58 protein-coding genes (2 of these 58 cut by a window edge) are annotated in these 56094 nt (G+C 68.5%); 22 read left to right on the top strand and 36 right to left on the bottom strand.

The genetic code is table 11. From position 1 onward, the window contains the following. The 5 genes from BLR68_RS05995 to BLR68_RS05975 all read left to right on the top strand — a co-directional run. Positions 1 to 111, top strand: partial view of a class I SAM-dependent methyltransferase gene (locus tag BLR68_RS05995; protein WP_018187750.1) — the end only. It extends 471 nt beyond the left edge of the window; 111 of the gene's 582 nt are visible here — the last part of the coding sequence; the start codon falls outside the window, past its left edge; its stop codon occupies positions 109 to 111. A 59-nt stretch (positions 112 to 170) separates the two neighbouring features. Beyond that, positions 171 to 722 (top strand): MarR family winged helix-turn-helix transcriptional regulator, encoded by a 552-nt coding sequence (locus BLR68_RS05990; RefSeq protein ID WP_256335328.1) that lies wholly within the window; start codon positions 171 to 173, stop codon positions 720 to 722. Next, positions 719 to 1636, top strand: a complete 918-nt coding sequence (locus tag BLR68_RS05985; RefSeq protein ID WP_018187752.1) for an NmrA family NAD(P)-binding protein — start codon at positions 719 to 721, stop codon at positions 1634 to 1636. Before BLR68_RS05990 ends, BLR68_RS05985 begins: the two co-directional genes overlap by 4 nt. A 149-nt stretch (positions 1637 to 1785) precedes the next feature. Then, positions 1786 to 2673: a UbiA family prenyltransferase gene (locus tag BLR68_RS05980; protein ID WP_026302960.1), complete on the top strand. Its 888-nt coding sequence runs from the start codon at positions 1786 to 1788 to the stop codon at positions 2671 to 2673. Beyond that, positions 2670 to 4058: a phytoene desaturase family protein gene (locus BLR68_RS05975; RefSeq protein WP_018187754.1), complete on the top strand. Its 1389-nt coding sequence runs from the start codon at positions 2670 to 2672 to the stop codon at positions 4056 to 4058. The genes BLR68_RS05980 and BLR68_RS05975 overlap by 4 nt, the downstream gene beginning before the upstream one ends. 6 nt (positions 4059 to 4064) lie before the next feature. Here BLR68_RS05975 and BLR68_RS05970 read toward each other — a convergent pair whose 3' ends face one another. From BLR68_RS05970 to BLR68_RS05960, 3 genes are read right to left on the bottom strand one after another with little or no spacing between them, the layout of a single operon-like run. After that, positions 4065 to 4637: a dihydrofolate reductase family protein gene (locus tag BLR68_RS05970; protein WP_018187755.1), complete on the bottom strand. Its 573-nt coding sequence runs from the start codon at positions 4635 to 4637 to the stop codon at positions 4065 to 4067. Positions 4638 to 4662: 25 nt separating this feature from the next. Then, positions 4663 to 5289, bottom strand: coding sequence for a hypothetical protein (locus BLR68_RS05965; RefSeq protein ID WP_018187756.1), 627 nt, complete (start codon positions 5287 to 5289; stop codon positions 4663 to 4665). Between the two features lie 46 nt (positions 5290 to 5335). Next, the gene (locus tag BLR68_RS05960; protein ID WP_018187757.1) at positions 5336 to 7297 is read right to left on the bottom strand and encodes an MDR family MFS transporter; all 1962 of its coding nucleotides are present in this window, start codon (positions 7295 to 7297) and stop codon (positions 5336 to 5338) included. A gap of 549 nt (positions 7298 to 7846) precedes the next feature. Between BLR68_RS05960 and BLR68_RS05955 the strand changes: the two genes are divergently transcribed. Then, positions 7847 to 8767, top strand: a complete 921-nt coding sequence (locus BLR68_RS05955; protein ID WP_018187758.1) for a hypothetical protein — start codon at positions 7847 to 7849, stop codon at positions 8765 to 8767. 300 nt (positions 8768 to 9067) lie between these two features. On the opposite strand, the gene BLR68_RS17700 is transcribed toward BLR68_RS05955, so the two are convergent. The 7 genes from BLR68_RS17700 to dnaB form a co-directional block, all read right to left on the bottom strand. Further along, positions 9068 to 9844 (bottom strand): DUF6602 domain-containing protein, encoded by a 777-nt coding sequence (locus BLR68_RS17700; RefSeq protein ID WP_143015727.1) that lies wholly within the window; start codon positions 9842 to 9844, stop codon positions 9068 to 9070. 60 nt (positions 9845 to 9904) lie between these two features. Next, positions 9905 to 11203, bottom strand: coding sequence for an SAVED domain-containing protein (locus BLR68_RS05950; protein ID WP_040570580.1), 1299 nt, complete (start codon positions 11201 to 11203; stop codon positions 9905 to 9907). Between the two features lie 4 nt (positions 11204 to 11207). Further along, positions 11208 to 11627: a Mov34/MPN/PAD-1 family protein gene (locus BLR68_RS18280; RefSeq protein ID WP_371130006.1), complete on the bottom strand. Its 420-nt coding sequence runs from the start codon at positions 11625 to 11627 to the stop codon at positions 11208 to 11210. A 56-nt stretch (positions 11628 to 11683) separates the two neighbouring features. Then, a complete protein-coding gene (locus tag BLR68_RS05940) occupies positions 11684 to 12976 on the bottom strand; it encodes a HesA/MoeB/ThiF family protein (protein WP_026302940.1) in 1293 nt (430 codons plus the stop codon). After that, positions 12973 to 13497: a ubiquitin-conjugating enzyme family protein gene (locus BLR68_RS05935; RefSeq protein WP_076709340.1), complete on the bottom strand. Its 525-nt coding sequence runs from the start codon at positions 13495 to 13497 to the stop codon at positions 12973 to 12975. Before BLR68_RS05935 ends, BLR68_RS05940 begins: the two co-directional genes overlap by 4 nt. Beyond that, a complete protein-coding gene (locus BLR68_RS05930) occupies positions 13494 to 14456 on the bottom strand; it encodes a nucleotidyltransferase domain-containing protein (protein ID WP_026302941.1) in 963 nt (320 codons plus the stop codon). The genes BLR68_RS05935 and BLR68_RS05930 overlap by 4 nt, the downstream gene beginning before the upstream one ends. A 305-nt stretch (positions 14457 to 14761) precedes the next feature. Further along, positions 14762 to 16132: a replicative DNA helicase gene (gene dnaB, locus BLR68_RS05925; RefSeq protein WP_018187763.1), complete on the bottom strand. Its 1371-nt coding sequence runs from the start codon at positions 16130 to 16132 to the stop codon at positions 14762 to 14764. 439 nt (positions 16133 to 16571) lie between these two features. Here dnaB and BLR68_RS05920 point away from each other — a divergent pair, with 439 nt between their 5' ends. Together BLR68_RS05920 and BLR68_RS05915 are read left to right on the top strand one after the other, a co-directional pair. Then, positions 16572 to 17717: a ribonuclease E domain-containing protein gene (locus BLR68_RS05920; RefSeq protein WP_143015726.1), complete on the top strand. Its 1146-nt coding sequence runs from the start codon at positions 16572 to 16574 to the stop codon at positions 17715 to 17717. Between the two features lie 96 nt (positions 17718 to 17813). Next, positions 17814 to 19502, top strand: a complete 1689-nt coding sequence (locus BLR68_RS05915) for an LPXTG cell wall anchor domain-containing protein (RefSeq protein ID WP_018187765.1) — start codon at positions 17814 to 17816, stop codon at positions 19500 to 19502. 236 nt (positions 19503 to 19738) lie between these two features. Here the strand turns inward: BLR68_RS05915 and rplI are convergent, their stop codons facing one another. The 5 genes from rplI to BLR68_RS05890 form a co-directional block, all read right to left on the bottom strand. Beyond that, positions 19739 to 20191, bottom strand: coding sequence for a 50S ribosomal protein L9 (gene rplI / locus BLR68_RS05910; protein ID WP_018187766.1), 453 nt, complete (start codon positions 20189 to 20191; stop codon positions 19739 to 19741). Between the two features lie 11 nt (positions 20192 to 20202). Further along, positions 20203 to 20457 (bottom strand): 30S ribosomal protein S18, encoded by a 255-nt coding sequence (rpsR, locus tag BLR68_RS05905; protein WP_005054609.1) that lies wholly within the window; start codon positions 20455 to 20457, stop codon positions 20203 to 20205. A gap of 53 nt (positions 20458 to 20510) precedes the next feature. Next, the gene (locus tag BLR68_RS05900; protein ID WP_018187767.1) at positions 20511 to 21038 is read right to left on the bottom strand and encodes a single-stranded DNA-binding protein; all 528 of its coding nucleotides are present in this window, start codon (positions 21036 to 21038) and stop codon (positions 20511 to 20513) included. A 5-nt stretch (positions 21039 to 21043) separates the two neighbouring features. Next, on the bottom strand, positions 21044 to 21409 hold the full coding sequence (gene rpsF / locus BLR68_RS05895) for a 30S ribosomal protein S6 (RefSeq protein ID WP_018187768.1): 366 nt from the start codon (positions 21407 to 21409) through the stop codon (positions 21044 to 21046). 112 nt (positions 21410 to 21521) lie between these two features. Next, positions 21522 to 22475, bottom strand: a complete 954-nt coding sequence (locus BLR68_RS05890) for a helix-turn-helix transcriptional regulator (RefSeq protein WP_018187769.1) — start codon at positions 22473 to 22475, stop codon at positions 21522 to 21524. A 90-nt stretch (positions 22476 to 22565) separates the two neighbouring features. Here BLR68_RS05890 and BLR68_RS05885 point away from each other — a divergent pair, with 90 nt between their 5' ends. Together BLR68_RS05885 and BLR68_RS05880 are read left to right on the top strand one after the other, a co-directional pair. Beyond that, a complete protein-coding gene (locus BLR68_RS05885) occupies positions 22566 to 23030 on the top strand; it encodes a VOC family protein (protein WP_018187770.1) in 465 nt (154 codons plus the stop codon). Positions 23031 to 23117: 87 nt separating this feature from the next. Beyond that, complete coding sequence (locus BLR68_RS05880) at positions 23118 to 24290, top strand: hypothetical protein (RefSeq protein WP_018187771.1); 1173 nt, start codon at positions 23118 to 23120, stop codon at positions 24288 to 24290. Here the strand turns inward: BLR68_RS05880 and BLR68_RS05875 are convergent. The 5 genes from BLR68_RS05875 to BLR68_RS05855 all read right to left on the bottom strand — a co-directional run bounded on the left by BLR68_RS05875 (position 24280) and on the right by BLR68_RS05855 (position 30090). Beyond that, positions 24280 to 25626 (bottom strand): DUF6716 putative glycosyltransferase, encoded by a 1347-nt coding sequence (locus BLR68_RS05875; RefSeq protein WP_051082828.1) that lies wholly within the window; start codon positions 25624 to 25626, stop codon positions 24280 to 24282. The genes BLR68_RS05880 and BLR68_RS05875 overlap by 11 nt on opposite strands. After that, on the bottom strand, positions 25623 to 26495 hold the full coding sequence (locus BLR68_RS05870; RefSeq protein WP_018187772.1) for an N-acetylneuraminate synthase family protein: 873 nt from the start codon (positions 26493 to 26495) through the stop codon (positions 25623 to 25625). Before BLR68_RS05870 ends, BLR68_RS05875 begins: the two co-directional genes overlap by 4 nt. 105 nt (positions 26496 to 26600) lie before the next feature. Further along, positions 26601 to 27767, bottom strand: coding sequence for an acylneuraminate cytidylyltransferase (locus BLR68_RS05865; RefSeq protein ID WP_018187773.1), 1167 nt, complete (start codon positions 27765 to 27767; stop codon positions 26601 to 26603). Continuing rightward, on the bottom strand, positions 27764 to 29116 hold the full coding sequence (locus BLR68_RS05860; protein WP_018187774.1) for a polysialyltransferase family glycosyltransferase: 1353 nt from the start codon (positions 29114 to 29116) through the stop codon (positions 27764 to 27766). The genes BLR68_RS05865 and BLR68_RS05860 overlap by 4 nt, the downstream gene beginning before the upstream one ends. Continuing rightward, a complete protein-coding gene (locus tag BLR68_RS05855) occupies positions 29113 to 30090 on the bottom strand; it encodes a glycosyltransferase family 2 protein (protein WP_231370911.1) in 978 nt (325 codons plus the stop codon). Before BLR68_RS05855 ends, BLR68_RS05860 begins: the two co-directional genes overlap by 4 nt. A gap of 198 nt (positions 30091 to 30288) precedes the next feature. Here BLR68_RS05855 and BLR68_RS05850 point away from each other — a divergent pair, with 198 nt between their 5' ends. Then, positions 30289 to 30831: a hypothetical protein gene (locus BLR68_RS05850; protein WP_018187776.1), complete on the top strand. Its 543-nt coding sequence runs from the start codon at positions 30289 to 30291 to the stop codon at positions 30829 to 30831. A gap of 51 nt (positions 30832 to 30882) precedes the next feature. On the opposite strand, the gene BLR68_RS05845 is transcribed toward BLR68_RS05850, so the two are convergent. From BLR68_RS05845 to BLR68_RS05830, 4 genes are all read right to left on the bottom strand, one after another. Continuing rightward, positions 30883 to 31269 (bottom strand): DUF779 domain-containing protein, encoded by a 387-nt coding sequence (locus BLR68_RS05845; RefSeq protein ID WP_018187777.1) that lies wholly within the window; start codon positions 31267 to 31269, stop codon positions 30883 to 30885. An 11-nt stretch (positions 31270 to 31280) separates the two neighbouring features. Beyond that, a complete protein-coding gene (locus BLR68_RS05840) occupies positions 31281 to 32831 on the bottom strand; it encodes an acetaldehyde dehydrogenase ExaC (protein ID WP_026302942.1) in 1551 nt (516 codons plus the stop codon). A gap of 228 nt (positions 32832 to 33059) precedes the next feature. Continuing rightward, complete coding sequence (locus tag BLR68_RS05835) at positions 33060 to 34370, bottom strand: GAF domain-containing protein (protein WP_018187779.1); 1311 nt, start codon at positions 34368 to 34370, stop codon at positions 33060 to 33062. Positions 34371 to 34438: 68 nt separating this feature from the next. After that, positions 34439 to 34768 (bottom strand): winged helix-turn-helix transcriptional regulator, encoded by a 330-nt coding sequence (locus BLR68_RS05830; protein WP_018187780.1) that lies wholly within the window; start codon positions 34766 to 34768, stop codon positions 34439 to 34441. Between the two features lie 72 nt (positions 34769 to 34840). Here BLR68_RS05830 and BLR68_RS05825 point away from each other — a divergent pair, with 72 nt between their 5' ends. The 4 genes from BLR68_RS05825 to BLR68_RS05810 all read left to right on the top strand — a co-directional run bounded on the left by BLR68_RS05825 (position 34841) and on the right by BLR68_RS05810 (position 36729). Further along, positions 34841 to 35488, top strand: a complete 648-nt coding sequence (locus BLR68_RS05825) for an FMN-dependent NADH-azoreductase (protein ID WP_018187781.1) — start codon at positions 34841 to 34843, stop codon at positions 35486 to 35488. Positions 35489 to 35581: 93 nt separating this feature from the next. After that, a complete protein-coding gene (locus tag BLR68_RS05820) occupies positions 35582 to 35974 on the top strand; it encodes a DUF6992 family protein (RefSeq protein ID WP_018187782.1) in 393 nt (130 codons plus the stop codon). A 75-nt stretch (positions 35975 to 36049) separates the two neighbouring features. Then, positions 36050 to 36526, top strand: a complete 477-nt coding sequence (locus BLR68_RS05815; RefSeq protein WP_018187783.1) for a hypothetical protein — start codon at positions 36050 to 36052, stop codon at positions 36524 to 36526. Positions 36527 to 36528: 2 nt separating this feature from the next. Next, the gene (locus tag BLR68_RS05810; protein WP_018187784.1) at positions 36529 to 36729 is read left to right on the top strand and encodes a helix-turn-helix transcriptional regulator; all 201 of its coding nucleotides are present in this window, start codon (positions 36529 to 36531) and stop codon (positions 36727 to 36729) included. A 1-nt stretch (position 36730) separates the two neighbouring features. Here BLR68_RS05810 and BLR68_RS05805 read toward each other — a convergent pair whose 3' ends face one another. Next, entirely contained in the window at positions 36731 to 38158 is a 1428-nt protein-coding gene (locus tag BLR68_RS05805; protein WP_018187785.1) for a CCA tRNA nucleotidyltransferase, read from the bottom strand. 66 nt (positions 38159 to 38224) lie between these two features. Beyond that, positions 38225 to 39748 (bottom strand): DUF7059 domain-containing protein, encoded by a 1524-nt coding sequence (locus BLR68_RS05800; RefSeq protein WP_018187786.1) that lies wholly within the window; start codon positions 39746 to 39748, stop codon positions 38225 to 38227. A gap of 80 nt (positions 39749 to 39828) precedes the next feature. On the opposite strand from BLR68_RS05800, the gene BLR68_RS05795 reads away from it, so the two are divergent. The 4 genes from BLR68_RS05795 (at position 39829) to trxA (ending at position 45025) form a co-directional block, all read left to right on the top strand. Continuing rightward, complete coding sequence (locus BLR68_RS05795; RefSeq protein ID WP_018187787.1) at positions 39829 to 41928, top strand: DUF6049 family protein; 2100 nt, start codon at positions 39829 to 39831, stop codon at positions 41926 to 41928. Then, positions 41928 to 43544, top strand: coding sequence for a murein biosynthesis integral membrane protein MurJ (gene murJ, locus BLR68_RS05790; protein WP_018187788.1), 1617 nt, complete (start codon positions 41928 to 41930; stop codon positions 43542 to 43544). The genes BLR68_RS05795 and murJ overlap by 1 nt, the downstream gene beginning before the upstream one ends. 100 nt (positions 43545 to 43644) lie before the next feature. Continuing rightward, positions 43645 to 44625, top strand: a complete 981-nt coding sequence (trxB, locus tag BLR68_RS05785; RefSeq protein WP_026302943.1) for a thioredoxin-disulfide reductase — start codon at positions 43645 to 43647, stop codon at positions 44623 to 44625. A 76-nt stretch (positions 44626 to 44701) separates the two neighbouring features. Beyond that, positions 44702 to 45025 carry a thioredoxin gene (gene trxA, locus BLR68_RS05780; RefSeq protein WP_018187790.1) on the top strand — a complete coding sequence of 108 codons (324 nt, stop codon included), beginning with the start codon at positions 44702 to 44704 and terminating at the stop codon, positions 45023 to 45025. A 62-nt stretch (positions 45026 to 45087) separates the two neighbouring features. On the opposite strand, the gene BLR68_RS05775 is transcribed toward trxA, so the two are convergent. The 10 genes from BLR68_RS05775 to rpmH form a co-directional block, all read right to left on the bottom strand. Then, the gene (locus BLR68_RS05775) at positions 45088 to 46095 is read right to left on the bottom strand and encodes a hypothetical protein (protein ID WP_018187791.1); all 1008 of its coding nucleotides are present in this window, start codon (positions 46093 to 46095) and stop codon (positions 45088 to 45090) included. A 50-nt stretch (positions 46096 to 46145) separates the two neighbouring features. Next, positions 46146 to 46481, bottom strand: coding sequence for a hypothetical protein (locus tag BLR68_RS05770; protein ID WP_018187792.1), 336 nt, complete (start codon positions 46479 to 46481; stop codon positions 46146 to 46148). Positions 46482 to 46531: 50 nt separating this feature from the next. Next, entirely contained in the window at positions 46532 to 47515 is a 984-nt protein-coding gene (locus tag BLR68_RS05765; protein WP_026302944.1) for a ParB/RepB/Spo0J family partition protein, read from the bottom strand. Further along, positions 47515 to 48444, bottom strand: a complete 930-nt coding sequence (locus tag BLR68_RS05760) for a ParA family protein (RefSeq protein WP_018187794.1) — start codon at positions 48442 to 48444, stop codon at positions 47515 to 47517. Before BLR68_RS05760 ends, BLR68_RS05765 begins: the two co-directional genes overlap by 1 nt. 169 nt (positions 48445 to 48613) lie before the next feature. Then, positions 48614 to 49285: a 16S rRNA (guanine(527)-N(7))-methyltransferase RsmG gene (gene rsmG / locus BLR68_RS05755; RefSeq protein WP_018187795.1), complete on the bottom strand. Its 672-nt coding sequence runs from the start codon at positions 49283 to 49285 to the stop codon at positions 48614 to 48616. Continuing rightward, on the bottom strand, positions 49251 to 49757 hold the full coding sequence (locus tag BLR68_RS05750) for a Jag family protein (RefSeq protein WP_018187796.1): 507 nt from the start codon (positions 49755 to 49757) through the stop codon (positions 49251 to 49253). The genes rsmG and BLR68_RS05750 overlap by 35 nt, the downstream gene beginning before the upstream one ends. An 18-nt stretch (positions 49758 to 49775) precedes the next feature. After that, positions 49776 to 50873 carry a membrane protein insertase YidC gene (gene yidC, locus BLR68_RS05745; RefSeq protein WP_018187797.1) on the bottom strand — a complete coding sequence of 366 codons (1098 nt, stop codon included), beginning with the start codon at positions 50871 to 50873 and terminating at the stop codon, positions 49776 to 49778. A 6-nt stretch (positions 50874 to 50879) separates the two neighbouring features. Continuing rightward, a complete protein-coding gene (yidD, locus tag BLR68_RS05740) occupies positions 50880 to 51191 on the bottom strand; it encodes a membrane protein insertion efficiency factor YidD (RefSeq protein ID WP_018187798.1) in 312 nt (103 codons plus the stop codon). A gap of 41 nt (positions 51192 to 51232) precedes the next feature. Further along, a complete protein-coding gene (gene rnpA / locus BLR68_RS05735; protein WP_026302946.1) occupies positions 51233 to 51571 on the bottom strand; it encodes a ribonuclease P protein component in 339 nt (112 codons plus the stop codon). Between the two features lie 9 nt (positions 51572 to 51580). Next, positions 51581 to 51718, bottom strand: coding sequence for a 50S ribosomal protein L34 (gene rpmH, locus BLR68_RS05730; RefSeq protein WP_026302947.1), 138 nt, complete (start codon positions 51716 to 51718; stop codon positions 51581 to 51583). A 304-nt stretch (positions 51719 to 52022) separates the two neighbouring features. Here rpmH and dnaA point away from each other — a divergent pair, with 304 nt between their 5' ends. The 3 genes from dnaA to recF form a co-directional block, all read left to right on the top strand. Then, positions 52023 to 53447, top strand: a complete 1425-nt coding sequence (gene dnaA / locus BLR68_RS05725) for a chromosomal replication initiator protein DnaA (RefSeq protein WP_018187801.1) — start codon at positions 52023 to 52025, stop codon at positions 53445 to 53447. A 452-nt stretch (positions 53448 to 53899) separates the two neighbouring features. Then, a complete protein-coding gene (gene dnaN, locus BLR68_RS05720; protein WP_018187802.1) occupies positions 53900 to 55042 on the top strand; it encodes a DNA polymerase III subunit beta in 1143 nt (380 codons plus the stop codon). A 54-nt stretch (positions 55043 to 55096) separates the two neighbouring features. Further along, on the top strand, positions 55097 to 56094 hold the 5' portion of the coding sequence (recF, locus tag BLR68_RS05715) for a DNA replication/repair protein RecF (protein ID WP_018187803.1). The gene runs 169 nt beyond the window's last position; only the first 998 of its 1167 coding nucleotides appear in the window; it begins with the start codon at positions 55097 to 55099; the stop codon falls past the right edge of the window.

Genomic DNA, 56094 nt, shown 5'->3' with positions numbered 1-56094 from the left:
CTTCTTGCGCAATGGCAGATCGTCGAACTCAGCGAACGCGAGAGGGACGGCCCGTCGGGTCGGGGGCCGAAGCACTGGCACGTCTTCGACATCATCTCCCGTCGCCTCTGATTCAGTCGATCGCAAGATCGTATTTGCAGAAGACGATCTTGCACATGTACGGTTGCGACGTGATCGACACAGAATCATCCGAGATCGACTGGGATGCCGGCGGCATCGAGACCGAGCTGGGCTGGGCCCTGCCCCTCACCTTCCAGACGTTCACGCGCCTGGGGACCGAAGCGGTGAGCGCGATGCCGCAGGGTCCGCGCGGGTATCAGGTGCTGGTCGCGATCACGACCGAGGAACCCTCGTCGCAGCTGCAGCTGGCCCAGCGCCTCGGGATCGACAAGACGCAGATGACGTACCTGCTCGACGCGCTCGAAGCGGAGGGCCTCGTCTCGCGCAGGCCGGCGCCGACCGATCGACGCGTGCGCCACGTCCATCCGACCGACGCGGGCCGCGCCACCCTCGACACCGCGCGTGCACAGCTCCGCCAGGCGGAGGACCGCCTGCTCGGCACGCTCGACCCCGATGAGCGCGCGACGCTCCGGACCCTCCTCGCCCGTGTCGCCGTCGCCGCCGACGCGGCGCGCACCGACCCGGACTTCGAACACCCCGTCGCCGCGCCCGAGCGCTCGCGCCGCGGAACCTCAACCCCCACAGACAGGACCCCCTCGTGACCACCACCGTTCTCGTCGCCGGCGCAACCGGCGACATCGGCAGCCGCATCTCCCGCGAGCTCCTGTCCCACGACGTCCAGCTCCGGGTGCTGACCCGCCCCGGAACCTCAACCGCCGCCGACCGATTCGGCGACGACCCGCGGGTCGAGGTCGTGACCGCCGACTACGCGGACCACGACGCGCTCGTGGCCGCGGCATCCGGTGTCGACGTCGTCGTCTCGGCGCTCAGCGGCATCCGGCCGGTCATCGTCGACGCGCAGCGCGCACTCCTCGCCGCAGCGGTCGCGGCCGGGGTGCCCCGCTTCCTCCCGTCGGACTACTCCGCCGACTACCGGCGCCTCACCCCGGGGACCAACCGCAACCTCGAGCTGCGCCGCGAGTTCGCGGCGGACCTCGACGCGGCGCCGATCCAGGCGACGTCGGTGCTGAACGGCATGTTCACCGAACTGCTCGCCGGTCAGGCACCGATGATCCTCCGCGATCGCAAACGCGTGCTGTTCTGGTCGTCGGCCGACCAGGTGCTCGACGTCACCACGAAGGACGACACCGCCCGGACCGTCGCCCTGGTCGCCCTCGATGCCGACGCCCCTCGCGTCGTCGAGGTCGCCGGCGACCGGATCACCGCCCGCCAGGTGGCGGAGCTCGCCTCCGAGCTCAGTGGCGAGACCTTCAAACTGCAGTGGGCGGGCACGACGAGGACGCTCTCGGCGATGGCCGCGGTGGGACGACGCCTCTCGCGCGACCCCGACGAGACGTTCCCCGCCTGGCAGGGGATGCAGTACTTCGTGAGCATGTTCAGCGGCGAGGGCGAACTGCGCCACGTGGACAACGAGCGCTATGGACGTCAGAGCTGGACGACGGCTCGCGACATCCTGCAGCCCTGGCTCACGGGCACGGGAGCCCCCGCAGCCTGACCCCCGCTCCCCTGTCACAACACGCCGCGCGCCTTCGCACGTCGCGACAGGCGAGCAACCCCGGCGCAAGAGCCGCCGGTGCGGCACCCACGCCGCATACAATCGCGGGACACGGTCGTCCGCGCCGTCGCCACCCGAGGAGTCCCGCCATCGACCATCAGCCCGCTCCGACGCGCCGCGCCTCGGCGTGGTCGACGCTCGGCCGTCTGGTCCACATCTCGCGCCCGGTCCTCTGGATCAACACGATCGGCACCGGTGTGCTCGGCATGTGGCTCACGGGGCAGTTGCTGGATGCCGCGGCGATCCCGCTCCTCCTCTGGTTGACCCTGCCGTTCAACCTGCTGATCTACGGCGTGAACGACATCTTCGACCAGGAGACCGACGCGCTGAACCCGCGGAAGGGCTCGATCGAGGGCGCTCGGATCGAGCCGCGCGAGGTGCGGCTGATTGTCTGGGCGGTGGCGATCACGAACGTGCCGTTCCTCGTCTGGTTCCTCATCGCCTATCCGCCGGCGGCCGTCGGGCTGATCCTCCTCTACACGCTGGTCTTCGTCTTCTACTCGGCGCCCCCGCTGCGGTTCAAGCAGCGGCCGTTCCTCGATTCCCTCAGCAACGCCGCCTACGGCCTGCCCCTGCTGATCGTCCCGGTCGCGCTCGGCGAGCCGCCGCTCTGGCCAGCCGTCATCGGCCTCCTCGCGTGGAGCGTCGCGAAGCACGCCTACGACGCGGTGCAGGACATCGACGAGGATCGCGAGGCCGGCATCCGGACGACTGCCGTGCTTCTCGGGCCTCGCGGCACGGCGGTGTGGAGCGGATGCTGGTGGCTGGCGTCCACCGTCCTGTTCGCCCTCGTCAGCATCCCGGTCGCCGCTCTCAACCTCGCGATCGCGGGCGTCCTCGTCGTGTGGATGCTGCTGCGCCCCACCCCCGCGACCGGGCGTCGCCTGTACCCGGTGTCGATCGCCTTCCCCTACGTCGCCGGCTCGGTCGCGAGCGGGCTGCAGCTGACGAAGATGTTCTTCGAGGTGTACGGATGAGCCGCATCGTCGTCATCGGGGCAGGTCTCGGGGGCCTGGCGGCATCCGCTCTGCTCGCCCAGGCCGGACACGACGTGACCCTGCTCGAGCGGGCTGCGACGGTCGGTGGCAAGAGCCGCCGGCTCGAGGTCGACGGCGAGCGCATCGACTCCGGCCCCTCGCTCGTGACCTTCCCGGGCGTGTGGCACGAGCTGTGCGCACGCCTCGGCACCGACCCCCGCGCGATCGAGCTGGAGCGGCTCCCCGAGGTCGGCCGCTATTACTACGACGGCGAGGAGGTCACCCTCCCCGTGCCGCCGGAGCACCCCTGGTACCCGGCGTGGAAGCGGTTCAGCGACGAGCACGCGCCCCTCGCCGACGACGTGACCGCGCTCCTCGTCGCCGATCCGCTCGACCGACGGTCGCTCCCGGCGCTGCGCCGGCTGCTCGCGGTCTACGGACCGCGGCTGAGCACCCGCGCGTACCTCGACAGCCTCACGTGGATGCCCGACGGCCTCCGCGAGATCATCGCCATCCACACGCTCAACGCCGGCGTCCCGCCCGAGCGCACGCCCGCGCTCTACGCGAGCATGCCGGCCGTCATGGCGGCGTCCGGTGTGTGGGTTCCCCGCGGCGGCGTGTACGAGATCCCGCTCGCGCTGGAGCGTATGGCGGATGCCGCGGGCGTCGACATCCGCACCGGCGAGACCGTGACGCGCATCGAGCGTGGACGGGTGACGACGGCGGGCGGCTCGTTCGCGGCCGACATCGTCGTGAGCGCGCTCGACGCGGACCGGGTGAATGACCTGCTCGGCGGGCGGCGGCGCACCCTGGGTGCCCTGTCGTGCTCGGCGGTCGCGATCTACGGCGCGCTCCGCGAGCCCCTGCCCGAGCGGATCGCCGCGCACAGCGTCATCCTCCCCACGAAGCCCGACGCGCTGCACCGCAGCCTCGCCGCGGGCGATGAGCCCGCCGACACGATGGCGTTCGTCAACCTCTACCGCGCCGGTCAGGTCTACCCGAACGATCGGAGCACGCTCGCCGTGCTGCTGACCGCGCCGGCCGACGGGTCGGGGTACAGCCTCGAGCACCCGTTCGTGCGGCGCGAGGTCGAACGGATCTCCCGCACGATGGGCCTGGACGAGCTGCTCACCGATTCGATGACGGATGCCGCGGTCCTCGACCCCGCCTACTTCGGTACCTTCGGCGAGCGCCACGGCGCCCTGTACGGCGCCGCGCACCCGCTGTGGATGAGCGGTCCCTTCCACCAGCCTGCGCACCACGACCTCCGGCGGCCGTGGTTGTGGCGGGTCGGCGCCTCGGTGCACCCGGGCGGCGGCATTCCGGCCGTGCTCGGCGGAGCGATGATGGTGGCCGAGAAGCTGCTCCGGCGGCATCCCGCCTGAACCTCGTCAGCCCGCGCGGCGCGCGTACTCCTCGATCGCGACACCCGAGGCGAACTCGCGCACGCGCGTCCGCGTGAAGGGGTACTCCGCGGGGGCGGCCTCACCGAACAAGCGGATGCCGGAGCCCAGAGCCACCGGGTGGCGCTTCAGCACGAGGCGGTCGATTTCGGGCAGCAGGGCTCCGGCGAGCTCTCCCCCACCGCAGAGCCAGATGTCGGCGCCGTCCTCCTGCTTGAGGGACCGGACGGTCGCCACTGGATCGTTCGTCAGGGTGACCGACGGATCGACCTCGCGCTCCCGACGGCTGGCGACCACCTGCCGGAGGTGCGGATACGGGCTCGTGATCCCGGCATCCAATGCGGGAATCAGGGTGTTCCAGCCCATGATCACGGTGTCGAACGTCGTGTTCGTGGGGTGGATGCCGACCGCCCGCTGCACGTGCCCGGGCAGGGCGTCGGCGTACTCGCCGAAGATGACGGAGTTGTGGTCGCCCTCGATGAGGAAGGCGTCGTACCCGCCGTTCTCGTCGGCGATGCAGCCGTCGATGCTCACGGCGACGTAGTAGACGAGGTTGCGCATGATGTCTCCTTCGGGGGTCTGCGTGTCAGAGCCAGAGCAGGATGGCGATGGCGAGGATGAGGCCGAGCATGAGCGAGGTCGTCCACGCGGTGGCAGCGGCCAGGGTCCACGCTTCGCGCTCCTGCAGTACGAGGCGGCGCGGGTCACCCGCAGGCAGCTTCTTCGCCGCGCGGTGCGTGTAGACGACGACCGGCGTCGCGAGGATGGCCACCAGGATGAGGCTGAGGAGCTGGATGACGAGACCGCTCTCGCGCCGACCGATCGCGAGGGCCTCCCACGCGGCGGCGAGCGTGCTCGCCGTCTCGCGCGGTCCACAGAGGGCCACGAGCGCGACGGCACCCACCATGACGACGAGCGCACGGAGGGCTCGCTCGCCCCGCGCCGCCGCCGCAATCACCGAACCCGCGCCGGTCGCCTTCGAGAACCCTCGCCGTGCAGCGCGGAGCGAGAGGGGCCAGAGGACGACGCCGACGACAGCGGCCATGATCCACGCGAAGACCTGCTCCGGCGAGATCTGCACCCCGAGGTTCTCGGCGAGAAGGATGCCGCCGATCCACGCGCCAATCCCGACCAGAACGCCGACGCCCACCGCGAGGACCACGATCACGATCTGCACGGCCGGCGACGGGGTGCGGTCGCCTCGCGAGCTCATCCCCCCACTCTAGGAACTCGAGTGGACCCCCGGCATCCCGCCGGCGTCAGCCGAGCGCGATCGGCTCGGGCTGGCGCTCGGCGTCGGCCGACTCCTGCAGCGCCGACTTCTGACGCAGCGGCGGAGTGCGGAAGAACAGCGTCAGGATGAAGGCGATCAGGGCGACGCCCATGGCCACCCAGTACACGCTCACCGTCGACTGGTTGAACGACACCAGGAGCGGCTTCGTCAGGCGCGGGTCGGCACCGTTGAGGAACGAGGTGTCGTCCATCGTGCTGTCGTCGAAGGAGGAGCCCGACGAGTTCGACATCCCGTCGATGATCTGCGGGACCGCCTGGTCGACGAAGGCGCGGCGGGCGGCGGCATCCGTGAAGTCAAGGGTCACTGTGCCGTCGGCCGCCACCTTCGCGACGGGCAGCTGCTCGGTGATCTTCGCCCCCGCCTGCGCGATGGCCTGCTGTTCGGCTTGGGCGGTGGCCTGCTGCTGAGCGGCGGCGGGGATCGCCCCGGATGCGACCTGCTGGGCGACCGCTTCGGCAGCCGCAGCCTTCGCCTCGTCGACGCCCTTCTGCGCCCCGTCGAGGGCGCCGTCCGAGAGCTGGCCCACGAAGGGGTCATAGACCTTCGACATGATGCCGGCATTGGCCGGCGCGCTCGCGACCGTCGGGTCGAGGGCGGCGTCGAGGGCGTCGGAGAGCGACTGCTGATCCTTGAAGTTGGTCTGCAGGTTCAGTGGCACGAGCGTGAACAGCAGCGACAGCAGCACGGCCGTGCCGAGCGTGCCACCGATTTGACGGAAGAAGGTCGACCCCGAGGTGGCGACGCCGATGTCCCGCGGACCGACGGAGTTCTGCGAGGCGATCGTGAGGGTCTGCATGAGCTGGCCGAGGCCGAGACCGATGAGGAGCATCGCGCCGGCGAGGTGCCAGTACGAGGAGTCGTACCGCACGAACGTCAGCGTGAGGAAGCCCAGCACCATGAAGGCGGTGCCGATGGTCGGGAAGATCCGGTAGTGGCCCGTGCGGGCGATGATCTGACCGCTGACGATCGACGAGATCATGAGTCCCAGGATCATCGGCAGCAGCTGGATGCCGCTCTCGGTGGGCGTCGAGCCGAGCACGAGCTGCAGGTAGAGCGGCAGCGTGAGCATCGCGCCGAACATCGCGAAGCCGACGAAGACGCCGATGATCGTCGCCATCGAGAACGTCGACGACCGGAAGAGCTTCAGCGGGATGAGCGCGTCATCCTTCATGCCGCGCTCGATCAGGATGAAGGCGACGATGCCGATCACACCGACGACGTAGCAGGCGATGGCGATGGGCGAGGTCCAGCCCCATTCGCGGCCCTGCTCCGCGATGAGCAGCAGCGGAACGAGCGCGATGATGACCGCGGCCGCACCGAACCAGTCGATGCGCACCGCCCCGTGCGGGTGCCGCGGGATGTGCAGGAACCGCAGGACGACCGCCAGTGCGACGAGGCCGATCGGCACGTTGATCAGGAAGACCCAGCGCCAGCCGGCGATGAAGAGGATCTCACCCGAGCCGGCGAACAGGCCGCCGACGAGCGGGCCGATCACCGACGAGATACCGAAGACGGCCAGGAAGTAGCCCTGGTACTTGGCGCGCTCGCGGGGGGCGAGGATGTCGCCCATGATCGCCAGCGGCATCGACATGAGACCACCGGCGCCGAGACCCTGGATCGCGCGGAAGGCGGAAAGCTCGATCATCGAGGTCGAGAAGCTCGCGGCGACCGAGCCGACGATGAAGATCGCGATCGCGATGATGAAGAGGGGCCGGCGTCCGAAGATGTCGGAGAGCTTGCCGTAGATGGGCGTCGAGATCGTCGACACGATCAGGTACGCGGTCGTCACCCATGCCTGCTGGCTGAGGCCGTTGAGGTCGTCGCCGATCGTGCGGATCGCGGTGCCGACGACGGTCTGGTCGAGCGCAGACAGGAACATACCCGCCATGAGCCCGAAGATGACGAACAGGATCTGGCGGTGGGTCATCACCGGGGTGCTTCGGGTGGTCGGGCTCGACACGGCAGCAGTGGTCACGGTTCCTCGAAGGGGTGAAGGCCGATAGGGATGCCGCGCGACGGGTCATGCGCGACGGGGGGCCAGCAGTGGCCGGCAGAACAAGTTGTGTTTGGTCAACTATAAGCGCGTCGGCCGGCGGCGCATTCCCATTTCGCGATGAATTCCTCCGGCGTGCCTCCGAGGCAGCCCAGAACTCCTGACTCGATCGAGGGGCAGCCCGCAAAGCCAAGATCAACCGCGTCCGCTCACAACACGACTCTCACGTCGTCCTCGTCGATGTGCGGAATCCATACATGTCCGGCACCGTCGCCGGGAATCAGTCAAATCAAGCCGGAATCTCCGTGTAAATTCCGCCGACAGATGCCCAGATCAAGCTGATCTCGCGGCATAAGTGTCCCAGGATCACCGCCCCAATTCCGGTGAGGAATGTCCCCCACGGCGTCTCAGCCGCCAGTGACTGCTTCTTCTCCCTCGCTAAGCATGATGTGGAGAATTCCTGAGTCGGAGACAATGAGGCCCATGACCACATTCGACCGGGCCACAGCCAGCGACGAGGGCGATCTGAGCCCGGCGGATCTCGCGGACGTCTGCGAAGCCCTCATCGCCGCGTGGCACGAAGATTCGGTGCGCTCTCGACAGGGCGCAGCGGAGGACTCAGCTTCAGATCTCGCCACCGACTCCATCCGCGCGGCGTTCCCGGAGCACCTGCCGCACAACCTCGAGTACGCGCACGGACAGATGGCAGGTCAGATGGTCGACGCGATCGTGCTGCAGCTGCAGTCGGTCGTCACGCTGCTGCGCGCTGAGCCGATGATCCCTCTCGGGCTGTGGCCGCTCGTCCGTTCTGAGATCGAATACGCCGGCCGGGTCGCGTGGCTGCTCGAGCCGTTCCCGGGAGTGGATGTCGGCCGGCTGAGGGTTGCACGTGGGATGCTCGAGCACTTGGCCGCGATCCAACGACAGCGGTTCACAGCCGGCAAGTGGAACAAGGCCCGAGCAAAGCAGTTCAAAGAGAAGCGCGACGAGCTACTCGATCGGATTCGGCTGCTGTTCGACGACGTCCACCTGCCGCTGGACAAGCCCGAGAAGATCGATGAGTGGAGGATCGGCGATCAGACGATGCTGCCTCTCGGGCGGTCGGTGAGCCTCTTCCTCGAGCACCTGAGCGACGGGGCGGCGCTGTACGACATCTTCTCCGACAACTCCCACCCTTCGGTGATCTCGCTCGCGTTCCAGTCCTCGCTGACCGACGTCGACGGCGTCACGTCGACGACCTACCCGGCGATTCCGAGAGTCGTCAACTTCCAAGTAAGGCTGGGGTGCCTCACCGCCTACAAGTCGGCGCAGATGGTCCTGGGCTACTCCGGGTTCCCGGACGACTCGCTCAAGCGATGGGCCGCCACTGCTCCGCCCCGTTGGTTCGGGTCTCCCACGCTCTAACGGACGTCTCCGCCGGCGGCTGTCGCCGATGAGCTCGACGACAGCAATCCGTGGCTTGTGCCGGCGCGCGGCCGATATTCAATAGTGTGGCGATTCGAGCAGAGACGGAGAACGGCATGGACGAGTACGTCGTGATGCAGGCGAGGAAGGAGCCCGCTCGGGTGGTGTGCTGGGAGGAAGACGCTCTGGGGTGTCACACGGCTCGCTCGTCATGGGATGGATCGACGATCAGGTTCTCTGCAGTGGGAGTTGGACCTTCAAACTGCCTGACGTGAGGGCCCCAAGATGTCCGCCGCACCGTCACGGAGTTCTTGGGTCACAGGCCCCATCATCTCCGTGCGCAACTGTTGGTTCATGGCCTTCCAGCGGTGCACAATAGGAGTCCAGGTCGATCGCAAGCGCGGTCCCCAGCTTCGACAGGGCACGGAACAGCCTGGTTGCGAACCAGATCAGTTCTTGCCCCGCGGGAGCGAACGCTAGACCTCCTGTTCGATCGAACGCACCGCCTCTGACTGCGATGCCCATATCTATCGCGGTGGGATCTAGATCTGTAATCGCCGCAACGGCCGCGCTGCCTCGTATGTCTGACCAGTCGATTTCCGTGCTGAGGAACACGCCGAGAATTGGCTTTCCGGAGGGATCCTGCGGTTCGTACGTGCCGCCTGCGTGACGTATTGCGGCCGACGTTCGGTTCAACTTCCGGACACTGGCGATCTTGTCACGGGCATAGTCGAGGTGAGGTTTGTTCATGTTGGGTTTCACCTCACAGACCGCGTACACGCTCTCTGCGGGTACAAAGCTGATGCCGTTCTGCTCGAAAAAGAGTGGTGAGTACTGCTGGTCGAATACGGCGATGTCGATCTGGTCGCTCTGACCGCCGTTCGAATCAATCGCAAATATCGGTCCGACTCCGTACCGGTTCGGCAAGAACTCCCGAAGGACCTCGATCCATCTCGACTCGGTAGCGTCACCCTTGGTGCCCGGATGATCAGTGAACGCCGGTGTCAATCCGAGGCCGGCGAGCATGTGCTCCTGCTTGAGCGTGTATGCGCGGGAGAGATCGAATGACTCAGCCATAGCTGAGGTCCCCTTCCTGGAGGGCGGCCAAGAACTCTCCATGACCGCGGTCGTGCGACATCAGCTCTGCGTGATGTGCACGTGTTCGATTGCTCCGGTGGGAGCGGACGCGCGCAGAGTTGCAACCGCCTCGTAGCGCGGTCCGAGGAAGTCGCCCTCCACCGAATCGGACTCGTCCCACTCGTACGCGATGATCCGGAGTGTGTTCGTGAGTCGCGCCATCAGCACTGCGGTACCGAAAGGACCGCGGACAATCAGATGCACGAGTGCGTTTGCATTCGACATCGAGAGCTCTCGCAGGCGAGCAGCGGCCTCCGCCGCGATATTGCCCCCGTCCGAGGGTTCAAGCAGTCCGTCAGCGGAAGATGTGATGTGCTGCCATGCCACCAGCGTCCCCGTATGGGTAGCGAGGAATTGATCAAACGCGGCGTCGCTCCGCGGTGACTGAAGATCGACGTACGCGGCCACTTCGGGCCGCCGGTCATGGGGTGGCGTGACGGAAGCACTGGACTGGCGGACGATTCGAAGGCGAGCTCTGTCGAACAGCTGCGGTTCGGTTGTGCTTGCCCAGCTGACGCCCCGACCGTCGACAACGGTCATGGGACCAACCCTTGTGGAAGGGATCGCAGCGCCGATCGCCAACGCGACTGACAGGTGCGCGCCACCTTCAATGCGGACAGCAGTTGCGCCGGCCCGTGTAATCGCATCGGGCAGGAATCTGGCAGTCTGCGCGAGATCCTGGAGTCCGGCCGCGCTGGGGAGCTTCTCGTGCGTCGAGGGGCGGATGCGGATGTCGAGGTCAGCGTCGGTGCGGTCGTACACCTGCGGAGTGTTCCTAGTTTGTAACGACATCCGCAGTTCTCCCCCGCTCGCGGAAACGAGCGGTCGTATCGCCGCGATTCGGTGCCAGAGCATTTGCCGAGCCATCGCAACCAGACCATCTCGAGTCGCGCTCTTCTGATCCACACTCCTGAGCTCGGGGGGTTCCATCCCGAGAACGCGATCGGGGGCGTCGTAGTCCACGGCACCGGAATCAGCGTGCACGGCGTTGACGATCCCCAACGCGAATGCCGGGGCTGCCCGGTGCAGGTTCAGTAGTCGGGGTGCCTCAATTTCTCGTACCACCCGACTGTCCGCGATCTGAGGGGTGATGATGATGATCGCTCCGGAGATTCCCTCGTCGATCGCCTGTTGCAGCCGAGCGTCGGTGTCGCCGGGTGGGAGGTCGTCGACGTCCCTCCAAACAGGAATGCCGGCGGCGCGGAGCAGCCAGGTGAGTTCAGCTGCCAGCACGATTCCATCCGAATGCCGATACGAAACGAACACGGGATCATGGGGGTTGATGACTGGGTCCGGCATGTCGTCACTCCTCCTCGTCAAGTACGAGCGTCGCGGGCTGGATCGAGCTAGGTCGCACGATCCAGGCAGTCAGGGGCGTGGTGCCATCTCGAGGGGCACCGACTATGAGGCAGACGAACTGCTGAAAACCGAGGTCAGGGTCACGGAGATGGGCCTGGTAGGAGGTTATGTCTCTACCACTGGGCGCGAGAGGTCCGTGCGGGTGGGTATGCCACTCACCGATCCACTGGCTGCGGTCTCTCTCCCACGCGTCAGCGGCGATCAGCTGCGCGTGGTTCAGATCCCTATCGAACGTTGAGGCAGTTCGTCGTGCGCGCGGCCCCGGTCCGCCGGCATGGCGGATCTCGATCCGTTCGAATTCCGTCGAACCCAGAACCAGTCCCCCCGTTTCGGTGCCGTCCAATGACGCAACCGACTCCCTCATGATCAGCTCCAATGCTGATCGGTGCACAATTACAGCCGGCTCTCTGAGACGTTGATCTATGGGGCGCACGTCGGGCAATCTTCGCGCGGCGGTGGGATCAATGACCATCTGATGTCGCCCGCGTGGTGAAGATCGAACGGGGCAGCGAGATCGCCTCCCGGTCGCAGCCCCACGATGGCGTGTTCCCCGGGCAGTTGTTGGGCGCCGTCACCGAACCGTGACTCGAGCAGGGTCGCGGTCGCGAACTTTGCTGCCAACACACCGATCAAGCGAAGATCGGAGGGGATGGCGGTCATGGGCTGGTGCGCCGAGCCCGTCCCGTACGCGAGTTCCTGATCCGCCTCCGCATCCATCGCACCAGCCTGCGCCAGAGAAGCGCGCAGACAAAGCAGACATCCGTACCGCGGCGTCGGACGCAGCCGAAGAACCTCGCCGACGGCACCGCGGTCCAACACGCAGGCCAGGATGGCGGGGGTGTTTGCACGGCGAGCGGCGTGGCTGACCACTCGACGAGGTGCGACACCGTCCGCCGTACACACCACGAGATCGACGTTTCTCATCAGAGCCCGGAAGATGTCTGCCTGCCGCACCACGTCCAGCGGCATGGCATAGATGCGATCGTTGCCCCATCGTTTTATGAGGTTATCCGCTAAGGCGGTCGCCTTGTTTCGCCCTACGCTTTCGGGGCCAAGCATGTGGCGGATCATGTTGTGCCATAGGAATCGGTCATCATCGACCAGATACAGGGACCCGACCCCATATCCGGCTAGTGCGTCGGCCGCGACGCCGCCAATACTTCCGCAACCCACGACTGCAACGGTGAGGGTCGAAAGGTCCTCGACAGGCCATCGGTCAAGAAGCTGTTGCATGCCAATGACCGCGGGTTCCACAGCGATTGGGAACGGTGAGGCACCTTCTCTCGTGAGGGACCAGCCGGCATACTCCTCAACGCCAACGGCGCGAAGCTCGTCGGTGACATCGGGATCGTGAGTGAGCACCAGCAGGGCCTGCGCCCCCGGGTCTAGGGTCACACCCATCAGCTCCGTGAACGTCGCGTACGGAACGGCAGCGCCAGGGCGACGAAGCAAGTCGACGTGAAGAAGGTTGAGTTCGCTGCTGGCTCGCCGCACCCATCGTCCTTCGAACCCAACGTCTCCCCATCGCAACGCGGTGTAAGCCTTTGGGATGACTACCTGCTGTCTGATCTGCGGAGCTGTTTCAACCACGTGGACCACGTAGAAATTCTCCGACGGCACATGCCTCAGGCCGATCCCACCAACGCCTTCCGATGACGCCGCAATCTTGACGAGCGCGTCTTGCGGCACAAATACATAGCCCGCGCCGCTCAAGGTGCACCTGCGCTGAGGTCGTGGTCGTGGCTGCTGTCCGACACGATGCCGTGTTCAGACATGCGGGTGATGATGTTCTGCTTCATCAAGAAGTACTCCAGATGCCATCCGGCTGCCTTCAAGAGAAGCTCGGTGAGACTCGCCTCCGGCTGCCACTGTCCCACGCTCTGCAACAGGCAAAGGGCACCGTTTGGCAGCACGTGCCACGTGGCCTGACTTCGCTCGTACAACTCAGGTTCAGGCTCAATCGGATAGATCTCCGGCGGCAGCATTGGGTAGGCGGGGACGTAGCGAATGTCGACCAGTAGACCGCCGGCAGGGAAAATCGATGCGATTTCCTCGGGGGCTGCCCGGTCGAACGGCCACAGCGGCAGACGGCCCGACCATCCGCCGTTCGGGTCTTCCGCGGAGGGTTCGACGACTTGCAGGTCAGGAGCAAAGCGTTGCACTTCTTCCCGATCTCGTTGCTGTCTAAGGGAGTCTTCCTCGTACCAAGGAACCGGCTGCGATTGAATGGTCACCCTTGCGGAGTGTCTTTGACCTGTCGGGGCACAGGTGCGACCGCAGGAGCAGGCTTGCTGGCCGGGTTCGGATCGTGCGGAAAATCCGGTCCGAACACTTGCCCCCAGTGCCAGAGGGCACCGTCGGTATCGTTGTTGACGGAGGCCTGCATGGCTTGGTTCGCGTGGTCCCTCGCCCCCTTGAGCCGCTCTGCGAATTCGACATAGTCGAGGTCTGACTGGATGGGACCGCAGTACCCGGCTGGGTCTGTGACCACCTCGTGACCGTCGATTGCGTACGCAGCGGCTACGAAGAATTGCCTGACTGCGGCACGCTGATTTAGCCCGGTCGGCAGATGCTCGAGGGCGAGAACCTCCATCACGAGCGACTTGATCTTGATGTCTTGGTCGCTCGCCCACCTCTTCAGGATGCGGACAGTGCCGGCGAACTTATCCCACTGCGCGTGGCGATCGGCGACCGCTGTGATCAACGACTCCGGGTCGCATTCGATCCAAGTGTCAGAGAGCGCTTCGGGAATGAGGAGATGATCCCCGGACCGTAATGCAGGCATGGCGTCCACTGTGAACGCGGCGGGATCTTCCGGATCGTCGAGGAAACACTTCACTGCATGGTTGCGCCATCGAGCGAGACGCACGATCTGGTCGTGAGTGCCATTCGTGGCGCCGAGTAGTGTGTTGACTCGGCCTCGGACGTGATCCAGGGCGTCTCGGGCGGATTCGCCGGCCTTTCCCCATTCGGTGTGAGCCGCGCCGTCGTACACGATGACTAGGTCGACGTCGTGGATCGGATCCTTCTGGGTACCTCGAGCAAGCGACCCGGATGGGACCACCTCCACGACGTCTGCTTCATTGCCGAACGCGGCCCGAAAGACATCACGGCGCCGGCGGGCCTCGCGCACCGTCTCTACGTCAGCGTTGACCTTCGTTTGGAACGTGCGAAACGCCTCATGAACACTCATTGATCCCCAGTCCTTTACCTCGGTCGTAGCGTCGGGCGCCACTCAAGCCCCCGCACAAACCATAGGCACGGCCACCGACAGTGGTGGCGCTTGTCATCTCCCTGCTGCGGATTCGAGCACGACGCCCGTCCGCGCGAAACGACCGCGTTGCCGTTCGTTGCGTCATTGAAAATCCGCAACCGAATCCTCGATCCAAGTCCGCGGTGGAGGGCTGCGCTGAATGTGCGTACGCGGCAGACATGTCAAAAATGTCATCTCTGGACATGTTCATTGGGAATTTGACATGTTCAGCGGGAATTTACAACTCAGTCCATCCCCACGGCCATGTCGGTGAAGCGTGAGAAGTGTCCCTGGAACGCGACGACGACCGTGTCGGTCGGGCCGTTACGGTGCTTGGCGACGATGAGGTCGGCTTCGCCGGCGCGGGGGCTGTCCTTCTCGTAGGCGGCCTCGCGGTGCAGCAGGATGACGATGTCGGCATCCTGCTCGATCGAGCCCGACTCACGCAGGTCGCTGATGGCGGGCTTCTTGTCGGCGCGCTGCTCGGCACCACGGTTCAGCTGCGACAGGGCGATGACGGGGACCTGCAGCTCCTTCGCCAGCAGCTTCAGCGCACGGGAGAATTCCGAGACCTCCTGCTGACGCGACTCGACGCGCTTACCGCTCGTCATGAGCTGGAGGTAGTCGATGACGACCATCTCGAGCCCGACGCGCTGCTTGAGCTTGCGGCACTTCGCGCGGATCTCGACGAGCGTCATGTTCGGGCTGTCGTCGATGTACAGCGGCGCGTCGTTGATGCGCCCACGGGTCGAGGCGATCGTCGTCCAGTCGCGGCTGTCGAGCATGCCCTTGCGCATGCTCTGCAGCGGCACCGCACCCTCGGCGCTCATGAGTCGCATCGCGATCTCGCTGCGCCCCATCTCGAGCGAGAAGAAGACGGTCGGGCGGTTGTGCTTGATGGCGGCCGCGCGGGCGAAGTCGAGCGCGAGCGTCGACTTACCCATGGCGGGGCGAGCGGCGACGACGACCATCTGCCCGCCGTGCAGGCCGTTGGTGAGTTGGTCGAGGGCGGCGAAGCCGGTCGGGATGCCGGTCATCTGACCATCGCGGCCACGTGCCGCCTCGATCTCCTCGACGGCGGCGTCCACGGCGACCTGCAGCGGGACGTAGTCCTCGGACTGCTCCGCACCGGTGACGGAGTAGATCTCGGCCTGCGCGTTGTTGACGAGGTCGAGCGCCTCGCCCTGCCCGTTGTAGCCCATCTGGACGATGCGGGTGCCGGCTTCGACGAGGCGGCGGAGCAGCGCACGCTCCCGGACGATCGATGCGTAGTACGCCGCGTTCGCCGCGGTGGGGACGATCGACGTGAGGGAGTGCAGGTAATCGGCACCGCCGGCGCGCTGAAGATCGCCGGTCTTGATCAGCTCGTCCGTGACGGCGACGACGTCGGTCGGTTCACCGTGGGAGTACAGCGAGAGGACGGCCTCGAAGATCAGCTCGTGCTTCGGCACGTAGAAGTCGGTGCCGCGGAGGGCCTCGATGACGTCGGCGACCGCATCGCCCGAAAGGAGCATGCCGCCCAGGGTGCTCTGCTCGGCGAGCATGTCGTGAGGAGGGACCCGCTCAGGGCCTCGGGCTCCGCCGATCCGGTCGTCGGACAGATCCGCAATCGACATCCAAGCCCCTCTTCCGGGCCCGCTGGAAGGCCCTCGCACACGTTATGGAGGGGTTCCGACACACGCAAACCGGCCTGTGGATAACTGTGTGGACAACGTGCGTGAAACGCCGCAGGTCCTGTGCACAAAGCCTGTGGACAACGCGTGGAATCTCCGCGTGGAGCATCGGCTAAAACCCGCTTGAACTGGCGTTTTGTTTCCCACAGTCTGTGGATGAGCATCCCACCTCAAGTGGTGCTTGAAGGTTCAGGGTTATCCCCACACATGTGCAGAATCGACGATTTGTCAAATGAGAAACCCGGCACGTTTCGAGCACACGAAGACATCCGGATCGGCTCTTGTGAGATTCATAGGATCGGAGTAGCTTTTGTGCTCCAGGCACCCCGCAGACGCGGCCGTCACGGCTCGCGTCCGATGAGATCCATCGTGGAGGTGACCTGTGCCCGAACAACGACATGCGCTCGTGCGCTGGACCCTCCTCGCCGCGATCGGATTCTGCTTCGCTCTGCTGTGGGCGGCTCTGTTCACCGTGTTCGACGGCCCCCACGCCCGCGCTGCCGACCGCGAAGACGACGGGCTGCTCGGCGGGGTCACGAAGATCGTCGAGGATGCGGTGGCGCCGGCGACCGGCGCCGTCGTCGAACCGGTCGCCGACAAGATCCTCGCTCCGGTGACCGACGCCGTCGTCACTCCCGCTGCGGACAAGGTCGTCAAGCCCGTGACCGAGAAGGTTGTGAAGCCGGTCGTCAAAAAGGTCGTCACACGGGTGACCGAGAAGGTCGTCACACCGGTGGCCGAGAAGGTCGTCAAGTCTGTGACGGAGAAGGTCGTAAAGCCGGTGACCGAGAAGGTCGTCGCGCCCGTCATCAAACCGGTAGCCGAAGCCATCGTCGAGCCCGTGACGGATGCCATCGCCCCGCCGGTCGCGGCCATCGTCGAGCCGGTCGTCGAGGCCGTCGTCACGCCCGTCGCCGAAGACGTTCTGGCGCCGGTGGTGGATGCCACGGGCCCGGTCATCGAGCCGGTCGTCGACGCCACCCAGCCCGTCGTCACGCCGATCGTGGACGCCGTCCTCCCGCCGGTCATCGACGCGGTCGCACCCGTGACGGAACCGGTGGCCCCTGTGATCATCCCGCCGAGTGCCGGAACGGCCACTCCGCCCGGCGTCGGGCTTCCGCCGACCCCCGCTGAACCCTCCTCGGCGGCCCCCGCGGGGCAGCCGGCGACGGATGCGACTTCCATCGCGCAGGGACCCACGGCATCCGCGTCGTCCGTGAACGCCGCCACCTGGACTCGCACCGCCTTCGCTGACGCCGTCTCGACGGCTGTCGCGGACGGCCTGTCGGCGACCGTCGCAGTGGCCCCGGCATCCCTCGCACCCGATACCGCCCCGCCCGCGCCCAGCGCACCCTTGGCGTCCAGCGGATCCCTGACTTCTGCATCATCCGGAGGAGCTGCCGGGCTGCTGGCCCTGCTTCCGTTCGGCCTACCCGTCGCGCACCGTGCCTGGGCACGACGAGGACGGCCGAACGACGAGCACGGGCTCCCCGCACCCTTCTTCGACACCGACGTCTCTCCCGACTGACGGGGATCGAGCCGCGCCCCTTCGCGGCACGCATCCGCACGCCCCGCGTGACGGCGCCTCGGCGCCATCCCCAGTCATGTCTTGAGGAGAAACGAAATGAACACCATGTTGTCGCGTGCCCTGCTGGGTACGCTCGTCGCCGGAGGCATCACGCTCTTCGGTGCGGCGGCCGCGCAGGCCGCAGAATCCACCACCTCGGGCGAGGACGGGCTGCTCTCGGGCACCCAGGCGCTCCTGAACGTCGACGTTCCCATCAGCGTCGGCGACACCGCCATCTCGGTCCTCGGCGACTCGTCCACCAGCTCGAAGGATGCCGACGCGTCGCCCGCGGCGTCGACCGGCGGAACTTCCGGGTCCACCGACGGATCCAGCGGGACGGCATCCGGCTCGCAGGCCATCGTGGATGTCTCCGTTCCCGTCACCGTGAAGGACACGGCGGTCTCGGTGATCGGCGACAGCACGACCGAGTCGACGGATGCCGCCGCTTCGGCCGCGCCCGCCGCACCCGCACCGTCAGCCTCGACCGACGGATCGAACGGCACCGCCTCCGGCACGCAGGTCGTCGCCCCCGTCACCGCCCCGGTGACCGTCGACGACACGGCTATCTCGGTCATCGGCGACAGCACAACCGAGAGCACGGATGCCGCCGCTCCGGCCGCACCCGCCGCACCCGCACCGTCGGCCTCGACCGACGGGACGGACGGCACCGCCTCCGGCACCCAGGTCGTCGCCCCCGTCACCGCCCCGGTGACGGTCGACGACACGGCCATCTCGGTCATCGGCGACAGCACGACCGAGTCGACGGATAACGCCGCCCCGGCCGCACCCGCCGCACCCGCGCCCGCTCCGGCACCGTCCACGGACGGGACAGACGGCATCGGCTCCGGTACGCAGGTCGTCGCCCCCATCGCGGTCCCCGTGACCGTCGACGACACGGCTGTCTCGGTCATCGGCGACAGCACGACCGAGAGCACGGATGCCACCGCCCCGGCGTCACCCGCCGCGCCCGCACCGTCGGCCTCGACCGACGGCACGGACGGCATCGGCTCCGGTACCCAGGTCGTCGCACCCATCGCGGTCCCCGTGACCGTCGACGACACGGCTGTCTCGGTCATCGGCGACAGCACGTCGACCGGCGGCGGGTCTGTCGGAACGCCCGGTGCGGGCACCACGAACCCCAGCGTTCCGACCACCTCGGGCGAGAACGGGGTGGGCAGTGGGACGCAGATCCTGGCGCCGATCGGCATCCCGGTCACCGTGGGTGACACAGCGGTCTCGATCATCGGCGACAGCACGGTGACCGGCCCCGGAACGACCCCGGTCGACCCGGGCACGGATCCGGTTGATCCGGGTACCGACCCGGTCGACCCCGGAACGGACCCGGTCGACCCCGGAACGGACCCGGTCGACCCCGGAACGGACCCGGTCGACCCCGGAACGGACCCGGTCGACCCCGGAACGGACCCGGTTGACCCGGGGACGGACCCGGTCGACCCGGGGACCGACCCCACGGACCCGGTGAACCCCGGGACGGAACCCACGGCTCCCGGCACGGATCCGACGGACCCCGGTAGCGTCCCCGGTGACACCCCCGGAACCGGCACAGACGATCAGATCCCCGGCGCCGGCGCCGCTCCGACGGCTCCCGTGACCGCCGCGAGCGACACCGACGGGGCGAGCATGCTGGCTCAGACCGGCGGCATCCCCCTGACCTGGCTGCCGCTGGCGGCCGTCGCCCTAATGGCGGCGGGAGCGCTGCTCACTCTGCGGCGACGTACCGTCTGATCTCCCCCGAGGGGGCGGATGCCGCGAGCCTCGACCCGCGGCATCCGTCCCACCCGTGCGCCGATGCAATAGATCGCGAGCGACACCCCGACCCCGGGCCCCTCAGCCCGGCGTGTCGCCCCGAAACCCTTGCATCCGCGAACACCCGCACCCCCGCACACACGCCCCCAAACGCCGGATGCCGCGGTCCCCGCCCCGAAGGGAGGGAACCGCGGCATCCGAACCGCGCGCCAGGATTACTTGGCGGCGACCACCTGCAGGGTGATCACGGCGGTGAGGTCGTCACGCAGGCGAATGGTCGCCTCGTGCTCGCCCACGGCCTTGATCGGCGAGGTGATGTGGATCTTGCGCTTGTCGAGGTCACCGAAACCGGCGGCCTTGACTGCGTCGGCCACGTCGGCGGTCTTCACCGAACCGAACAGGCGGCCTTCTGCGCCGGCCTTGACGGCCAGCTTGACCGTGTTCGACTCGAGCGTGTTCTTGAGCGCCACAGCCTCTTCGTGGTCGTGGATCGCGCGGGACTCGCGAGCGGCGCGGATAGACGCCACCTGCTTCTCGCCACCGCGGGTCCAGGCCACAGCGAAGCCCTGGGGGATGAGGTAGTTACGGGCGTACCCGTTCTTGACCTCGATGACGTCGCCTGCGCTACCGAGCCCGGCGACCTCGTTCGTGAGAATCAGCTTTGCCATGTCGGTACTCCTTACCGGCCAGCGCCGGCGTAGGGCAGGAGCGCCATTTCACGGGCGTTCTTGATCGCCTTGGCGATCAGACGCTGCTCCTGCACCGAGACTCCGGTGATACGACGGGCGCGGATCTTTCCACGCTCCGAGATGAACTTGCGAAGCGTCGCGACATCCTTGTAGTCGATGACGCCGACGCGGATCGCCTTCGCGGGAGCGGCGTTCTTCGCGCCCTTCCGCGGCTTGCGGCGATCGCCGGTTGCCTTTCCAGCCATGTGTCTTCCTTAAGAGAGGTGGATGCCGCAGCCCGCGGCATCCGGAATTCGAATCAGAACGGGGTGTCGTCGCCGTAGCTCGTCCCGGGCGCGCTCCAGGCGTCAGGGGCCGAAGACCCGGGCGTCGCCCAGGGCTCGTCTGCCTGCACCTGCGGACGCGACTGCTGCTGACCGCCGCCGAAGCTGCCGCCACCGCCGCCACCATTGCCACCGCTGGACGCGGCGCGGGTGACCTGTGCGGTCGCGTAGCGGAGCGAGGGGCCGATCTCGTCGACCTCCAGCTCGATCGCCGTGCGGTTGTTGCCTTCGCGGTCCTGGTAGGAGCGCTGCTTCAGGCGGCCGGTCGCGACGACCCGCATGCCCTTGGTGAGCGAGCCTGCGACGTGCTCAGCGAACTCGCGCCAGACCGACGCGCGCATGAACAGCGCTTCGCCGTCCTTCCACTCGTTGGCTTGACGGTCGAAGCTGCGCGGCGTCGATGCGATCGTGAAGTTCGCGACGGGCAGGCCGTTCTGCGTGTAGCGCAGCTCGGGGTCCGCCGTGAGGTTTCCCACGACCGTGATGATGGTCTCGCCGGCCATGAGCCTTAGGCCTTCGCAGCCTTGCGGGCGGCCTTGGCCTCAGCGCGCTCCTTCTCGGCGGCGACCTGAGCGATCGCCTCCTCGGCGCGGAGGACCTTGGTACGCATGATCTGCTCGTTCAGCTTGAGCTGACGGTCGAGCTCCTTCGTGGCGTCGCTCGTGCCGGTGAAGTTGACGACGGCGTAGATGCCCTCGTTCTTCTTCTGGATCTCGTAGGCGAGACGGCGCTTGCCCCAGACGTCGACGTTGTCAATGGTGCCACCGTCTGCGGTGATGACCTTGAGGAAACCGTCGAGCTTGGGAGCGACCTGGCGCTCGTCGATCTCGGGGTCGAGGATGACCATGAGTTCGTACTGGTGGATGTGCGTCACTAACCCACCTCCTTCGGACTAGAACGGATGCCGAGCATTTCCCGGCATCAGGAGGGTTGATGCACGTGTCCGCTGATTCCGCGCATGAGCGCAGACGGACAACCACAACAGTCTAGCGGATGACCGGCCCGGCCACGGACGCCGCCATCCGGCTCCCCGCCTCCGCCGCCGCGGCGGCCAACTCCGGTGGGCCGACGACCTCGAACGGCACATCGAACCGCAGTGCCCAGGCGAGCACCCCCGCCCACGACCACGACCCGACCCGCACGACGCACATGCCGTCCGGGCGCTCCGCGAGCTCGGCGTCGCCGAGCCACGGCGCGATCCGCCGAGCCGGCAGCGGCAGGGCGATCTCTCCCGTCACGGGCCACCGGTCCGCCGTCTCGGATCCCTTGAACCTGGCCGCGAGATACGTCTGCGCATCCCCCGTCGGGATCTCGCGCGGCTCGAACGGGACCCCGCCGCCCTGGCGGGGCCGCAGCAGGTCGAGCCGGAGGATGCGCCAGTCCGCGGCATCCCTGTCCCACGCGACCACGTACCAGCGTCCGTCGCGAGCGACGACGGCGTGCGGTTCCGCGTGCCGGGCGGGCCGATCGGCGTCGTCGCCGTAGTCGAAGCGGAGCGTCCGGCGCTCGCGTGCGGCGACGCTCACCGCTTCGAGCGCGGCGGTCGCGACCTGCTCGGCCGGCGGCCCCGCCTCGAACCGGATCCCGTCGATGCGGTGGCGCAGGTGCGACGGCATGACCTGCCGCAGCGTCGCGAGGGCTCGGGCCGCGGCATCCGTGATGTCGACTCCGGATGCCGACTGCAGCGCGACGGCGATGGCCACGGCCTGCTCGTCGTCGAAGAGAAGGGGTGGCAGTTCGTCGCCCGGGCTCAGCCGGTACCCGCCGTAAGGGCCCTTCGCCGCCGTGATCGCGTAGCCGAGCTCCCGCAGCCGGTCGACGTCCCGGCGGACCGTGCGGACGGTCACCCCGAGCCGGTCGGCGAGTTCCTGGCCTCCCCAGTCGCGGCGCGACTGCAGGACGGACAGCAGATCCAGCATCCGGTGCGACGGCGACGACATTCCTCCATCCTGCTCGAGAAGCGGACAGAAACGGTCCTCTACGCGGCGAAGAGTGGATCCCGGCAGACAGCCACCGACCGAAGGACCACCATGACCCTCTCCACCACCACGCACCTCAACTTCCACGGCGACGCCCGCGCCGCGCTCGAGTTCTACGGCCGCGTGTTCGACGGCACCGTCTCGGTGACGACGTACGCGCAGGTCGGCATGCCCGCCGAGGCGCCCGGCGCGGAGAAGGTCGTGTTCGGCATCCTCCTCGCGGCGGACGGCTTCCGGCTCATGGCGTACGACGTCCCGGGCGAGACGCGGGGCGCCGAGGCCGTGGCCGGTTCGACCCGCCGCGAGAACGGCGCCACGATCACCGACCGGGCCTTCTTCGTCTCGCTGCAGGGCGACACCCTCGACGAGGTCGCCGCGCGCTGGGAATCCCTCGCCGACGGCGCGACGGTCATCGAGCCGCTCGCCGCGTCGCCGTGGAGCTCCGGCTTCGGCATGCTCACCGACCGCTTCGGAGTGACGTGGGTCGTCGACGTGCGCGCGGCCCACGCCGGCTGACACCCGGCCGCAGGCACAGAACGTGCACCCGACGCCACCCCGCGAGCAGGATCTCTCGCGGGGTGGCGCTTTCGGTACCGTGGCCGCATGAGCAGCCCCGCCTTCGACGCGCGACCTCTGACCGACCCCGTCGACGCGGCCACGGCGCGGGCGTACCGCAAGCAGCTTCTGTCGACGGGGCGCGCGCCGAAGACCGCTGGTTGGGCCGCGGGATGCCTCATCGTCGCCGTCGTCGGGGTCTTCGGCCTCGTCGTCGTCAACCTCGTCTTCCGACTCGTGTTCGCCCCGTTCTTCGAGGGCTCACCGCCCGAGGGTGCCGGGTCGATCGCGATCATCCTCGTGGTCGGCCTCATCGCGGTCGGCCTGACCGCCCTCATCGTGAAGGCGTACCGCAACGGCGGTGTGCGCTGGTACCGACTCGACCACTTCGCCCGGGCGAACGGCATGACCTGGTACCCGCAGGCATCCAACCCGCCGCTGCCGGGGATGATCTTCTCGCTCGGCAGTTCGCGCACGGCGACGGACATCCTCCGGGGCGAGCAGCCTCGCCTGGTCGAGTTCGGGAACTACCGGTACACGACCGGGTCGGGCAAGAACCGCACCACCCACCGCTGGGGCTACGTCGCGATACGTCTCGGCACCCCGCTGCCCCACATCGTGCTGGATGCCGAGGGCAACAACACCTTCCTGGGCACGAACCTGCCGCAGACGTTCGACAAGCACCAGCGGCTCAGCCTCGAGGGCGACTTCGACAAATACTTCTCGCTCTACTGCCCGGAGGGCTACGAGCAGGACGCGCTCTACCTCTTCACGCCCGACATCATGGCGAGGTTCATCGACAACGCCGCGCAGCTCGATGTCGAGATCGTCGACGACTGGCTGTTCCTGTACGGCAAGCGCGACTTCTCCACCCTCGATCCGCGGACGTGGGGATGGCTGTTCTCCGTCGTCGGTGCACTGATGGACAAGCTCGCGCAGTGGGAGCGGTGGCGGGACGACCGGTTGGCGATGCCCGCCGCCGGTGCAGCGGCATCCGGTGTCGTCGGCGGCGCCGCGAGCGGAACATCGCCCGACGGGGTGGCGGGCGCCCTGCCGTTCGCGCCGCCGGTCGAGGCGCTCCGCCCGCCGCCGGGCGTCGCCCCGAGCGGTCGCCGACTGAAGACGGCCGTGCCGTGGGCGACCATCCTGATCGGCGGAGCGATCGTGATCGTCTGGTTCGCGCTGCAGAGCGGGGTGTTCGGGGCGATCTTCAGTCGATGACGGCGGTCGCCAGGACGGATCGGCGCGGGCGCACGATGGGGTCCTGATAGCGCGCGGGCGTCACCGTGATGTCGCTCCCCGCGTCGGACCACGACTCGGCGCCGCGGCGGCCGAGCACCTTGCGGGCCGTCAGGATGCCCCAGACGAGCGGGGCGCCGACGGCGAGCGCGACGGCTCCGAGGGCCGAGTGATCCTCGGCGCCTAGGACGGCCTTGCGCTGCCACGCCTCGTGGAGGCGCCCGCCGCGGGCGATCGGCACGACGCGCGGCGCGAGCGCACCCCGGCGGCGCATGTCGACGAGCCGTTCGACGTCCGACCACCACGTCGACTCGGTCGCGTCGTGGAAGTAGTTGTCTGCCAGCCATGCGGTGTGGGGATGACGGAACCGCCGCGCGATCACATCGTCGGCACCCCCCTGCACGCCACTCCTACTGAAGACGGTGTTGAGGTGGCTCTTCGAGACCCCGAAGGTCGTGAGCGCGATGACGGGCAGGCCCATCGCCATCGCCTCGATCGCGGCCGTGGAACTGACGGTCACGAGCCCTTCGGCGGTCTCGAGCGCGCGCGACATCGGCTCGTGCGAGAAGACGAGGTTGTCGGGCCGATCGCGCAGGAGGTCGGTCAGTTCGGTGCGCTCGAAGTGCGTCTCGGCCTCGCCGAGGTCGGGTCGGCTGCGCAGCTTGAGGACCACGCGCCGGGTCGGGTCGGCAAGGGCTGCGGCGCGGAGGATCTCGGCGAGCTGGCGCCGTTCCTCGGGCTCGCGCGGCACGATCGCCTGTGCGGCGAAGACGAGGTCCGTGCCGCCCATGGCCTCGTGGGCGGGGCGGGCGAACGGCAGGGTGGCCAGGCCGAAGCGCATCGTGAGCCCGAGCCGGTCCGCCAGCTGCCGGAACGCGCGCAGCTCGCGCTTAGAGTGGACGACCATCAGGTCGCAGTGCCGGCGGTAGAGCGCCGCACCGCGCTGAGCCGGGATCGACATCCCGGGCAGACCCGAGACGACCACCGGGCGCGGCGTGACCCGGTCGATCTGACGCATCACGAGGCGCACGAACGGACCGCGGCCGCCGATGACGACGACGTCGGGGCGGTCCTTCGCCAGCCAGGCGGCGATGTCGTCGTAGGCCACGCGGGTGACCGCCTCGGGACGGATGCCGGTGCCCGCCAACGCCGCATGCTCCTGCGTCACGCTCACCACGAGCGGGGTCTGCACGAGCAGCAGGTGCGGATCGGCGGACGGCGCGGAGTCGATGAGCGCCGCCGACCACTTCACGAAGGAGTCGGCGTCGGCGATCGCGACGACGCGCAGGCGTCCCGGACGGTCACCGCGCATGATCATGCCGGGACGCGGCGCAGCTTCGCCATCGGAGCCAGCTCGCCGTCGTAGATGCGCTTGACGCCATCTCCGAGAGCCGTCTCGATGACACGGATGTCGCGGACCAAGTGCTCGAGGCCGGTCGGCTCGAGCGATGCCGCGTGGTCCGATCCCCACATCGTGCGGTCGAGGGTGATGTGACGCTCCACCGCGACGGCGCCGAGAGCGACGGCGGCGAGGGAGATCTGCAGACCCCGCTCGTGACCGGAGTAGCCGATGGGGATGCCGGCGTACCGATCGCGGAGCGAGGCGATCATCTTGATGTTCGCCTCTTCGGGCTCCATCGGGTAGGTCGACGTGGCGTGCATCAGCACGGTCCGGTCGGTGCCGAGCACCTCGAGCGCACGGTCGATCTGATCGATGGTCGACATCCCGGTCGACAGGATGACCGGCTTGCCCGTGGCGCGGAGGGCCTCGAGAAGCTCGATGTCGGTGAGGCTCGCGGAGGCGACCTTGTGGGCGACGACCCCGAGGTCCTCGAGGAAGTCGACGCTCGGCACGTCCCACGGCGACGCGAACCAGTCCAGCCCGCGCATCGTGGCGTGGTCGCCGATCTCGACGTACTGGTCGCGGTCGAACTCGACGCGGTAGCGGTACTCGAGGTAGGTCATGGTGCCCCACGGCGTCTCGCGCAGGGTGTCGCGCATGTGCGCCGGGGTGGCGATCTCGGGCGTGCGCTTCTGGAACTTGACGGCGTCCGCGCCGGCGTCGGCCGCGACGTCGATCAGCCGCTTGGCGAGCTCGACGTCGCCGTTGTGGTTGAGGCCGATCTCGGCGATGACGTACACGGGGTGTCCGCCGCCGAGCACGTGGTTTCCGATGGTCACCGTCATGGCGAGTCCTTTCGTCGTTACTCCTCTCAGGGTGGGTTCCGACCGTGAATGACGGATGAACCCCCGATGGCGAGGACCGGACGACTGGCTGTCGGATGCGTGCGGTCAGCGCGCGGCGAGGATGCGGTCGGCGAGTTCCCGCACCGCACCGTCGCCACCGCGGCGCGTCAGGACGACGCGTGCGGCCGCCACGACCTCGGGCTGCGCATCGGCGACGGCGACCGGCCAGCCGACGAGCGCCATGGCGGCGAGGTCGTTCACGTCGTTTCCGAGATACGCCGTGTCGGAGAGGTCGACCCCGCGGTCAGCCGCCCACTGCCGCAGCACGGATGCCTTGTCCGCCACGCCGTGGACGACCTCGACCTGCAGCTTCTCGGCCCGCGCCCGCACCACGGCGTTCTGCTCCGTCGAGAGGATCAGGATCGGCACCCCCGCACGGCGCAACAGCGCGACGCCCATGCCGTCGGAGCGGCTCACCCTCACGTGCTCGGTGCCGGCGGCATCCACCCATGCGGAGTCGTCGGTGTGGACACCGTCGAAGTCCGTCACGACCACCGTCGCGGCGATCGGCTCGGCGGGCGCCACGAGGTGGGCGAGCGCCTGGGCGGTCCGCAGCTGGGCGGGGTCGTCGATCTCGATCGACGTCGCCTCGGGCACTTCGACGATCTCGGTGCGGCCGAAGAAACGGTGCCGCGCGCGACGGAAACCGTCGGTCGTGAAGACGTAGAACGCGCCGGTCTCGACGTAGTGCGGTTCCCGCTCCTGCCGGCGGGGACGGTGCGCCGCGTCGTGACCGAGAGCGGATGCGGCACCGTCGGCATCCCGCCGCCAGACGAACTCGTAACTCTCCCGCGCCGAGAAGGCGCTGTCGGCGCGCCCGCTCCGGACCGCGGCGAGCCCGTCGCGCAGCGCATCGGCCGGGATGAAGGGGCTCGTCGCCTGCAGGAACGCCGTCACCCGCGGCGCGATGCCGTCGTCGGCGAGGACGTCGAGGGCGTGCAGGAGTGCACTCTCGGAGCTCGCCGTGTCGCCCGAGATGTCGGCCGGGCGGGCGATGACGCGGGCGCCTGCGTCGCGTGCGGCGGCCGCGATCGCCTCGTCGTCGGTGGAGACCACGACGAGGTCGACGGCTCCGGACGCGTGCGCCGCTCGCACGGCACGGACGACGAGCGGCACCCCGCCCACGCGCGCCACGTTCTTGCCCGGCACCCCTTTCGACCCACCTCGGGCAGGGATGATCGCGATCGTCTCGACGGTGCCTGCCACGGTCATCCTCCTCGAAGGGCCTTCCAGGCCCGCTTGCCGCGGCGGCGAGCGCCGCGGAGGGCGAGCTGGATCTCGGTGATCCGACTCGCGCCACTCTGCGCCCCGAGGGCGCGGGCGAACAGTCCGGGCCGGGCACCGCCCGGCAGGCCGAGCGAGCTCAGCCGGGTGCGGGCGAAGTAGCGGTGCCGCTCGTCGGCGGGCGCCTCGGTGAGGAACTCCTCTGCGCGAGGGCGCAGGTGCGCGGCGATCACCGGCTGCATCGCGAAGCCGACCGCGTCGACGAGGTGCTGCATCCGCTCTCCCCGGTACGGCGAATCGGCGCGGGTGAGCGCGTCGATGATCGTGACCGGGATGCGGTTGCCGTTCTCATAGGGCGTGAGCCGCTGCAGCAGCAGCTCGGTGCCGACGGCGGCGATGGGGAGTCCGGTCAGCGCCTGCAGTGTCGGGAGGGCGGTCGAGAATCCCGCGACCGCGCCGACGAACGGGGCTCGCAGCGCCAGGACCTCGGCGGGGGTGCCGCCGCGGAACACGGTGAACCGCACGCCGCGACTCTCCGCGTGCGCGGCGAGGTCGTCGATCAGCGCGGGTGCGGCGGACGGATGCGGCTTGAACACGATCGCGCCGGGCGTCCACTCGAGCGCGCGGTCGATCATGTCGCACTGCATCTGCAGTTCCTCGTCGGCGGTGATGAGCTTCAGCGCCGAGAGGTATTGGCCCAGGACGAGCGCGGGCCGATCGAGATCGCCGAGCGCGTCGATGGCGGGATCGTCGGTCGCGGCGGCCACCTCGTCGACGACGGTGCGGAGAGCCGTCGCCGGGACGGGCAGCCGGTCGGTGCCGGCGAACAGCAGCGGCTCGACCCCGGGGACGGTGTCGGCGTAGACGACGCCGACCACACGACCGGCGACCGTGTGCGGCCACCGGTTGCGGATGGGCGAATAGGTCATCAGACCGTCGCCGACGATCGACACGGGCGCGCCCATGAAGACGTCGATGAACACGCGCGACGGCGCGACCTGAGGGCTCTGCAGGAACAGCTCGACCGCGTGGTCGCCGATCCCCCAGGCCTGTCGGAGCAGCCGCTCGAGCACGGGCGCCTCGCCGACGGTGACCCGCCAGTGCGGCGGCCGCTCCGGCGCGAGCAGTTCGTTGAGGTCGATCACGCGGTCGAAGCGGGACCGCAACGCCGCCAGGTGCGGGGCGTCGACGATGCCGTCGCCGGCCTCGGGGATGATCGCGGCGTTGACGGCGACCAGGATGCGACCCGACGACGAGGCGGGGAGGGCACCGGCATCCATCGCGGCCACCGCCGTCATGAGACCGTATGCCGAGTTGAGGACGAAGATCTGGGTCATGCGCTGCGGACCTCGCGCACGAGGCGCGCAAGGATGCGGCGTCGCCGATCCGACAGGCGCGACAGAGCGGGGTCGATCTGGTCAGCCGGGATGGCGCGGAGGAGATCGCGGATGCCGCTGCGCAGCGCCGTGCGGTCGGCGGTCGACATCGCCCGCGCGCGGAACAGGTGGTACGCGCAGACCGACATCGTCGTGGTGGCGATCTTCGGCAGGAACCTGTCGGCGTCGTGGTCGTCTTCGACGACACGGATCGCCTCGGCGAAGGCAGGGAGGAAGTCGAGTTGGCGGCGGTCGAGGACCTGGGTCAGCGAGGTCGTGACGCCGCGGCGGTACAGGATGGCGGGCGCGTCGACGACGGCGAATGATGCCGCCCGCAGATGGAGCCGCCAGATCCACGGTCGGTCCTCCGCCGTGAACAGTCCGGGCTCGAAGTGGGCGAGACCCTGATCCAGGATGCGGCGATGGAACATTCCCGCCCAGGCATAGGGGTAGTCGACCATGGTGGTCTCGTCCGCGGGCAGGATCGCCTCGCGCGGCGACACCGCCCGTCCGCGCCACGCGTGCGGCGCCCTCATCAACCGGCGGCGGCCGTCCGTGTCGGTCACGTGGTCGGTGCGTACGAAGTCGCATTCCAGCCGGCGCATCGAGGCGATGAGGCTCTCGAGGCGCTCGGGATGCATCCAGTCGTCGCCGTCGACGAAGCAGAAGAACTCGGTGTCCACGCGCTCGAGTCCCTGGTTGCGGGCGGCGGCGAGTCCGACGGGCTGCGGATTGGAGATGATCTCCACGTGGGGCATGTCGCGGGCGAAGTGCTGGACCTGCACACGGGTGTCGTCCGTCGAGCCGTCGTCGATGACCACCAGCCGTAGCCGGCCGGGGTCCTGGAACTGGCGTCCGAGAGTCGTGACGGTCGTGCCGATGTAGGGACCCGCGTCTTTCGCCGGAAGGATGACGGTCACGATCGGAGAGGACACGTCGCGATACAAACAAGTGGTCGTGACCGGGAGGTTGCTCCCGGGTGAACGGTCGCTGACCTCGTTCGCGTCGTAGCACAGCAGTACCCCTCGGTCCACGGTTCGAGCTGCTCGGACTCCTCGGCTACCGTTGTCGATCGTCGGGGGGCGCGTCGTCATGGTGCGTGTCCTCGCACACCGCAGACCAAGGAGACCCACATGTCACGTACGCACACCATCTCCGCCGGCTTCGCCGTCGCAACGCTGGCACTGTTCGCCCTGACCGGGTGCGGCTCGGCCGAATCGGGCACCACCACCAACCCCGCGCCGGTCAGCTCCGCTCCCGCCGCCCAGTCCCCGTCCGCTGACGCCGAGGCGCCTACCGGCGACCAGACCACGGCCGAGGCCTGCTCCATCCTGCAGTCCGACATGACCGACCTGTCGAGCGAGATCAACGCCGCGAGCGGCGAGGTCAACAGCGCGATCCAGTCCGGCGACACGAGCGCCGTCCGCGACACCCTCTCCGAGATCGGCGGGAAGATCGACGACGTCTCGGGCAAGATCACCAACCCCGAGGTCTCCGAGGCGTTCGACGCGTACGCCACGGCCTGGGGCAGCTTCGAGAAGACCTTCGCCGAGATCAGCGACGCGGTCGACGCCAAGGACCAGGCTGCGCTGCAGTCCGCCGCCGGCGACATCAACACGGGCGTCACGGCGTTCACCGACGCCGCAGGCAAGATCGGCGAAGCCTGCAACGGCTGAGTCCCCTGTTCGCACGGCGCCCCTCGTCCCTCGGACGGGGGGCGCCGTGCGTCAGGCGAGCCCGAAGGCGACGAGCTCGTCGGCGGTCAGCATCCGGGACCGGATGAGGAACCGCATCCCGGTCGGTCCTTCGACGCTGAACCCCGCGCCGCGCCCGGGCACGACATCGATCGTGAGATGCGTGTACTTCCAGTACTCGAACTGGGATGCCGACATGTAGACCTCGATCGGATCGTCGATGCCCGCGTCGATGTCGCCGAGCTTCACGTCTCCCGGTCCGGTGAGGAACATCCCGATCGGGAAGCACATGGGACTGCTGCCGTCGCAGCATCCGCCGGACTGATGGAACATCAGGGGTCCGTGCTGCGCGGTGAGGGTGCGCAGCAGAGCCGCCGCCTCGTCCGAGACGGCGACCCTGCTGTAGGTGGTGTCGGTCATGGGGTGTCGGCTCAGAAGAAGCCCATCGCGCCCTCGGCGTAGGACACGAGCAGGTTCTTCGTCTGCTGGTAGTGGTCGAGCATCTTGAGGTGGTTCTCGCGACCGATGCCGGACTGCTTGTACCCGCCGAACGCGGCGTGCGCGGGGTACTGGTGATACGTGTTCGTCCAGACGCGACCCGCCTCGATCGCCCGTCCCGCACGGTAGGCGGTGGCGCCGGAGCGGCTCCAGACGCCCGCACCGAGGCCGTACAGGGTGTCGTTGGCGATCGAGATGGCGTCGTCGAAGTCGTCGAAGCTCGTCACCGAGAGCACCGGGCCGAAGATCTCCTCCTGGAAGATGCGCATGTCGTTCGTGCCCTCGAACACGGTCGGCGCGACGTAGTACCCGCCGCTGAGCTCGCCGCCGAGGTCGACCCGCTCGCCGCCGGTGAGCAGCTTCGCGCCGCCCTGCTTGCCGATGTCGATGTAGCTGAGGATCTTCTCGAGCTGATCGTTGGATGCCTGGGCTCCGATCATCGTGGCCGGGTCGAGGGGATTGCCCTGCACGACCTTGCCGACGCGCTCGAGACCGTCCGAGAGGAACGAGTCGTAGATCGAGCGTTGGATGAGCGACCGAGACGGACACGTGCAGACCTCGCCCTGGTTGAGGGCGAACATCGTGAAGCCCTCGAGCGCCTTGTCGTAGTACGCGTCGTCGGTGCGGCTGGCGACGTCCTCGAAGAACAGGTTCGGGCTCTTGCCTCCGAGCTCGAGGGTGACGGGGATCAGGTTCTGCGAGGCGTACTGCATGATGAGGCGCCCGGTCGTCGTCTCACCGGTGAACGCGATCTTGCGGATGCGCTTGTGCGAGGCGAGCGGGGCGCCCGCTTCGATGCCGAACCCGTTGACGATGTTCACGACGCCCGCGGGCAGCAGGTCGCCGATGATCTCGAAGAGGAACAGGATGGATGCCGGGGTCTGCTCGGCCGGCTTCAGCACGACGCAGTTGCCCGCCGCGAGGGCGGGGGCGAGCTTCCACGTGGCCATGAGGATCGGGAAGTTCCAGGGGATGATCTGCCCCACCACTCCCAGCGGCTCGTGGAAGTGATAGGCCACCGTGTCCTCGTCGAGCTGGCTGAGCGTGCCCTCCTGTGCACGGAGGACGCCCGCGAAGTAGCGGAAGTGGTCGGCGGCGAGCGGGATGTCGGCGGCCAGCGTCTCGCGGACGGGCTTGCCGTTCTCCCACGTCTCGGCGACGGCGATCTTCTCGAGGTTCTGCTCGATGCGGTCGGCGATCTTGTTGAGGATGACGGCGCGCTCGGCGGGCGTCGTCTTCCGCCACGACGCGAACGCCTGCCAGGCGACGTCCACGGCGCGGTCGATGTCCTCGACGGTGCCGCGGCCGACCTCGCAGAACGGCTTGCCGGTGACGGGGGTGATGTTCTCGAAGTACTGGCCCTTCACGGGCTCGACGAACTCGCCCCCGATGTAGTGGCCGTACCGCGCACGGTACTCGGCGACCGAGCCCCGCTGGCCGGGTGCGGCGTAGGCGCTCGAGACGCCCTCTTCGACGATGGTCATGCTGTCTCCTTCGACGGACATGGATGCGGCGTCCTCGCCGCGGATCGGATTGCCCGCACGCTACGCCGCCCGAGGTTGCATCGGGTTGCGCGGGCCGGGCGGGGCGACCGCGCGGATGCAATAGATCTCGCGCGACACGCCGCGCCCCGGCATCCGATCCCGGCGTGTCGCGTCGGATCCCTTGCATCCGCGGACACCCGCAAGCGCGTCCCGCCCCGCGGAGCTTCGTCAGCCCAGCGCTTCGATGCGGGCGACGAGGCCAGCGCGGCGCGGCGACCGGGCCGGCAGCATCCCGAGGCAGAGGCGCAGCACCTCGGCATCCTCGGATCCCTGGGCCGTGTCGGCGTAGGCGAGGAGGACGTCCACGCCCGCCTCGGTGAGGAGCGTCTCGCGCAGGGTCGCGCGGACGGATTCGCGGAGCGCGTCCACCCCGGGGGCGACGGACTCGGGCAGGACGGCGCCCGGGTAGGCGGCGAGCGCGACCCGGTGCGCACCGCGCCCGAGGAGCGACACGACGTGCTGCACGTCGGTCTCGAGCTCGGCGGGCAGCCGGTAGGGGCGCGACAGCGGCACGAGGTGAGGCGCGCGCTTCTCGAGCACCTTCCGCAGCCGCACCATCTCGGGTCGCAGGGTCTCGACGGCCGGCTCGCCGTAGACGAGCCCCGCCAGGGCGTCGGCCGACAGCCCCTCCCGGTGGGTCGCGAGCATGAGCAGGATCTCGGCGTGCCGGGCACTGAGCTCGACGACGGATGCCGCGGCATCCCCCGCCGTCTCGAGCAGGGCACGGTCGCGCCCGAGCACCCGCAGGGTCGCGTGGGGGCGCGTCGCGGGGCGCGTCGCCCGGCGCCTGGGCGTCGCCGCCCGGGAGCGCAGGCGTCCGACGAGCAGTTCGCTCTCGATGGCGCGGGCCGTCGCGTCGACGAGCAGCTGCGCCTGAGGGGTCACGGCCTCCGACCCGCCGGTGACGTCGATGACGCCGAGCAGACGCTGCGTCTCGGGGTCGTGCACGGGTGCCGCCGTGCACGACCACGGCTGCACGTACCGGTTGAAGTGCTCCGCCTGTCGGATCTGCACGGCGCGGTCGAGGGCGAGGGCCGTTCCCGGCGCGGAGGTGCCGACGGATGCCTCGGCCCAATCCGCACCCGCGACGAAACCCATGTCGCCGGTGAGCGTGCGGATGCCGCGGTCGCCCTCGACCCAGAGGAGGCGGCCCGAGGCATCCCCGACCGCGACGACGACGCCGGAGTCCTCTGCGGAGCCGGGGAGCAGCAGCGAGCGCACCATCTCCATGACACCCGCCAGGGGGTGCGCGCGTCGGTACGCCTCGAGTTCGTCGGCGGTCATGTCGAGCCGCGGCAGGCCTTCGGCGGCGGCATCCGAGGCGAGCGAGCGACGCCACGACTCGCGGACCAGCGGACGGACGTCGGCGAGACGCGGATCCCCGGTGTTCCCCGCGAGGAGCTCTTCGTGAGCGCGCTCGATCAGCAGGCGCGAGGTGGCGGGTGCGACCTCGGTCCGGGCGGACCACGGCGAGCTCATGGGGCTCCGATCATCGTCGAAGGAGCGATGCCGGCCAGTCTAGGTCGGGCTGCCGCGCGGCGACAGGCTCAGCGACGGAGGAGGTTGCCGTCTGCCCATTCGCCGAGCTGGGTCAGGATCGGTGCCAGGCGGCACCCCGCCTCGGTCAGCGCGTACGTGACCGCGACCGGCGGGCCCGGTTCGACCTGGCGCGCGATCAGGCCGGCGTCGGAGAGCTCGGTGAGTCGGTCCGACAGGACGGCGTCGCTGATGCCCGAGACGGCACGGCGCACTCCCGAGAACGAGAGCTCGCCCTCACCGAGGACGTCGAGGATCATGCCGTTCCAGCGTTTGCCGAGGATCGAGAACGCGTGCGAGACCGCGGCGTCGCACTGTCGCGCGTCGTGATCATCGGCCATGGATACATCGTAGGCGTGCTAGCGTTCACGAAGCCGCTATGTTTTCCATAGTCACTCTGATCGGAGAAGCACATGACCCTGTTCCGTCTCGATGCCAGCATCCTGCCCGCCACGTCCGCCAGCCGCGAGCTCGGCGACCTCGTCGAGGCGGAGTGGCTCGCCGCCCACCCGTCCTCCACCGTCGTGCGGCGCGATGTCGCCGCCGACCCGATCGTCGCGACCGCCTGGCGGGACTCGGTGACCTCCGGCTTCACGCCGGTCGAGGACCTGACCGACGGACAGCGTGAGGCCATCGCGCTCCGCACGCGTCTCGCTGACGAGCTGATCGACGCCGATGCGCTGCTGTTCACCGTGCCCCTCTACAACTACGGCGTCTCGCAGCACGTGAAGACCTGGTTCGACCTCGCCTACACGGATCCCCGGATCGACCCGCAGGGAACGGCGCTGCGCGGCAAGCCGGCGACGCTCGTGACCGTCCTCGGCGGCAACTACGAGCCCGGCAGCCCGCGCGAGGGCTGGGACCACTCGACCGGGTGGCTCCGCCGTGTCTTCGAGGACGTCTGGGGTCTCGAGCTCACCGTCGTCCACCGCCCCTTCACACTGGTGGGCGTCAACCCGGCGCTCGATGCCTTCACCGACGCCGCGGCCGAGCTCAAGGCCGGCGCGGAGCAGGCCGCGGTCGACGCCGGTCGCGCCCTCGCGGCGTCCCGCGCGGCCTGAGACGACCCTCGCCCGTCACGACTCGCCGCACGGCGGTGCAGATCGTGACGGGCGGACGGCCTCACGGCGCCGCCGCTCCCGCATCATGGACGCATGGCATCCGCGAAGAGCGTCACCGGCACCGTCGTCCGTCGCCTCACCCGGTGGGGCACGGCATCCGTCCTCGTCGGCGGCGCGCTCGCGCTGGTCCCCCGGACCCGCGCGTTCGGCGTGCAGACGCTGATGTGGGGGGCCATCGACGCGGGTCTCGCGGCGTTCACCCGCCGGCAGCAGACCGTCTCGAAGAAGCGGATGCTGCGCCGCGTCCTGCTCGTGAACGCGGCCCTCGACGTGGGCTACGTCGCAACCGGCGCGCACCTCGCCGCGCGGCCCCCTTCGTTCGGCGGTCGCCTCGGCGCGGCCGATGCCCGTGGACACGGCCTGGCGATCGTCATCCAGGGCGCGGCCCTGTTCGTCATCGACCTGACGGCGGCCCGGCGCCTCTGACACGGCGCTTGCGCCGCTCGCCCGGCTGTGTCAAGGTTGCTTTACAGTAAAGCGAACTTGACACCTGGGAGCATCGTGACGAACACCGACGGGACCGCGCCGAACATCGACCGCACCCGCTGGGGGCGCCTCCGCGGCGGCGGCGGCACTCCCGCGATGGCGATCGCGATCCCGGCCGGCCTCGTCCTCGCCGTCCTGGTCGGCATCATCGCCGCCGCGATGTGGGATGCCCCCACCCCGCCCGTCGTCGTGGGCATCGGCTTCACGGTCGTCACCCTCCCCGCGCTCGTCGGCCTGGTCTGGGCGTTCCTGGTCGATCGCAACACGCTGCGCGGCGCGATCGACCGGCCCGAGGAGTCCGTCGAAGGCGCCTGGTACGACAAGGCCGCGCAGGGTGCCTTCTCGGACATCCTCCTCATCGTCGGGCTCGGCACGGCGTTCCTCGCCATCACCGGCATCCGGATTGACGTGCTCATCGCCCTCATCGGCGTCCTTCTCGTCGCGATGGGCAGCTTCACCGTCCGCTACCTCGTCGCGCGGCGCCGGGGCTGAGGGTGCGGAACACACTGCCTGCGCTGCGACAGGACCGGGGCTGGTCGCAGCAACGCCTCGCGGACGAGCTCGGCGTCTCGCGTCAGACGATCATCTCGATCGAACGCGGCCGATTCGACCCGAGCCTGCCGCTCGCGTTCCGCATCGCGCGTCTGTTCGAGGCGTCGATCGAGGCCGTGTTCGAGCCCGACGACGTCGAGTGAGTCAGGCTCGCGCGGCCCACCAGTCACGCAGGCGCTGCTCGGCGACCTCCGGCTCGACGACGCCCTCATCGAGGCGGATGTCGAGCAGGAACCGGTACGCCTCGCCCACCTCGCGACCGGGGCGGATGCCGAGAACCTCCTGGATCCGGTTGCCGTCGAGCGCCGGGCGCATCGCCTCGAGCTGCTCCTGCTCGGCGAGCTGCGCGATCCGCGTCTCGATGTCGTCATAGGCCGAGCGCAGGCGACCCGCCTTGCGCTTGTTCCGCGTGGTCACGTCTGCCCGCGTGAGGATGTGGAGCCGTTCGAGCTGCTCACCCGCGTCGCGGACGTAGCGTCGGACGGCCGAATCGGTCCAGGCGCCCTCGGCGTACCCGAAGAAGCGCAGGTGCTGCTCGATGAGCTGACACACGGCATCCGTCGTCGCGCCGTCGAACTTGAGGGCCTGCAGGCGCTTGCGTGCCATGCGGGCGCCCTTGACGTCGTGGTGATGGAAGCTGACGGCGCCGCCCGGCTCCAGCTTGCGCGTCGCCGGCTTGCCGATGTCGTGCAGGAGCGCCGCGAGGCGCAGCGTCACGTCAGGCGCCGCGCCCGGGTGCCGCTGCTTCTCGAGGTCGATCGCCTGCGCGAGCACCGTGAGCGAGTGCTCGTAGACGTCCTTGTGGTGGTGGTGCTCGTCGACCTCGAGCCGCAACGCGGGGACCTCGGGCAGGAACAGTTCCATGAGGCCGGTATCGACGAGCAGACGGATGCCGCGGTCCGGCGCGTCGGTCGCGAGAAGCTTCACCAGCTCGCCCTGCACACGCTCGGGGCTCACGATCGACAGGCTCGGTGCCAGGCGGGTCATGGCCTCGAGGGTGGCCGGATGCACGTCCATGCCGAGCTGGCTCGCGAAGCGCGCCGCGCGCAGCATCCGGAGCGGGTCGTCGCCGAAGCTGACGTCGGGGTCGGTCGGGGTGCGGAGCGACTCACCGACGAGGTCCTCGACGCCGCCGGTCGGGTCGACGAGGGAGGGACCGGGGATCCGCAGCGCCATCGCGTTGACCGTGAAATCACGCCTGACCAGGTCTTGCTCGAGCGTGTCGCCGAACTCGACGGTGGGCTTGCGGGTCGTGCCGTCGTAGCTGTCGGCCCGGTACGTCGTGATCTCGACCTGCTCGCCGCGGACCTTCGCACCGATCGTGCCGAACGCGCGACCGATGTCCCACGTCGCCGTCGAGAGGGGTTTCACGATGCGCAGGATGTCGTCGGGGCGCGCGTTCGTCGTGTAGTCGAGGTCGTTCACCCTGCGGCCGAGCAGCGCGTCGCGGACGGGTCCGCCGACGATCGCGAGCTCGTACCCGGCATCCGCGAACGCACGGGCGAGCGCGGCCGACACGGGAGCCTCCGCGAGCGCGCCCAGGCGCGCGAGACCCTCGGCCATGTTCAGCATGCCTACGAGCCTACCGAGCGTCGCCGGGGGCTCCGGTGGGTGTGCCCCACCCCGCGCGCCGGCCGGTCAGACCAAGCGCAGGAACCCGGTGAACACGAGCTCGCGCACGCGCGGCAGGAGGTCGGCGCGGAGAGCCCCGGCATCCACCTCGAGCAGGTCGGCGATCGCGTCGATCAGCACGCCCAGCGGCAGGTCGCCGTCGGATGCCCCCACGAGGGCCGCGAGCGCCGGGTCGACGTTCAGCACGCGCCCGAACCCGCCGCCCTGGTGCAGCTCGATGACCGACGGCTCCTCCGAGCCCGGGCGGTGGTGACGGGCCTCGGTGACGTCCGGGCCCACGATGACGGTCGTGTCGGCGAGCGCGTCGTCGTCGAGCAGTCCGAGCCGGTCCCACGCGGCGAGCGCCTCACCGAGGTGCGTCCCGAGAGCCCCGCCCACCGGCTGGGTGACCCGCTCGTAGCGGGCGAGGGACGGCATCCCGATCGGCGTACGCCGCAGCAGCAGGTACCCGAACCCGACCGAGGTCACGCCGCGTTCCGCGAAGTCGGCGAGCCACGCGTCGATCAGGCGCGCGTAGTCGGGGCTGCCGGGGGTCGTGCCGCCGTCTCGCACCCACAGCTCCGCGTACGCGAGCGGGTCGAGGCGTTCGCGTTCCACGATCCACGCGTCGAGCGGGTGAGCGGATGCCGCAACCCACGCCCGCACGCGCTCGAGACCGTCGGCATCCTCCCGGTACTCCCAGTTGCCGAGCAGTTGCGCCGTGCCGCCGGGGGCGAGGACGTCGCCCACGCCCGAGACGAACGCGGCGACGAGGTCGTCGCCCGCGAAACCGGCATCGCGGTACTCGTACTCGGGCACCCCGGCGACGCGCGGCGTGATGACGAACGGCGGATTCGAGACGACGCGGTCGAACTCCTCGCCGGCGACCGGTTCGAACAGGCTGCCGTGGCGCACTTCGACCCCGTCGACGTCGTTGAGGGCTGCATTGAGCAGGGTGAACTGCAGCGCGCGCTCCGAGACGTCCGTGGCGACGACGCGCGGTGCGCTCCGCCGAGCACGCAGGGCCTGGATGCCGCATCCGGTCCCCAGATCGAGCACGCGCTGCGCGGGGGTGTCGAGCTGCAGTCCCGCGAGCGTGAGCGAGGCGCCTCCGACCCCCAGCACGTGTCCCGTCGGCAGGGCGCCGCCGAGCGCCGCCTCGTCGAGGTCGCTCACGATCCACCACTGACCGGAACCCCCGGCATCCGCGTACCCCTGCGGGCGCAGCAGCGCGGTCGGGGTGACCGTGTCGGCGCCGAGCCGCACGAGACCCAGCCGCTCGAGGCCCGCCGCCCCGGCCGTGGGCAGGGCGGCGTCGACGTCGGTGACGGACGCCGGGTCACCCAGGAAGAGGAGTCGGCACAGCACCGCGAGCGCGTCGGCGCGGTCCGCGAGGCCCCGGCGGGCGGGAGCGAGCAGCCCGCGACCGATCGCGTCGTCGGCGATCGCCCCCCACGCCGCCCGCACCGCGTCGGCCGTGTAGCCCGCCGCCGCGAGGTCCGCGCGAAGCGCGACGATCGAAGACGGGTCGGGATGCCGGGAGTCGCTCACCCACCCATTCAACCGGCCCTCGCACGCAATCAGGGGCTCTGCAGGGCAGTGACCCTAGAATCGCTCCCGATGGTGCGGTCATGGATCGCACGGGAATCGACCTCTTCATGACCTTCATCTCGCCTGTTCCGGGCCGACGTCCGCCGCGCCGACCGCGCTGGCTGCGCGCGGCGACCGCGGCGAGCGCGGCCATCGCCCTCGCTGCTCCCGCCCCTGCCGCCTTCGCCGCGGTGGACGGTACCGGCGACGACGAGGCGGTCACCGCGGTCCTGGCGCCGGCGAACGACGGTGTGCTCTCGGCATCCGCCCCCCTCACACTCACCCTCTCCGCCGGCAACCCCGGCACGGACGCCCTCGCGGCCGGCCAGGCGACCTTCGAGATCGGCACGCGCGCGCTGACCACGAGCGACACCCTCGACTCCTGGCTCGAACGCGGCGCTGCGGCGGTGCCGTTCGACGCGGTCGGCGAGACCGACGTGCCGGCCGTCGCCGGACAGCAGTCGACCTCGGTGTCGGTCACCGTCGACCCCGACGAGCCCGCGGTCCAGGACCTCGGCCCCGGGGTCTACCCGGCTCGTGTCGTCTACCGCACCGGTGACGAGACCCTCCGCGCGCAGACGGTCGTCGTCGTGCCGCGGACGGGCGAGCCGGTGCGCGGTGCCGGTGTCGTCGTCCCGATCACGGCAGGACCGCAGGCGACCGGTGCGCTCGGAGCCGACGCCCTCCGCGAACTGACGGCGGAGGACGGCGATCTGCGTCAGCAGCTCGACGCCGTGTCCGGAACCGACGCGATCCTCGCCGTCGACCCCGCCATCACCGCATCGATCCGCGCACTCGGCAAGGCCGCCCCCGCCGATGCCGTGACATGGCTCGACGAGTTGATGGCCCTCCCGAACGACCGTTTCGCGCTGCAGTACGGGGACGCAGACCTCGCCGCGCAGATCGGCGCGGGAGCGACGGCCCCGGCGCGGCTGACCTCGTACTCGGCCTACCTCGACGCCGCCAACTTCGAGGCCGACACCGGCGCCGGCGGAGCGACGCCCGCCCCCAGCCCGACTCCCGGCGCACCCGTGGTGCCCACTCTCGACGAGCTCCTCGACGTCGGAGCCGATCGCGGTTCCGTGTTCTGGCCCGCGACCGGAACGGCCGGCGCCGAGACCGCCGCCGCCCTGGGCGCCCTGACCGGCACCGACGACGCCCCCGTCACACTGCTGCCGAGCTCGGTGGTCGGATCGGATGCCGCGGCCCACGCCACCGCCGGAGGCGCCGATCTGCTCGTCTACGACGAGGGGCTCTCGTCGCTCCTCGCGCAGGCGTCGACCACGGGAGACGCCGCCGAACGTGCCGACATCCTCGCGGAGTACACGGCACGCGCCGCACTGACGGCGCCCGCCGGTCCGCTCCTGGTCACCGTGGATCGCGCGACGGGCCGCTCCGAAGCGGCGCTCCGCGACGCGATCCGCGCGGCGACGGCGCTCCCCTCATGGTCCACCACCGACCTCGGCGCTCTGCTCGCCACCGATCCGACGGCCGTCGCCCTGACCTCCGTCGCCCCCGACGCCGACCGCGTCGCGGTGATCACCGAGTTCCGCGACGCGCAGACCGGCCTCTCCCGCATCGCCGGCGTCCTCGAGGATCCCTCACTCCTCGCTTCTTCCGAACGGGCGACAGAGCTGCAGCTGCTCGGCAACGCGTGGCTCGGTAATCGTGAGGGGTGGGATGCCGCGATCCAGACGCAGCGCGAACGCATCGCGACCTGGACCGACGGCGTCGCCCTCGTCCCCGGCGGTCCCATCACCCTCGCGGGCTCGTCCGCACCGCTCGTCTTCACGGTCCGCAACGATCTGCCGTGGCCGGCCCGTCTCGACCTGCTCGCCTCGCCGGGCGACGCCCGCCTGGTGATCGAATCCCGCACCGAGGTGGAGATCGGCGCCCAGCAGACCAGTCGCGTCGCGATCCCCGTCTCGGCCCTCGTCGGCAGCGGCGAGTCCTCGGTCCAGCTCCAGCTGCGCACCCGCGCCGGTGTCGACATCGGTCCCGGTGAAACGATCCGCGTCTCGGTGCGTGCCGAATGGGAGGCGGTCTCCGTCATCATCCTCAGCGCCCTCGTCAGCGTCCTCCTCGTCTTCGGTGTCGTCCGCACCATCCGACGACGCCGACGGATGGTGGTGGCCGCCTGATGGCCGGCCTCGGCCGCGCGAGCGCCACCGTCGCCGCCGGGACCATGGCGTCCCGGATCACCGGCCTCATCCGCAACATCGTCCTGACCATCGCGCTAGGCACCGTCGGAGCGAAGGCGGCCGACTCCTTCGCCATCGCGAACCAGCTGCCGAACTCCGTCTTCGCGCTCATCTCCTCCGGCCTGCTCGCCGGGGTGATCGTCCCGCAGATCGTCAAGGCGGTGAAGACCCACGACGACCGGGGCGACGCCTTCGTGTCGAAACTCCTGACGCTGGGCGTGCTCGCCCTGCTGGTCGTCACGGCGGTCGCCGTGATCGCCGCCCCCCTGCTGGTCGAGATCTACGCGGGCGAGTTCACGGAAGAGGCGAAGACCCTGACTCTCGCCCTCGCGTACTGGTGCCTCCCGCAACTGCTCTTCTACGGCTTGTACGCGCTCGTCGGCGAGATCCTCAATGCGAACCGCGTCTTCGGCCCGTTCGCGTGGTCTCCGATCGTGAACAACGTGATCTCCATCGCCGGCTTCGGTGTCTTCATCGCGCTCTTCGGCACGTACGAAGCCGCCACGGGCTGGACCGCGGGGATGATCGCGTTGATGGGTGGCACCGCGACCCTCGGCATCGTCGTGCAGGCCGGCATCCTCTTCCTGTTCTGGCGACGCGCAGGCCTCCACGTGCGGCCTGACTTCCGGTGGCGGGGCATCGGTCTCCGCCAGATCGGCCGACTGGCCGGCTGGACCTTCCTCATGGTCGTCGTCGGCCAGGTCGCCGGGGCGTTCCAGGTCAACATCGTGGGCGCCGCGTCGGGCCCCGCAGCCGCCGGAGCGACCCTGCAGAACGCCTGGCTGCTGTTCATGCTCCCGTTCTCCGTGATCGTTTTGTCGCTGGGCACGCCTTACTACACGAAGCTCAGCGAGCACGTGGCAGAGGGACGGACGGATGCCGTCACCGCCGACCTGTCCTCCCTCACCCGCACGGTCGGCATCTTCATGGTCGGCATCCTCGCCGCCATGTCCGTCGCCGCCGTGCCGCTCTCGCGTCTGTTCACCCCTACGCCCGAGAAGGCGATCGCCTTCGCCTTCGTGCTCGGCGCCTATCTCGTCGCTCTCCTGCCCTTGTCGTTCCAGTTCGGCATCCAACGCACGTTCTACGCTCTGAAGGACACGCGCACGCCGTTCTTCTACACCCTGGTGCAGGCCGCGATGGTCATCGCTACGGCCGTGACCGCCTCCGCCCTGCTGAGTGCCGGCATCCTCCCGCTCACCTGGCTCGCCGTTGCCATCGCCCTCGGGCAGTCCGTCGCCAACATCGTGCAGTTCGCTCTCGCCGTGTCACTTCTGCGACGCAAGATCGGCCCGCTCGGGCTCGGCGGTGCGTTCCGCGGCATCCTGCGCTTCCTACTCGCGGCGGTCCCCGCCGCGGCGGCCGGGTGGGGCGTCTTCCTTCTCTTCGGCGGCGTGCACGGCTGGACCGTCTCCGACCGCTTCCTCGGCTTCCTCGGCGCCGCACTCATCGGCGGCACCACCCTCGTCGTGTACGCCGCCATCCTCGCGGCGTTCCGCACTCCCGAGCTCGCCACGGCGGGCCGCGCGCTCCGACGTTTCCTGCCCGGCCGCTGACACGGGCGCGCGTCCCCAGGCGACGTGGAATGCCACGCGACTAGCATTGGTTGGACGTGTCGGGGCGAGGAATTTCGCCCCGATGGAGAAGGGATTCATCGTGCGCAAGGTCATCATCATCGGCTCGGGCCCCGCGGGATACACCGCGGCCATCTACGCTGCCCGCGCGAACCTGTCGCCCCTCGTGGTGGCCAGTTCGGTCGAGGCCGGCGGTGAGCTGATGAACACCACCGAGGTCGAGAACTTCCCCGGCTTCCCCGAGGGTGTCATGGGTCCCGACCTCATGGCCAAGATGCAGGAGCAGGCCGAGAAGTTCGGCGCCGAGGTCGTCTACGACGACGTCGTGTCGCTCGACCTCTCCGGCGACATCAAGAGCGTCACCCTCGGACGCGGCGAGACCCACGAGGCTGAGGCGATCGTCTTCGCCACCGGCTCCGCTCCCCGCAAGATCGGCATCGAGGGCGAGACCCGTCTGTCGGGCCGCGGCGTCTCGTACTGCGCGACGTGCGACGGCTTCTTCTTCCGCGAGAAGGTCATCGCCGTCGTCGGCGGCGGCGACTCCGCGATGGAAGAAGCGACGTTCCTCACCAAGTTCGCCTCGAAGGTCTACGTGATCCACCGTCGCGGCGAGCTCCGCGCCTCGAAGATCATGCAGGACCGCGCGAAGGCGAACGAGAAGATCGAGTTCGTCTGGAACAGCGAGGTCATCGACGTGCTGGGTGAGGATGCCGTGACCGGCGTGCGCCTCCGTGACACCGTCGACGGCTCCGAGCGCGACCTGGCCCTCGACGGCGTGTTCGTCGCCATCGGTTACGACCCCCGCACCCACCTCGTGCACAACGTCCTCGACATCACCGAGCACGGCACGGTCTGGGTCGACGGCCGCACCTCGAAGACGTCGGTCGCCGGTGTCTTCGCCGCCGGCGACGTCATCGACCCGACCTACCGCCAGGCGGTCACCGCCGCCGGCAGCGGTACGGTCGCCGCCCTCGACCTCGAGCACTACCTCGCCGCCCGCGGTGACGCCGGGGCCCCTGCCGAGGACGTCTCGATCATCGACGGCCTGCCGACCCCGGCCTGACCGCGGAACAATTCCGGCATCCGCCGCGTTTTCACCTCACAGACACGATCGTGTCGACCACTAAGGAGACAGACATATGACCGCCAAGGCAACGAGCGAGAGCACCTGGCAGCAGGACGTCATCGACGCCGAAGGCCCCGTTCTGGTGGACTTCTGGGCCGAGTGGTGCGGACCCTGTCGCATGGTCGGGCCCATCCTCGACGAGATCCAGACCGAGAACCCCGAGAAGATCACGGTTCTGAAGCTCAACGTCGACGAGAACCCGCAGCTCGCCATGCAGTACCAGATCACGTCGATCCCGGCAATGAAGGTCTTCAACAAGGGTGAGGTCGAGAAGACGATCATCGGTGCGAAGCCGAAGTTCGCCCTTCAGCAGGACCTCGCCGACTACATCGGCTGAGACACCGCTTCACGAAGGACCCGCGCGACTCCGGTCGCCGGGTCCTTCGTCGTTTCACCCGGTCAACGCGAGAAACGCCGACGCCATCGCGCCCAGACCGAGTCCCGGCGGGCCGGGTGCAACTGCCGCCACACCATCCTGCCGGCCGGAGTTCGCTCGACGTGCTCGGCACCGGGCAGAGCGTCGATGTCGACGGTCCCCCGAACGATCCGGCCCACCTCGGTGGGCAGCCGGAACGCTCCGACAACGGCGTCGATCAGTGCGTGGTCGTTGTCCCGCGTAAGCGTCTCCTCGATCTCGTTCCGCTCCGCTCCGAGTTCTGCGAGCGCGGCATCCCGGTCGACCGGTTGTCCTAGGGCGCTCGACGACGACTGCCGGCCGCGCCCCAGCATCCGTTCGATGTCCGCGATCTGACCGCGTGCATCGGACACCGGTCGCCATCGCGCCTGCCAGCTGAACGTGAGATTCGGTATGCCGAGCATCTGAGCGTCGTGCGACCCGACCGCACCGCGCATCGCGTCGCGGCTCCAGACCTCCACCGTCAGCGAATCGCCGACAGCGGTGACGGCGACGACCGGACGCTGCGCACTCGGCCAGTAGTCCTGCGGTTCCCCATGTGCCTGCAGAACCCACCGCCCATCGATCGCGATGACGCTGACAGAGGCCTCGAGTTGCGCGGCGAAATCAGGCCGACGCGCCGGGTCCCCCGTCACGCCACCGCCGATCACGTACACACGCCGCCGCGGCGGCATCTCCGCGTCGCGCGTCGGCTCCGGTCGAGCGGATGCCGCCACGAAACGCACGTCTGATTCCAGCGTGACGTCCGCGGACCATTCGCCCGCGAGCGATTCGACGACTCTCGAGGCGGATTCCACCGTCAGCTGGCGCCCCTCGATCGAGACGAGGACGTCGCCGGCGTCGTTCACGGCCACCCGGGCGGCCGTCCGCCCCTCCACCACACCCACCACGCCGAGTACACCGCGACGGGCGAGGGAGTCGGCCACGACGTCGACAGTGATGTCATCGGAGGCTCGGATATCGAGAGAGGCGATCCGGATGTCGCGTGGCACGGCTCAAGCCTACGTATCGCCGGTGAACGGCGATGTTTCACGTGGAACGGTCAGGACGCGCGGACAGACAGATCCCAGGTGCGGTGCGGCTCGCTGCCGAGAAGTCGCCACACAGCCGGGCTCAGCGCAGGGTAGTCCAGTGCGATCTGGCGCAGAACCCGGTAATTGCGCGCCTGCGTCGGCCGCTGACCGCCGTCGGAGGCGATGTTCTCCGCCCGAAGTGTCAGGACGACCAACTCGTCGACCGTGGGGAGGTCCTCCATGAAGGCCCAGGGATCCTCACCGTCGCGAAGACGCTCTTCGACGAGCACAGAGAGCTCGTCCGCGGCCTCGGCACGCAACACCTCGAGGCTGGCGCGACGAGGGAGGTTCGGGCTGTCACTCACTCATCCAGCCTACGCTCGACCCCTGGGAAGGAGGGCCGCTGAGCTGCGGATCAGGCTCCGCCAAACTCCGTTTCACCCAGTTCGCCGAGGATTCGGTTCAGGTCCTGGATGGTGGCGAAATCAATGCTGATCTGCCCTTTTCGCGCAGACAGCGAGATCTTCACCTTGGTGTTGAGTCGGTCCCCCAGCCGCTCTGCCACGTCGTCGAGGTGCGCGCGACGCGTTCCCGCCTTCGGGAGCGGCCGCACCCGGTTGCCGATCGTCTTAGCCGCCGCCTCGGCGGCGCGAACCGACAGATCCTCGTTGACGATCTTGTCGGCGAGCCGGGCCATGGTGTCGGTGTCCTCGACCGACAGGATGGCGCGGGCATGTCCCGCGCTGAGAACACCGGCGGCCACACGCTGCTGCACCGGGACCGGCAGCTTCAGCAGACGGATCGTGTTGCTGATCTGCGGACGCGATCGTCCGATGCGCGTCGCGAGCTCCTCCTGGGTGATCCCGAAGTCCTCGAGCAGCTGCTGATACGCGGATGCCTCTTCCAGAGGATTCAGCTGGGACCGGTGGAGGTTCTCCAACAGCGCGTCACGAAGGAGGTTCTCATCCTCCGTCTCGCGCAGGACAGCCGGAATCGCGGTCAGTCCTGCCTCGCGAGCAGCGCGCGTGCGCCGCTCGCCCATGATGAGCTCGAACTCACCGTCGTCGTTGCGGCGAACGACCACGGGCTGGAGCACACCGAACTCGCGAACACTGTGGACCAGCTCCGCGAGATCATCCGCATCGAAGTTGGTACGCGGCTGACGCGGGTTCGGGACGATGGCGTTCGGATCGACCTCGATGAGGCGCGTACCGGGGACCGCCACCAGGTCATCGGCCGGCGATGCGGCGGCGGCATCCGTCCCCGACTCAGTCTTCGTCGCCACGGCATCCGACAGGGATGCGCCCGGGAAGAACACGTCCACGGGTCGCGCTTCTGAGGAGTCCTGGGTGGGGATGAGGGCACCGATGCCGCGGCCCAATCCGGTTCTCTTAGCCATCAGTGGGCTCCTTCGTCTGATTTCTGCTGGTGGCCGCGCCGAACGATCTCGACGGCGGCCTCGCGATACGCGACCGCACCGACGGACTGGCCGTCATAGGCGATGACTGTCTGACCGAAGCTCGGCGCCTCGGAGATGCGGACCGAACGCGGGATGACCGTGGTGAGCACCGTCTCGGGGAAATGTGTGCGCACTTCATCCGCCACCTGCTGTGCCAGGCGGGTGCGACCGTCGTACATCGTCAGCAGGATCGTCGACAGGTGCAGTGACGTGTTCAGGTGCTTCTGGATCATCGTCACACTGCCGAGCAGCTGGCTCAGTCCTTCGAGCGCGTAATACTCGCACTGGATCGGGATGAGGACCTCCGTCGCAGCCGTGAAGGCGTTGATCGTGAGGAGTCCGAGCGACGGCGGGCAGTCGATGAAGATGAAATCCACGTGGTTGTCGCGCAGGTACGTGTCCAGAGCCGTCCGCAGACGGTGTTCGCGTGCCACCTTGGACACCAACTCGATCTCGGCGCCCGCGAGGTTGATCGTGGAGGGCGCGCACAGGAGGTTGGGCGATTCCGGACTCGTCTGGATGACGTCGGCGAGCGGCTCCTCATCGATGAGGACGTCGTAGATACTCGCAACGTCGGCGCTGTGCGGGATGCCGAGTGCCGTCGAGGCGTTCCCCTGCGGATCCAGGTCGATCACGAGCACACGGGCGCCGACTGAAGCCAGCCCCGCAGCGAGGTTGACGGTGGTCGTGGTCTTTCCCACGCCACCCTTCTGGTTCGACACCGTCAGGACGCGGGTCGTGCCGTCGAACTCGACGTGCACGTCTGCCAGCGCTTTCCGACGCGACGTGAGATCTGCGAGTTCACGCGCGATCGGGCTGTCGTCGAAAGAGAAGGGTGCGGGAGAGGTCTTGTTCTCCGAATCCGGCACCTGTTACTCCTGTCGTGTCGAGGACCATCCCACTGTAGTCGAGGCCTCCCCCGACCGCGGACGGTCATGATGTTTCACGTGAAACGAGCCGGTTCGATCCGACTGTGTTTCATGTGAAACGGAATCCAGTCACCGCGCCGGGCCGTGATGTTCCACGTGAAACGTCGTGTCAGCGCACGGTGGCGCGGATGACGCGGGTGGGCTCATCAACAACCCCATCGCCGACCGGCTCGATCCGGACGTGGGAGAGCCGGAACTTCCGGATCACTTTCTCGGCCGCCGTGATCTCATTCGCAGCATTCGCACCCTTCAGAAGGATGAGCTCGCCGCCATCACGGACCAACGGTGCAGTGATCGGGATGAGCGTGCGGAACGCGCTGACCGCGCGTGCAGTGACGGCATCCAGAACCGGACCTTCCGCCCAATCCTCGCCGCGGCCACGAACGATCTCGACGTTGTCGAGGTGCAGATCGTCCGTCTGCTCAGTCAGCCACGCGATACGACGTTCCATCGGCTCGATGAGAACCCAGCGCACATCCGGCCGTGCGATCGCGAGGACGAGGCCGGGCAGTCCCGCACCCGATCCGATGTCACCGACTCGAGCGCCGGCCGTGAACAGGGGTGCGGCGACCGCACTGTTCAGAATGTGGCGCGTCCAGATGCGGGGGAGTTCGAGCGGGCCGATGAGTCCACGCTCTTCACCCTGCGCGATCAGCGCGTCGGTGAACCGCCGTGCCAGGTCGAGGCGTTCACCGAAGACGGATGCCGCGCCTGCCGGCTCGATCTCGGGTGTTTCACGTGAAACGTCAGCCACGACGGAGAACCGTGTGGCGGTCTGCACCCTCGCCGTACGACTCCGACACCAGACCGTGCTCGGCGGCGATGTCGTGGATCAGCTTGCGCTCATAGCTGGACATGGGCGGAAGGGATGCCTGCGACGCACCGTCATCGAGACGCTCGACCGCTCGTTCGACGAGCTTCTGCAGCTGACCGCGACGTGCATCACGCGAACCGCCGACGTCGAGGATCAGTCGCGAGAAGCGTCCGGTCTTCGTCTGCACGGCGATGCGGGTGAGCTCCTGCAGAGCCTGGACCGTGTCGGGGTCGGCGAGCAGCGACAGTGCGTCGGCCTGCTCGTTCTCGACCGACACGTAGGCACGGCCGGCGCGAACGTCGAGAGTCAGGTCGCCATCGATGTCGGCGATGTCGAGGATCCCCTCGACGAAGTCCGCCGCGATGTCGCCTTCCTGCTCGAGCTCGTCGACGGTGGGCTCAGGACGCGCGCTGGGGTTCTGTTCAGTGGTCGTCATCATCGTGATCCTTCGCTTCCGTCAGGACGTGCCGTCCTGCTTGCCCTTCTGAGCCTGCTTCTTCGCACGGTTCTTGCTCACGGGCTGCTGCCGCTTGGGGGCTGCCGCCTTCGCGCGCTCCGCCTCTTCGAGCAGTCGCCGCTGCTCGGCCTCGTACTTGGCCATCGGGATGACCTTGCCGGTGGCGTCGAGCGCCTTCCCCTTCTTGGCCAGGCGCTCCTCGCGGGCCTTGGCGGCCTCCGAGCCCGGCGTCGGAAGGTTACGGATGACGATGAACTGCTGGACCATGGTCCAGATGTTCGACGTGAACCAGTACATGACCACGCCGAGGGGGAAGAAGACACCCGAGAAGATGAAGGCGAGGGGGAGGACGTAGAGCATGATGCGCTGCATCTGGTACGCCTGGCCGGTCTTGGCCTCGGGGGAGAGGTTCTTCGAGATGATCTGCAGCTGCGTGAAGAACTGCGACAGGATCATCAGGATGACGAGGATCACGAGGATCACGACCGTCGCGGTCTGATTCGTGTTGATCGCATCGATCATGTTGACGTGCAGCGGTGCCACACCGAAGAGTTCGGCGTTGTAGAACTCGCGCGTCAGGACGGGGTTGAGCAGCCCGGTGCCGCCGACGCCCCACTCCGCGTGTCGCTTGACCTCACTGAGCGTGTAGAACATGCCGAGGAGGATGGGCATCTGCACGAGCAGGGGAAGACAGCTCGACAACGGTGACGTGCCGTGCTTCTTGTACATCGCCATGGTCTCGCGACTCATGGCCTCGCGAGAGAGCTGGTCGCGCTTACCCCGGTAGCGCTCCTGGATCTTGCGCATCTCGGGCGCGAGTTCCATCATCTTCCGCTGGCTCTTGATCTGCCGAACGAAGAGCGGGATCAGCGCGGCACGCACCACGATGACGAGGCCGACGATGGACAAAACCCAGGTCAGACCGGCATCCGGCTGCAGCCCGATCGACGTGAAGACCCAGTGCCAGAAGACGAGGATCGCCTCGACGACGAACTTGAACGGCCAGAGGATGGTGCTGAAGAAGTCCAGTCCGCCCGGTTTCGGGGTCGTCGGGTTCGGAAGCGGAGGCAGGGTCGCCGCGGCGGCGAAGAGATCCACCAAGGATCAGTCCTTTCTGCGGGGCACGACGAAGCCGTGCGAAGTCAGGTCGTGCCGGAAGTGCGTGTGGGCGGGAACGTCGTCGATGCCGCCCGCTGCCCACGGGTGGCATCGCGCGAGGCGGGAGGCTGCGAGAGCCGAGCCCTTGATCACACCGTGCTGTTGCACCGCGCCGAGCGCGTAGGCCGAACACGACGGATAGTACTTGCACACGTCGCCGTACACCTGGGAGATGGTGGCCCGGTATCCGTGCAAAAAACCGATGACGGCGTTGCGGGGGAGAAGCAGAACGGATGCCGGCAGTGCCGCGGCATCCATCACCGCTTCTCCTCGTGTGTACGAGGGGAGTGGTGCGGAGCTCACGCGGCGGCCTTCCGCTCGAGGCACCGGACCACTTCGGTTCGGAGATCCGAATAGTCGGCGGATGCCGCTGACGGCAGCACGCGGATCACCACGTCGGCACCCGGTCGCACGTCGGCGAGAGCCTCAGCGCAGATCGCTTTCAGGCGGCGCCGGACGGTATTGCGCACGACAGCGCCCCCCACGCGCTTGCTCACGATGAAGCCGAAGCGTGGGGGGCGCTGCTCAGACGTGCTGACCACATGGGTCACGGTGTGCGCTGCCGCACAGCGAGAACCTCCGCGGACGACGGAACGGTAGTCCGCCCCGCGGGTGATGCGATTCCCGCGCGCCAGCACCGTGTGGCGTCAGGCCGAGAGCTCGGTGCGCCCCTTGGCGCGACGAGCCGAGAGGATGGCGCGGCCGGCGCGCGTGTGCATGCGGGCGCGGAAGCCGTGCTTCTTGGCGCGGCGGCGGTTGTTGGGCTGGAACGTGCGCTTGCTCATGAAGATCACTCCGGGAAGGCGGGGTCACCCGAACGCTCGAGACCGGGGACACAGGTACATGGGGGACCCACGCCGAAAAGGCGCAAGTCAACCGACCTAGGATACGTCGAGATTCCTGAGATCCCAAACCGGGACGCCGACCGGCCATTATCCACCGATGCCGGAAGCGGCCTGGCGACGACACGCGGGCCGGTTCTACAGTGGGTTTTGCCTTGCGGAGCCCTGATGACTAGCGTGATCCGGACACTTATCCACAGGTTGTGCACAGACCCGTACACACCATTGTCCACACCCCGGGAGGGTCATGTCCGAGCACGAACTTCCAGATGTCCCCGTCTGGAGCGCTGTGCTCGACGTGCTGGCCCAGGACGACCGCGTGACACCGCAGCTGCACGGGTTCGTGAACCTCGCCGTCGCGCAGGGCGTGATGAGCGGCACCCTCTACCTCGATGTGCCGAACGATCTGACCGCGGGTCAGTTCAACAAGCGTCTGCGCGGGCCGATCATGGAGGCCCTCGCCCAGGTGGATGCCGAGCCGGCGGCGAGCACATTCCGTGTCGTGGTCAATCCCGAACTGGGTGACGCGCACCTCACCGCCCCGGTCCCCGTCCAGTCGGCGCTCGCGCCGACACCTTCGGCGCCGACGCGACCCGGAGCGGACGACTACGCGGAGCAGGCGGCCCCGGCATCCCGCAACGACACCCGACTGAACCCGAAGTACACGTTCGACAGCTTCGTCATCGGGCAGTCCAACCGCTTCGCCCACGCCGCCGCCGTCGCGGTCGCCGAGGCGCCCGCGAAGGCCTACAACCCGCTCTTCATCTACGGAGACTCGGGGCTCGGGAAGACCCACCTGCTGCACGCGATCGGCGATTACGCCATCAACCTCTACACGGGCATCAAGGTCCGGTACGTCTCGAGCGAGGAGTTCACGAACGACTTCATCAACTCGATCGTGAACAACCGCGCCTCCGCGTTCCAGGCCCGCTACCGGGATGTCGACATCCTCCTGATCGACGACATCCAGTTCCTGCAGGGTCGCGCCGAGACGCAGGAGGCGTTCTTCCACACCTTCAACCAGCTGCACGACCACGACAAGCAGGTGGTGATCACGAGCGATGTGCCGCCGCGACACCTCACCGGGTTCGAGGACCGGATGCGGAGCCGCTTCGAGTGGGGCCTCATCACCGACGTGCAGGCTCCCGACCTCGAGACCCGTATCGCGATCCTCCGGAAGAAGGCGCAGTCCGAACGCCTGCAGGTCCCCGACGAAGTGCTCGAGTACATCGCGACGAAGGTGTCGAGCAACATCCGCGAGCTCGAGGGCGCCCTCATCCGCGTCTCGGCGTTCGCGAGTCTCAACCGGTCGAACCTCGACATCTCCCTCGCGCAGACCGTCCTCCGCGACATCGTCGACCAGGATGACGCGAACGTCATCTCGCCGACCGACATCATCTCCGCCACAGCGCAGTACTTCCGCCTCACGGTGGACGACCTCTACGGCTCGAGCCGCTCGCAGTCGGTCGCAACCGCCCGCCAGATCGCCATGTACCTGTGCCGTGAGCGCACGAGCCTGTCGTTGCCGAAGATCGGTCAGCTCTTCGGCAACCGGGACCACACGACCGTGATGTACGCCTACAAGAAGATCAGCGAGCTCATGAAGGAGCGACGCTCGATCTACAACCAGGTGTCCGAGATCACGTCGCAACTCGGCCGTTCGGCGCGCTGAAGCTCGCACACACCCACGCTGAAGCTCGCACACGCCCGAGTGTTCCGGCGTACTTGACACGCCTCCGGGCAGACCCTCACAATGCGGTTTCCCACAGTGTGGAAAGCCTGTGGATAACTGTGCGGTGGCGGCCCTCGAATGTGAACGAACGGCGACAACCTGTGGATGACGGTCTGAACCGAGCATCGACCGCCGCAACGTTCTCCCGCGTGTTTCCGCAGTCTCTGCACAAGTTACACGGATGTGGTTCCGGCTCGACGACTGGGATCCACCGACTTATCCACAGTTTCCACAACTGTTAACAAGAAGACAGAGAACTATTTAATGAGAGCCAGATCCGATCACACCCACGGGTAGCGGTCGGCGGCCGACGGCTCGTCGCCTGTGCTTCCGGACCCGCTCCTCGTGGGCACTAGCATGAGAGGGCCCATCTCGCCGTCAAGGGAGCATCAGTGAAGTTCCACGTCAACCGCGATGTATTCAGCGAAGCCGTGTCGTTCGTCGTGAAACTGCTCCCGCAGCGGAACCCTCAGCCGATCCTGGCTGGCGTCCTCATCGAGGCGAGTGACGAAGGCCTCTCGCTGGCCGCATTCGACTACGAGGCATCCGCCCGTACCCGTATCGACGCCACCGTCGACGAGCCGGGCACGATCCTCGTCCACGGCCGCCTGCTCTCCGAGATCGCCAGCCGTCTTCCCAACGCCCCGATCCAGATCACGCAGGATGCCGACGGTGAGATCGTCCTGACCTGCGGATCCGCGCGCTTCACGCTGTCGGCGATGCCGGTGGCCGAATACCCGGCGATCCCGGAGGTGTCGGGAGAATCCGGACTCGTCCCGGGCGACGACTTCTCGACCGCGATCGCGCAGGTCGCCTTCGCAGCATCCCGTGACGACGTCACCCCCGTGCTCACCGGCGTCCAGCTCGAGGTGACGGGCAACGAGCTGAGCCTCGTCGCGACCGACCGCTACCGTGTCGCGCTCCGCGAGATCAACTTCGACAGTGGAGCCGTCGCCCGCGAAGAGGCGACCACCGCACTCGTGCCGGCTCGCACGCTGACCGAGGTCGGCAAGACCTTCGCCCACTCCGGCGACATCCAGGTGTCGTTCTCGGGGTCGGGCGACCGCGAGATCATCGCCTTCACGGCGGGCAACAAGACCGTCACGTCTCTCCTGATCAAGGGCAACTTTCCCCCGGTCCGGCGGCTTTTCCCCGCGCAGACCGAGCACTACGCCGTCGTCAACACCGCCGACCTCGCCGAGGCCGTCCGTCGCGTCTCGCTCGTGCTCGACCGTTCCGCGCCGCTGCGTTTCACGTTCTCCGACGAGGGTGTGTCGATGGATGCCGCCGGCACCGAGCAGGCACGCGCGACCGAATCGGTCGATGCGACGCTCGCCGGTGACGAGGTCACGCTGGGTCTGAACCCGCAGTACCTGCTCGAGGCCCTCGGCGCGGTGAAGAGCGAGTTCACGCGTGTGACGTTCACCTCGAGCGAGAACGCGAACAAGCTCAGCCCGGTTCTCATCACGCCGCAGACCTCGGGCACCCCCGAGACGTTCAAGTACCTGCTGCAGCCGAACCTGCTGCTGCGCTGACCCCGTCGTCCGTCCACCTCGAGGCGTGTCGGTGCCTCGAAGGAGGGTGATCTGATGATCGTGGAGCATCTGAGTCTCGTCGACTTCCGCAATTATGCGTCGGCCGAAGTGAGCCTCGTCGCCGGCCCCAACGTCTTCGTCGGTCGGAACGGTCAGGGTAAGACCAACCTGGCCGAGGCGATCGGTTATTTCGCCACCCTCGGCTCGCACCGCGTCTCGCAGGATGCACCGATGGTCCGGTACGGAGCGGATGCCGCCTTCGTCCGCGCGCGTCTCGGCTACGGCGACCGGCGCATTCAGCTCGAAGCGCAGCTGAACCGCTCCGGATCGAACAAGGCGCGTGTCAACGGCTCGTCCGTGCGTACCTCCGAACTCCCGCGCTATGCGCAGGTCGTCCTCTTCGCGCCCGAGGACCTGCAGATCGTTCGAGGTGACCCGTCGGCCCGCCGCAGGTTCGCCGATCAGTTGCTCGTGCAACGCTCGCCCCGCATGAGCGGCGTGCTCGGCGACTACGACCGAGTGCTGAAGCAGCGAACCGCGCTCCTGAAATCCGCGCGGGCCCGTGGGCTCAAGGCCGAGCAGCTCACGACGCTCGACGTATGGGACGACAAACTGATCTCGCTCGGCACCGAGATCATCCTCGCTCGGCTGCGACTGGCGGAGGATCTGGCGCAGCCCATGCGGGACGCCTACGAGGCGATCGCCGGTGCGGATCACGACCCGAAGCTCGAGTGGGTGCTCACCGTCGAGGGCGCGGATCCCGAGGACGACGCATCCGCTGTCGGACAAGCCGGTTCCGCCGTCGGCGCCGAGGCGATCGCGGCATCCTTCCGCGCAGGACTCACCGCCAAGCGCTCGCAGGAGCTCGAGCGTGGAGTGACGCTCGTCGGGCCGCACCGTGACGATCTCCTGCTTCGGCTGCGCGGTCTGCCGGTGAAGGGCTACGCGTCGCACGGCGAATCGTGGTCGACCGCACTGTCGTTGCGGTTGTCGTCCGCGCAGCTCCTGCGCGACCAGTTGCGGCTCGGCGACCCGATCGTCATCCTCGACGA

The organism is Microbacterium sp. 77mftsu3.1 (assembly GCF_900100525.1).
GTDB classification, from domain to species: domain Bacteria; phylum Actinomycetota; class Actinomycetes; order Actinomycetales; family Microbacteriaceae; genus Microbacterium; species Microbacterium aquilitoris.
Note: the sequence above shows the minus strand (reverse complement) of the source record. Positions and strands in the feature narration are given on the sequence as shown.

What these genes read in the sequence shown, in the direction of transcription:
- BLR68_RS05765 (WP_026302944.1), bottom strand. Translation starts at nt 47,515, where the DNA reads ATGGCTAAGAGAACCGGATTGGGCCGCGGCATCGGTGCCCTCATCCCC.
- BLR68_RS05960 (WP_018187757.1), bottom strand. Translation starts at nt 7,297, where the DNA reads ATGACCCACCGCCAGATCCTGTTCGTCATCTTCGGGCTCATGGCGGGT.
- BLR68_RS05930 (WP_026302941.1), bottom strand. Translation starts at nt 14,456, where the DNA reads ATGAGTGTTCATGAGGCGTTTCGCACGTTCCAAACGAAGGTCAACGCT.
- BLR68_RS05880 (WP_018187771.1), top strand. Translation starts at nt 23,118, where the DNA reads ATGAGCAGCCCCGCCTTCGACGCGCGACCTCTGACCGACCCCGTCGAC.
- BLR68_RS05805 (WP_018187785.1), bottom strand. Translation starts at nt 38,158, where the DNA reads ATGCTGAACATGGCCGAGGGTCTCGCGCGCCTGGGCGCGCTCGCGGAG.
- BLR68_RS18280 (WP_371130006.1), bottom strand. Translation starts at nt 11,627, where the DNA reads ATGAGGGAGTCGGTTGCGTCATTGGACGGCACCGAAACGGGGGGACTG.
- BLR68_RS05950 (WP_040570580.1), bottom strand. Translation starts at nt 11,203, where the DNA reads ATGCCGGACCCAGTCATCAACCCCCATGATCCCGTGTTCGTTTCGTAT.
- BLR68_RS05915 (WP_018187765.1), top strand. Translation starts at nt 17,814, where the DNA reads ATGAACACCATGTTGTCGCGTGCCCTGCTGGGTACGCTCGTCGCCGGA.
- BLR68_RS05795 (WP_018187787.1), top strand. Translation starts at nt 39,829, where the DNA reads ATGGATCGCACGGGAATCGACCTCTTCATGACCTTCATCTCGCCTGTT.
- BLR68_RS05870 (WP_018187772.1), bottom strand. Translation starts at nt 26,495, where the DNA reads ATGACGGTGACCATCGGAAACCACGTGCTCGGCGGCGGACACCCCGTG.
- BLR68_RS05865 (WP_018187773.1), bottom strand. Translation starts at nt 27,767, where the DNA reads ATGACCGTGGCAGGCACCGTCGAGACGATCGCGATCATCCCTGCCCGA.
- BLR68_RS05820 (WP_018187782.1), top strand. Translation starts at nt 35,582, where the DNA reads ATGGCATCCGCGAAGAGCGTCACCGGCACCGTCGTCCGTCGCCTCACC.
- trxA (WP_018187790.1), top strand. Translation starts at nt 44,702, where the DNA reads ATGACCGCCAAGGCAACGAGCGAGAGCACCTGGCAGCAGGACGTCATC.
- BLR68_RS05975 (WP_018187754.1), top strand. Translation starts at nt 2,670, where the DNA reads ATGAGCCGCATCGTCGTCATCGGGGCAGGTCTCGGGGGCCTGGCGGCA.
- rpmH (WP_026302947.1), bottom strand. Translation starts at nt 51,718, where the DNA reads ATGAGCAAGCGCACGTTCCAGCCCAACAACCGCCGCCGCGCCAAGAAG.
- yidD (WP_018187798.1), bottom strand. Translation starts at nt 51,191, where the DNA reads ATGGATGCCGCGGCACTGCCGGCATCCGTTCTGCTTCTCCCCCGCAAC.
- BLR68_RS05850 (WP_018187776.1), top strand. Translation starts at nt 30,289, where the DNA reads ATGTCACGTACGCACACCATCTCCGCCGGCTTCGCCGTCGCAACGCTG.
- BLR68_RS05825 (WP_018187781.1), top strand. Translation starts at nt 34,841, where the DNA reads ATGACCCTGTTCCGTCTCGATGCCAGCATCCTGCCCGCCACGTCCGCC.
- dnaB (WP_018187763.1), bottom strand. Translation starts at nt 16,132, where the DNA reads ATGTCGATTGCGGATCTGTCCGACGACCGGATCGGCGGAGCCCGAGGC.
- BLR68_RS05845 (WP_018187777.1), bottom strand. Translation starts at nt 31,269, where the DNA reads ATGACCGACACCACCTACAGCAGGGTCGCCGTCTCGGACGAGGCGGCG.
- BLR68_RS17700 (WP_143015727.1), bottom strand. Translation starts at nt 9,844, where the DNA reads ATGGCTGAGTCATTCGATCTCTCCCGCGCATACACGCTCAAGCAGGAG.
- BLR68_RS05750 (WP_018187796.1), bottom strand. Translation starts at nt 49,757, where the DNA reads ATGATGACGACCACTGAACAGAACCCCAGCGCGCGTCCTGAGCCCACC.
- BLR68_RS05875 (WP_051082828.1), bottom strand. Translation starts at nt 25,626, where the DNA reads ATGATCATGCGCGGTGACCGTCCGGGACGCCTGCGCGTCGTCGCGATC.
- rplI (WP_018187766.1), bottom strand. Translation starts at nt 20,191, where the DNA reads ATGGCAAAGCTGATTCTCACGAACGAGGTCGCCGGGCTCGGTAGCGCA.
- BLR68_RS05840 (WP_026302942.1), bottom strand. Translation starts at nt 32,831, where the DNA reads ATGACCATCGTCGAAGAGGGCGTCTCGAGCGCCTACGCCGCACCCGGC.
- BLR68_RS05860 (WP_018187774.1), bottom strand. Translation starts at nt 29,116, where the DNA reads ATGACCCAGATCTTCGTCCTCAACTCGGCATACGGTCTCATGACGGCG.
- BLR68_RS05890 (WP_018187769.1), bottom strand. Translation starts at nt 22,475, where the DNA reads ATGTCGTCGCCGTCGCACCGGATGCTGGATCTGCTGTCCGTCCTGCAG.
- rpsR (WP_005054609.1), bottom strand. Translation starts at nt 20,457, where the DNA reads ATGGCTGGAAAGGCAACCGGCGATCGCCGCAAGCCGCGGAAGGGCGCG.
- BLR68_RS05955 (WP_018187758.1), top strand. Translation starts at nt 7,847, where the DNA reads ATGACCACATTCGACCGGGCCACAGCCAGCGACGAGGGCGATCTGAGC.
- BLR68_RS05965 (WP_018187756.1), bottom strand. Translation starts at nt 5,289, where the DNA reads ATGAGCTCGCGAGGCGACCGCACCCCGTCGCCGGCCGTGCAGATCGTG.
- BLR68_RS05885 (WP_018187770.1), top strand. Translation starts at nt 22,566, where the DNA reads ATGACCCTCTCCACCACCACGCACCTCAACTTCCACGGCGACGCCCGC.
- murJ (WP_018187788.1), top strand. Translation starts at nt 41,928, where the DNA reads ATGGCCGGCCTCGGCCGCGCGAGCGCCACCGTCGCCGCCGGGACCATG.
- BLR68_RS05900 (WP_018187767.1), bottom strand. Translation starts at nt 21,038, where the DNA reads ATGGCCGGCGAGACCATCATCACGGTCGTGGGAAACCTCACGGCGGAC.
- BLR68_RS05830 (WP_018187780.1), bottom strand. Translation starts at nt 34,768, where the DNA reads ATGGCCGATGATCACGACGCGCGACAGTGCGACGCCGCGGTCTCGCAC.
- dnaA (WP_018187801.1), top strand. Translation starts at nt 52,023, where the DNA reads ATGTCCGAGCACGAACTTCCAGATGTCCCCGTCTGGAGCGCTGTGCTC.
- BLR68_RS05970 (WP_018187755.1), bottom strand. Translation starts at nt 4,637, where the DNA reads ATGCGCAACCTCGTCTACTACGTCGCCGTGAGCATCGACGGCTGCATC.
- BLR68_RS05835 (WP_018187779.1), bottom strand. Translation starts at nt 34,370, where the DNA reads ATGAGCTCGCCGTGGTCCGCCCGGACCGAGGTCGCACCCGCCACCTCG.